This is a genomic window from Opitutaceae bacterium (genome assembly GCA_015075305.1).
Lineage (GTDB): Bacteria > Verrucomicrobiota > Verrucomicrobiia > Opitutales > Opitutaceae > UBA6669.
Genome location: JABTUS010000005.1, coordinates 230,266 through 287,936 on the forward strand (window position 1 = coordinate 230,266; position 57,671 = coordinate 287,936).

Consider the following 57,671-nt stretch of genomic DNA (forward strand, 5'->3'; position numbering starts at 1 on the left):
CCTTCGCAACAATCGGGACGAAATTCTGCGCGCACTGCGCGGCTTCCAATCCGAGATGGAGTCTTTCCACGCGGCGCTGGCCAACGGAGACTGGATCGAGGTCGAGTCCAGGATCGAGCGCGGCAAGGCCTACCGCGATGCCTTCCGCCCCTAGGCCACCGTCGTTTCTCCCTTGGCTCCGACTCCACCCGCGTCACGCTGGTCGCCGCTTGTCTCATGACCTTGCCTGAACTGCTTCCCGTCGCACCCTTCACCCACCCAGTCCGGGGTGAGGCTGTCCTTCCTGGATCCAAAAGCCTGACCAATCGCGCGCTCCTGCTAGCTGCACTGAGTGCCAATCCCGCAAGACTTGCCGGAGCTCTTTTCAGCGAGGACACCGAGTTGATGGCCTCCGCACTGCGCGCAATGGGTTTCACCGTTGTCACTGAGGCAGCGACCGGCACCATTGAACTTCACGGCCAGGACAAGGCCTATCCCGCGTCCAGCACTGCACAAAATCCGACTGAACTCTTTGTCGGCCTTGCCGGCACCGCCGCTCGTTTCCTCACGGCCCTGTGCGCGGCAGCCCCTCGCGGCGTGTATCGGATCGACGGCGTTCCGCAGATGCGCCGGCGCCCGATGCGCCCGCTCATAGATGCCCTTCGTTCCCTCGGCGCAGGCATCAAGTGTTTGGGCGAGGAGGGATTTTTCCCGCTGGAAATCCATGGCGGCGGACTCCGTGGCGGCAGGGTCCGCCTCGATGCGAGCGAGAGCAGCCAGTTGCTCTCGGCACTGCTGATGATCGCGCCTCGTTCGCCAGGACCCGTCAAAATCGAACTTGCCGGCTCGGTAAGGTGGACCTTTGTGGAAATGTCTCTCCGGCTGATGGCGGAGTTCGGCGTCCACGTGCCGGTGCCGCAGGACAGGTCCTCTTTCGCCATCGCGCCCAGGGTCTATCGCGCGCCCGAGATGTGCGTCGTCGAACCCGACGCCACCGCCGCCAGCTATTTCCAGGCTCTTCCGCTCGTCGTGGGTGGATCTCTCGCCCTCCCCGGCCTGCGCCCTCCGGGTGCCGGCTTGCAGGGAGACTCCGCGTTCCTCGATGTCATGCAGCGCGTGCGGTTGCGGCCGGAAGGACAGCCTCTCTCCGAGGATTTCCACGAGATTTCCGACACGTTCCTGACCCTTGCAGCAATCGCCCCGCTCCTCAAGGGTCCGACACACATCTCCGGCATCGCGCACACGCGCAAACAAGAGACCGACCGCGTAGCCGGCATGGCATCCGAGCTTCGCCGCCTGGGACAGGATGTGATCGAAACCGAAGACTCCCTGACCATCACCCCACGCCCCCTGCGTACCGGACATGTCATCGAGACCTATGGCGATCATCGCTTCGCCATGAGCTTCGGCATTCTCGGATGTCGCAATCTCCTCGGAAATGGTTCGCCCTGGCTCACCATTCGAAACCCCGCCTGCTGTGCCAAAACCTTCCCGCACTTTTTCGAGTTGCTCGCCTCGCTGCGGCAAAAATCGTTGCCGGCCTGATGGGCTCTACCTCTCCCTTTCTCATCGTCGCCATCGACGGCGGCGCGGCCTCCGGAAAGTCATCAACGTCGCGCGCACTCGCGGCGCGTTTTCCCCTGCTGCACGTCGACACGGGCGCGCACTACCGCGCCATAACCGCCGAGATGCTTCGACAGGGAGTTTCTCCGTCCGACCCGCTGGCCGTGGAGTCCGCGCTGACAAGACTCTCGCTTGGCACGCAAGTGACAGGATCCGAGGCCTCGCTGGAAGTCAACGGGCGGATACCCGGCACGGAGATACGCAGTCCCGAGGTAAATGCATCCGTCTCCCATTTCGCGGCGCTGCCCGCAGTTCGATCCACGCTGCTTCAATACCAAAGGGGACAGGCTGATGTGGCGCGCCGGCTCGGCTTCCGCGGACTGCTCATGGAGGGACGGGACATCGGATCGGTGATCTTCCCCGACGCCGACTTGCGCTTCTATCTCCATGCTGATCCGGAGGAGCGCGCCCGCCGCCGCGCGGAACAGGGACAGGCTGATTCAATCACCGAACGCGACCGGCTCGATTCATCGCGCAAAACCGCACCGCTGACAATTTCTCCCGGAGCCATTGCCATCGACTCCACCCATCTCTCCCTCGAACAGGTCGTCTTCCAAGTCTCGGCGCGCATCGCCGAGAAACTCCAGACGGGACGTCGCTGAATCACGATGAGCCGCCGCTACGACCAGATCGCGATGGAGCCCATGTACGGGTTTTTCCACTACCTGTGCATGCTCGCGTACGAGATGTTCTTTCGCGGCGAGGTCTGCGGAACATCCAACATTCCCGTCACCGGTCCGTTCATCGTGGCCTGCAATCATGCGAGCCACCTCGACCCGCCGTTTGTGGGCGCCCAGGTTCCGCGGCAAATGGCCTTCTTTGCGAGAAAAACGCTTTGGAAACCAGGCATCGCCCAGTGGTGGCTCGACGGAGTCGGGACCATCCCCGTGGACCGCGACGGCGGTTCCGATGTCGCAGCCATCCGTCGTGTCCTGCAGACCCTCCAGTCGGGCAAGGCGCTGATTCTTTTCCCCGAAGGCACCCGATCCCCTGACGGCAGCCTTCAGCCGGCCAAGCCGGGTGTGGGGCTGATCGCCTGCAAGACCCAGGCGCCGGTGCTGCCCGCCCGCATCTTCAATTCGCACCTGGCCTTTGGACGCGGGGGAAAACTGCGCGTGGGCACGCGCATCTCGGTGGTCTTCGGGCCCGTCATCCAACCAAAAGACTACGACGATCCGGGCGCCGGGCGCGATCGCTACCAGCGCGCCAGCGAACGAATCATGGGCTCCATATCGCGACTGCGCATGCCGGAATACCCCGTGATTTGAGCAGTCGCGGCAGCGCGTCTACTCCAGCCCGCTCGCCTTGCGCGCACGCCGCAGGACACCGCTGGCGGTGGCGCGCGCGCGTGCCGCCCCATCCGCAAGGATTTTCTCGACGTAGTCCATGCTGGCCGCGAGTTCGGCACGTTTCGCCCGGTAGGGGGCAAAGAAACTCCAGATGTGCTCGAACAACTGCTTCTTCAGGTCACCATACCCCAATCCGCCTTCACGGAGACGTCGCTCCGTCTCCACCGACACCTCGCCAGGGGCGACAAGTTTCAGGAGCTGAATCGCAACATTGCGGTCGGCGTCCGGCTTGGGCTCCTGCGGCGTGCGGGAATCCATCACAATACCCATTATGCGTTTTTTCGTGGCCTTCTCCTCGCCGAAAATGTCGATCGTGTTTCCGTAGCTCTTGCTCATTTTCTGACCGTCGAGCCCCGGCACCACCGCAACGTCGTCGCGGATCACCGGCTCCGGAATCACCAGTGTTTCGCCGTAGGTCTGATTGAACTTGATCGCGATGTCGCGAGTCATCTCAACGTGCTGCTTCTGGTCACGTCCCACCGGCACGCGGTGCGTGTCGTACAGCAGAATGTCAGCGGCCATCAGCACGGGATACGCGAAGAGGCCGAAGTTTGCAGCGATGCCCTTGGCGGTCTTGTCCTTGTAGCTGTGCGCACGCTCGAGCAACCCCATCGGTGTCAGCGTACCGATGATCCATGTGAGCTCGGTGACTTCTGGCACATCGCTCTGCCTCCAGAAGACGCAGCGCTCCGGATCCAGCCCGCAGGCCAGCCAGTCCAACGCCACATCCAGTGTGTTCCTTCTACGCTGAGCGGGGTCAAGCAGCGACGTCATCGAATGATAGTCCGCGATGAAATAGTAGCAGTCCCCGCTCGCCTGGGCGTCGATCGCGGGGCGCATCGCGCCAAAGTAATTGCCTATGTGCAGGGTGCCCGAGGGCTGGATACCGGTTAGCGTTCTTGGCATGGAAAGGGACGATGCTTCCTGTCTCCCTGACGAATCTCAAACCTGGAATTCTCCGCGGGATACAAACGCGATTCAATCGCGCCGGGGGATTTGCACGACCGCCTCACGAATCCTGGCGATCGTATTGGCTGGCAGATAGCCCGAAAACGGCACTGTGGGCATGACAAGCGCCCGCTTACCCAGCACAGAGCCAGGATTGAGCACCGCGTTGCAACCCACCTCCGCCCCATCGCCTAGAATTGCGCCGAACTTGCGCAGCCCGGTCTGATAGACCACCCCGTCAATCGCCAGCGTGATGGGCTTCTGGTCGAGCCGCAGATTGGAAAGAATCACTCCCGCGCCGAGATGCGTCCTGTTTCCAAGGACGGAGTCGCCCACATAGCTGAAATGCGGCACCTGCACGCCATCGAGCAGCAGGCAGTTCTTGAATTCACAGGAGTTTCCGAGGACGCAGCCGCTGCCGACAATGACGTTTCCCCGTACGAACGCTCCCGGCCTGATCTCGGTATTCGCACCAATCCAGGCGGGTCCGATCAAGGTGGCATGCGCCGGCAGCCTGACCGTGGGATCGATACGGACATCCCCCTCCACGTGCACCCCGGGCGGCAAATCCGTCCGTCGCGCAGCGCTCTTTGAAGCGCGCGCCGCGGCCGGCCCTATCGCCTTCAACCAATCCCAAGGCAGGGCGTCGGACGTGAAATCCTCCGCGAAGGCTGACAGCGAATCCGGAAGGGCGAAAAACACGGAGGCGTTCATCGGGAAAACAGCATCCAAGTCGAAAAGCCGGCTGAGAACCAGCGGCTTTTTTCCGCCCTTAAACCAGCCCGCTCTCAGGCCAGCCAACGCTCCAGATTCGCCGCGACAAATTCGTCGTCGACCAGCCAGGCGTGGGCCTTGGAGACGCGATCCAGCTCGGCCGCCTGTCCCGGCGAAAGTCGCTCATGCGGATTCAAGCAGTGGATCGTTTCAAAAATGCCCTGGCGCCGCAGGACTTCATGGATTCCCGGTATGCACCCGGCGAAGCGGTTCGCGGCGTCAAACACGGCGGCATTCGCATCGGTGAGCGCCGCGTTGCGATCGAGCCACACGGCATCGAGCTTTCCCTTGACGCGCGCCCGCTTGATGTCCTTCAGCATGGCGACCGCCCTCTCTGTCCAAACACCCCACTGCCCGAGAAGCCCGCCCACGATGAATCGTTCCTTCCCCGAGAATCGAAAGCGGGTGAGCAGATCGACAATGATGTTGTCGTCATTGCCGGTGTACAAGGCGATGTCGTCCCTCCCAGACGCCATCACCGCACGAACCACATCGAGCGTTTGATAGCGGTTGAACGGCGCCATCTTGATTGCCACGACATTCGGTATCTCTGCAAATTCCCTCCAGAATCGATGGCTGAGAAGGCGGCCTCCAACGGACGGCTGCAGATAGAAGCCCACCAGCGGGATGCTCCTGGCCACTTCCCGGCAGTGCCTCACGATGTCCTTTTCCGCAGCCTCGCTCCAGGCTCCCAGACTCAGAAGCCCGGCATGGTAACCCAGCTCGCGCGCAATGCCGGCCTCACGGCTGGCCTGCGGTGTGAGCCCGCACAGTCCCGCAATCTTGATCCGCGCCTGTTTGCGGAGAGGCACCCAGGAATCAATCTGCTCGGAAGCAAGAGCAAGAATCGGGCGGTACAGCCCGTGCTTTTCCTCGCGAATCTCAAACTGCGTGGAATGCACGCCAACCGCGATGCCACCCACGCCGGCATCCAGATAGTAGCGCATGACCGCGCGCTGGCGTTGCTCCGTCCAGCGGCGCCTGCGATCAAGCGCCAGGGGAAGCGCTGGAATGACATGGCCTTCAAGAAGGTGTTCACGGATTTCGGCAATCGTGTTCATGGCTCAAAACTTCCCATCGCGCGTCTGAAATCCGGTTGGCTTGCCCCAAGTCCCGCCGTCATTGGCGAGCCAGGCCGCAATCCAGCGTTGCATGCTTTCAACCGACGTCTTGGGCGCGCCAAACAGCTGGTGGGACCACCCCGCATTGCTGAGCCAGGCTGTGGGCGCCTCAACTCCCGTGACCACCGGCTCCAGACCCAGCAGTTCACCGGCGCGCCCGGCAAGATCCCGCACGCGCAGAATCTCCGACCCCGTGATGTTGATGGGCACGGCCGGACTGCCGGCGATGCTGATCGTTTGAATGATCTGGTTCAGCGCATCCGGCTGCCAGATCAGGTTCACGTAGCCCATCGTCACATCGACGGGTTCCCTGTTTCTCACCTTCTGCGCAATGTCGACAAGCACCCCGTAGCGAAATTCAACCGAGTAGTTCAGCCGGATCAGTGCAACCTTCGTCCCCCAGCGTTTCGATGCTTCCACAAACGCCTGCTCGCGCTGGAGGCAGGACTTCGCGTACTCCCCCACCGGGTCGGTCGGCGTGGACTCCCTCGCTCCACCCGAGGCGGGCTCAACAAAGGGATAAACGCAACCCGTGGAAAACGCGATGATGCGCGCATGCCGGTAGCGCTCGGCTACGAGCCGGGGCATGGCGACATTCATTTTTTCAAGGAGCTCGGGCGATGTCGCCGTCCCAAACTTCACCCCCGCCAGAAAAAACACCACCGGTGCGTCCGGCAGGCGGGCAACATGCTCGGGGACGGAAAGGTCGGCGGACACGACGTCAATCCCCGTCGCGGTGAAGCTGTCCTGGTCACGAAGCGTCGAGAAGCGTGAAACGGCGATTACCTTCAGATTTGTACCTGCGGCAACCGACGCCATTTGCAGCATGCGGCACAGATGCAGTCCCATCTTTCCGCCGGCACCCAGAACCAGGACCGGTCCCTGAAGCCCCGCCACCAAACGGATTGTGCTTTCCAATGGCGCGGAAAGAAAATCATCCGCATCCTCGGGGCGGCACGGCAGGGCGGGTTGGAAATCGTTTTTGGCAGTCATGCGCAACGCAACCGTTCCAGTCGGTTCGAGTTTGCGCACGGCTTCAAGCCGTCTTTCACGAAGAATGCCAGCAAAGCCGACAAATGACTGAGGGAGCGCTCGTTAGGTGCAAACTTTGATAACCGCACGGTTACTTTTCAGCGTTGCTCGGTTCACCTCAGTGATCGAATCGGCTTGATTGCGGCTCTTTGGCGCACCGGTTCAGCAGGAGACCGGAGCGCTCCTGCAGAAAATCAAGCGGGCCTGCAACGGCAGGATTCGGGAATGCGTTCCCTTCCCATTTTTTCTGAAACATCTCCACAGCCCTCACACGCGCGCCTCCTGTCTTGAGGCGTGCGTCAGCGTCCAGATCTGCCGGGCCTGGCCTATGGTTTCCGCCAGAACATCCGGAGTGAGCGCCTGCTTGGGATCGTCGCCGATTCCCTTCGTCGGTTGCACGTGGGCCTCAATGCAAAGTCCGTCCGCGCCATAGGCGACCGCGGCGAGGGCGCATGCCGGCACATACACGGCCTTGCCCACCGAGTGCGAGGGGTCCACCACCACGGGAGCCCAGGTCCTCTCCTTCAGGAGCGGCGTGATGCTCTCGTCCGGGTGATTGCGATAGCCATCCAGCGTCGGCGCCGTGCCCCTCGGGCAGAGCAGTATGTTGGGATTGCCGAATGACGCGATGTACTCGGCCGCCGAAAGAAATTCATTGAGCGGCCCCATGTGCAGGCTGCGCTTCAGAAGGACGACCGTCGGGCGATCCGTCACCGCCCGGCCAATGGCGCGGAGGAGCGAATAATTGAGGGCGTTGCGCGCGCCGACCTGCAGCATGTGCACGCCGGCATCGAGGGCGAGTTTGAGCTGCTTTTCATCCATCACCTCCGCATCCACCGGCAGTCCGGTGCGGCGGTGGGCCTCCATCAGGATGTCGAGTGATTTGGCGTCGCCTTGAAATGCATACGGATTTGTCCGCGGCTTCCAGACTCCGCCGCGAAGCACATGCGCGCCCGCCTCCTTCACGGCGGCGGCGGTTTCATAGAGCAGGGTGGGATTCTTTGGATCGATCGTGCACTGCCCGGCCACAACGAGCAGTTCCTCGCCGAGCGTCACGCCGCCGAGCCTGATCTTGTGCGAGGACAAGTCCGAGCGCTTGTCCATGAGCTTGAACGGCGATTGGATCTTGTCGATCCGCTCGACGTAGCTGAGCCCCTCGAGCCGGGTGATCATGAGATCGTCGCGTTCATCGCCCACAATCGCATAGATGGTCCGAACAGCCCCGATGATCGGTTGTATCTGGCACCCAAAGGCCTCGACGATGTGGGTCACTTCGGCGAGTTGCTCGCTGGTCAGCTTGTGGTTCTTCGGAAGGATCATGGCGTCAGGGGGAGGCAACCTAGACAGGAATGCATGAATTGACAGAATGAAATTGAGTGGCGGTCGTCGTCAAACCCGCCCCCCGCAGAAGTTTTGCGTCGATTCAACGAGCCGGATTCCTTCAACCTGTAAGTAGCCATGTTCGAATCTCTCACCGAAAAACTTTCACACGCCCTCCGCAACCTTCGCGGGGTTGGCAAACTCAGCGAAGAAAACATGGCGGAGGCGCTCAAGGAAGTGCGCACTGCGCTGCTCGGCGCGGATGTTCATTTCAAGGTCGCTCGCGAGTTCGTCGAACGTGTCCAGACCAAGTGCATGGGCCAGCAGGTCCTCGTGGGTGTCACCCCAGGCCAGCAGATCGTCAAGATCATCCATGACGAACTTGTATCCCTTCTCGGCGAGGGCGCAACGGCCCTGTCGGGTGCGCGTCCGCTCAAGATCCTGATGGTGGGTCTGCACGGTTCGGGAAAAACAACCTCCACCGTCAAGCTGGCGAGGCACCTCAAGAAGCGCGGCTACCGGCCGCTCGTCGCGGCGTGCGACATCCATCGCCCTGCGGCGATTGACCAGCTTGAGATTCTCGCGAAGCAGGAGGAGGTCGCGTTCTATTGCGACCGCGCCTCGCGCGACGTGCCCGCCATCGGTGTTGCGGCGCTGAACGCGGCCCGTCAGCTCACGGCGGATTGCATCATCCTCGACACCGCCGGGCGGCTCCAGATCGACCAGGATTTGATCGAGGAGGTGAAGCGTCTGTCCGCGAAGGTCGAGCCGGATGAAATCCTGCTCGTTGCCGATGGCGCGCTCGGCCAGGAGGCGGTGAATGTGGCGAAGACGTTTCACGACGCGCTCAAGCTCACGGGGCTCGTGCTGACCAAGCTCGACGGCGACGCCCGCGGCGGCGCCGCGCTCTCGATCAAGGCGATCACGGGCGTGCCCATCAAGTTCATCGGCACTGGTGAAAAACCCGCGGACTTCGACACGTTTTACCCGGACCGCCTCGCCTCGCGCATCCTTGGCATGGGCGACGTGGTGTCGCTTGTCGAGCGCGCCCAGGAAACCATCGACCAGAAGGAGGCGGAGAAGATGGCGGAGAAGCTCCGCAAGGCTGACTTCACGCTCGAGGACTTCCTGGCCCAGATGCAGCAGATCAAGAAGCTCGGGTCGATGGAGAGCATCCTGAAGATGATGCCCGGTATGAACGGGGTGAAACTCGACGGCGATGCGGAGAAAAGCATGGCTCGGACCGAGGCCATCATCCATTCAATGACCCCGCAGGAGCGACGGAAGCCGGATATCTTGAATGGCAACCGCCGCCTGCGCATCGCCAATGGGGCCGGCGTGAAGGTCGTCGAGGTCAACCAACTCATGAAACAGTTTCAGCAGATGCAAAAAATGATGCGCATGTTCAAGGGTGGCGGCGACAAGAAGATGATGCGCCAGCTCCAGGCCATGCAGGGCCGCGGCGGCATGCCGCGCTTCTAAACAGTTCCCAGAAGCGGCTATTCCGGCAGCACGATCCGCCACTCTACATTCGAATCGGGGGCAAGGCTGAATGTCTTTTCCACACTTCGGCCATCCACCATGATCGTCACCCGATAGTCGCCATGAAATCCTCGCTCGGTGCACTGGCCGCTGGCATTGGTTTTCGTTGTCAGGTTTGTGCGCCACTGATGCAGCACCAGGTCCTTGTAGACCTTGGCGTTGGGTTTCTCAGACCAGTCCGTTCGAAACATGGCCGCCGGCGGCTTCCAATGGCGGCCTTCCCAGAAGCCCCAGTGCTGCACGCCGACCACGCTCGGATGACTGAACGCGGCTATCAGAAAGTCGCGGGTGAAGTCCGCCTGCAATTGCTCGTCGCTGGTCGGGATGTCGAACTCGGTGAAACGAACAGGGAGATTGAACTCCTTCTGATACCGGTCGAGCGTCGCGACAATGTTCTCAGGTGCGTTCGGACGGCTGCTGAAGTGCCCCTGCATGCCCAGTCCGTCGAGCGGCGCACCATGATCGAGCAGGAAACGCGTCGTGCGTTCGAAGTGCGCCACGTGCGCGGGATCCGCCTTGGCGTCATCGTTTGAGAAATCATTCAGATAGAGTTTTGCGTGCGGAAGTTCCTCCCGGGCCGCCTTGAACCAAGTCACCATGATCTCATCCCCAAAAAGATCCATCAGCTCGTGATTGGTATAGGGCTCGTTCAGCACGTCCCATTCGTCCAGCAGCCCCTTTGTGGCGCGCGTGATCGAGTGAATGTGGGCGAGCACGATGCCGGGTATCTCGCCCTGCCTCGGCGTGTTGAAGAGCGCGCGAACTTCACTGGGTAAGTGCTTCTGGGCGGGCCACACGAGCACGTGGCCGCGCGTATGGAAACCATGCTCCCTCAACCAGCGCAGGCCCGCCAGCGTCTGGGCATGCGAAAACTCGCTTCCTCCCCGCTCCCACGCCGACCATTTGAGGTCATTGTGCGTGCTGGCTGAATTGAACAGTTCCAGCGCAACCTCCCGATAGCGCAGATTGTCCGGCGTATCGATGACAAGCCGTTTCATGTCGAGCGCCGTCCCCCACTGAAACGCCGAGCGCGTCTGCTCGATGCGCACAGATGCTCCCTTCACCGGGCGCCCGCTGGCATCAGCGACGTGCAGACTGATGTCACTCTTGCGCACCCGTTCAATGCGATCGAGTGCTTGCTGACGCCAGGCCGCTCCGGGTTCGCGTCCGGGATAGGAAAGCCGGGTCTGCGGCAGGGACGTCAGCGCAACGGAGCGTCCGTAGTGGACCGCGGTGATGCCTCCAACCTCCACGCTCTGCCGCTTGTATCCAAAACGCAGACCAACCGTTCCGTCCCGGGCGTCCAGGTCGTGCAGCCATTCAAAAGGCACGAAAATCTCCTGCCATTCCCTTCCGACCGGAAATTCGCCAACATGACTCACCAGCCGGCTTCCTCCCAGGCCCTGGAGTGTGACCTCCACAAGCGCCTTGCCCGTTTCATCTGATGCTTTTAGTGCGCGGGCGAAAAAACGAACGATGCCCACATCCCCCTTTCGAACGGCGAATGGAATCCGCGCCGTGAGATCCACATGCCACGGCATCACGGTGTCCGTCATCGTGTCCACACGCCAGGCGCGTGAAAAGCCGGGCCCCTTTGCATCGACAACCGCGATGCGTGCGTCCTTCTTGGCAATATCGATGTCCGGCACAAAAACCTGCAGCGGATCCCCCGCCAGCAGCGACTTCCCGGCCGGAAGCTCCGTGACTGTCGCAGCACTCGGGGGCCCTGCAGCTGCGGGCACGGACGCTTTGCCATATCCCTCTCCACTGTGGCAGCCTGACGCAAGAAGCGCGGCAAGAAGAGCAATGTGAAGCACGAACGGGAGTCGATGATGGATCATTGGGTTTGCTGAAATGTGAGGCGCCGCAGCAGGCGGCTGCTGGTCATGTCTTGTGCATCAGGACAATCACGCCAACTCCGGGCGCAATGACGAAACGGTTGCCCATCAAGGCAGGTGCTCGCACCAGGCGAAATCTCCCGCTGTTTCGCGCCGCAGGCGTATTTCATGGCCGCCAAAGTCCCGGGCGTGTGCGTTCGTGGCAATCATCGGTCGCCTCGAGCGCGAGCCCCGCAAGTGGCACGCAGTACAGGGAGTGCGCGGAATAGAACACTATCACGTGCGCATACAGGTGCACGGGCCCCGCACCGCGCGGAAAAAACCAGATCGCCACGAAGCAGGCGGCCAGCAGCGGCGCGGTGACGAGCATCCGCGGGCGACGCCGACCCCAGCGCGAACGGAAGTTGTCCGAGTACGCCCCGACGATCGGATCGGTGAACGCGTCGCACGCGCGCTGCAGGAACACCAGCGTGCTGAGCGCCGCCGGACTCATGCCAAGCGTCATGTTGAGGATCGGTGCATTGAGCAGGTGGATCGCGTTCTGACTCGCGTCCTCCACCATCCTGCCGATCCCGACGCCCCAGCGCTGCCGGCGCGAGACGACATCCGCGGGTGTCGTTTCACGGACCGGACGGACGGGCAGGGGGCAGCTCGCGGTTGCAGTGTTCATGGATGTCCCGGTTCAAGCTGATGCTTGCTTCTCGGCAATCATCGCTCCAAACCAACCAACACCCACACTGATTCCATTCGCCTTGTCGACAGAAAGTGGCGATCGGCTCTCCGCTAGTTGATCCGTTTTGATATGCTCGTTGATAGAAGCATTGAATTCGAAAATGCCTACCTTCAGTCAACCGCAAGAGAGGAAGACAGAGTCAGAACAATCCGGCGATAGGAGGTGAGCGAAGGCTCGCCTTCGTCGGTGACTTCCAGGATCAGGTGCACAGTCTGTCCGGCTTCCGCCTCCGGAGCGGCCAATTGCACTTTTTCAGAATTGGCGCCCTCAAGTGCCACAACGCCAGGAAACGTTCCCGCTTCGCGGTATTGCCACCAGCGAAAGCGCAGGCGGTCGCCGTCAGGATCGCCCGAGCCTCCGGCATCAAAGGCAAGCCGCTCGCCAGCTCGCACGACTATTTGGATGATCCCCGCAGAGCCATCCCCGTCCACTACCGCCCGCGGCGCATGATTTGCCTCCTCCCGCGGTTTCACGCACCAGTCCATGCGCGCCGCGAAATCGCTGGCGAACGCCCGCTGCCATCGCGCGAGCGTCCATTGCAAACGCTTCCGCGAATCCACTGTTCCCGGTAGATCATCCTCCGCAGGCGCGTAATGCCTGCGCCCCCCACCATCAATCAGGCGGAATCTCCCACCCCAGCTTCCCCACTCGGGATGCTCGGGCGAGGAAAGTCCGAGCGTGGACAGGAGGTAGAGAAACGTTGGCGAATCGCCCTCCTTGACACGTAGCTCTCTCTTCCCGGTGGCATTGGCAGGAGGATAGCCCGCTCCCAGCGGGCCGTGTCCCTGAGACACGTGTTTCCGCACCCAGTCTCCGTCCCTCAACGCCGGGTCGCCCGCCAGGTACATCGCAGCCCCGAGTGGACGGAATTGAATGAAAAAGAGCTCCGGCACATTCTTCCACAGCCAGACCGCGCCCGTGTCCTGCCAACTGTTCTGGCAGAGTCTGATCCTTGAGATGAAACGCATGGCCTCCTCGGCCGATCTTTCCTGACGAACTCATTGATGGCGCGCGCAAGGTCCGCCCGGACCCAGACAACAATCCAGATGGCCGCGGATCATCGCGATCGATGATCGCGAGATATGCTGCGACGCCCTGGGCTGTCCTCTTTCGCCGATCCATTGCTCCGCCGCGTCACTCGCCCGGGAATCGAATTCACCCACCGGATACGGAACCGGGAAACCCTTCCGCCCAGGCGCGCCTCTCCGAACCACCGGCGCCCCAGCCTTTACAAGGTTGTTCAACTTTTCCGCCGACGGATACTCATGCCCGGCGCGCTCGTGCTGCCTGAGCATCGGAAGGACCTGGCCATACTCGGCGATCTGTTCACGCATCAGGTCCGGACGGACCGAGCCGTCGCCATAGGCGAGCGATGTTGCAACGAGTCCTTCGATCTGGAACTCGTTCGCGTAGACAAGAAGGCGGATCATCGACTGCTTGTCGTCCGGGTCCTTGAAGTAATCCGAAAGGACAAGCAACCGCGGTCGTTCATCAGCAGGTCGTCGCTGCGCGGCCGCGCCAAGACCGAACTGGCATCCGGCGCAAAAGAGGGCGAGGATCAGAACCAGACGAACCGTGGGGAGGAGTTGATGGAAACAGGCAGACTCGGTGTTCATAGTTGGGGATGCCGCAGTCACAGTCTAAGCCGCGTTCTGCAACAACCGTCTCAACCCGGATGGACGGCCACAAGCCTTGCGCTGCGCAATGGATTGAACGCCGTGCCCATCCAACTGCACAGCAGCTCGTGCTAGGCCAGCGATGGCTCCACCAGCACCGTCTGGCGCATGCCGGGAATCCCGCGTTCATTTCGAATGACAAGGCTCACCATCAGGTCCGCCGCATGCCGCCCGATTCCTTGATTGTTCTCCCTCACGCCAGGGTCGCCGCGCCCGTCGGACAGTGCGAAGCCAAGCGTTTTTACGCCGACATTCCTCCAAACGGAGAGATCGTCCACCAGCAGGATGTCCGGCTTGTGCTTGCGCAACCAGCCCTCCATCGCGGGCGCACTGGTCCGGGATTCGTAGACTGGCAGTCGATCCCCTGCTTCAAGGTTCTGAAACTGCTCGAAAAGGAAGGCGCTGATCCAGCGTTCCCGCCGCATCGCATTGTGCTGTCTCGTCAGTGCGAGGCCGATGCGGCGGTGCCCCGCCTCCAGGCAGAACTCGAACGCCATGTTCATCCCGAGATGATGATCCTCCGTCACCCGGTGCAGCGCAGGCGTCCGCAAGCCGTAACCGATCGTCACGAGCGCAAAGCGACCCCAGTCGATGCCGGTCATGTCGTGATGCTCCAGGGTCGGCCCCACGATGATCCCTTGAACACTGCGCGTGAGAAGCACCTTGTTCAAATGCGACGGCATCCGCGCATAATCGCACCACGGCAATTCATCGAGCGAGAAGCCATGCCGTTCAGACTGTTCACGGGCGCCTGAATAGATGCTCCGGAAATGCTGGCTCGTTCTCCATGGCAAAGCGGCGGGCAGGCAGTTCAGAAAAACCGCCGACACGCGGTTGCCGGCCGGGCGCCCCGCCCGGCGCGCGCTCACCCACGCGGATATCATGGGATTCACGTGATAGTCCAACCGGGCCGCAGCCATGAGCACCCGCTCCCGGGTTCTTTTCGGAATGCGCGGATCGCCGCGCAGCGCGAGGGAAACCGTGCTCGGATGGCAGCCGGCCGCACGGCCCACGTCACCCATTGTCGAGGCATTCTTTCCGGCTGCCATGGATTCAATCTATTGAACAACGCAGCGGCTTCAAACGAAATTGCGCGCCGTCGCACCGCGACGGGCTACCTATCCCGCGGGGCGCGCGATGAACACCCAGTCCCGCGTGTCCGGCGCCGTGAGCCGAAGCAGTGAGGCGCCCTCGGGAGCGACGTCGATCAATTGGCGTGCGCCTGTGCGCGGGTCAAAACCATCGATCCGCCACGACCGCTGCGCGAGTCCTTCGTCCGACAGCACCACCGGTTCCGTCACACCCCGCACGTAGACGACGTATAGTTTTCCGGGATTCGCAAGGCACCAATAAGCGGTGTCTGGAGCCTTGGTGACACCTGACTCCACACCGCCGTTCTCACCCGGCGCCACCTCGCCCTCCCCCCGGGGCTCGGAGGACGAGAGGCATTCGTCCCGAGGTTCAAGTGTCCAGTATTCCAAGGACTCAAAGATGTTTTTGATCATGCCGACCTGCTCGATCCAGGGTTCGTTTGCATGGTCGTCAGGGAGGAATGTTGTCCGATGTCGGGCACCGCCAAGATAGCTGGAACCGAAACCGGTGACAACATACCCGCCCGCCATCACGATGTCCCAGGTTGCCGCCCCGATCTCGGTGAGACCGTAGCTGTTGGCCTTGTCGACGCGGCCATCCGAATTGGCATCCCGTAACCAATAGGCATATTCCGCGTTGACGACCGGCTTGCCAAAATGCCGCGCTTCCAGAATCCGCTGATGCAATTGCGCGTAGTTCTGCTGGTAGTCGCCAAAATCCATCCAAGCAGCCTTTCCGTTGAATTCGCGAACAGTTCCAAGCAGCCTGCCGGGTGGATGCACGCCGATCATGCGGCGATGCGGATCGGAGGCTCTCAACACATCACCCAGACGGATGATTTCGCTTCGAAGCTCCTCCAACGGGATCGACCGTTCCAACGGGATCGACCGTTTGATTGCGGTTGTGGACCATTCTCCCGACACCAGGAATTACACATTGAAGGCCGAATAGCGCCCCGATACATAGCGCGCAAAACGCTCCCGGGCTGCCTGGTCTGGAAACTGGCTCCACGCATACGGTTCACGTCTCGACTTCTCTCCCCAGGCGAGCGCCACGCCGACTGTCAATCCTTGTTCATTGGCCCAGGCGATGCGCTTGTCCACTTCTCGAAAATAGTCCGGATTGATTTTTTCAGCGCTCAAATCCCTCCAAGGAGGCCCGCCATTGTTCCCCCAGCCCAATTCACTCAACAGCATCATGTGGATCGCGTTAAAACCCTGCTGCGCGCGATTCGCAGCGTAGCGCTCCGCGCTGGCGCGGTGAAGATGCTCCTCGTCGTTATCCTGCCCGTAGGCCCATGCCGTGTCCCCCAGAAACCAGACATGTTCTCCATTTTGATGCTGAAAAATGCGCCGGCCATCCCGCCGCCGGCTGCAGGCCGCCCCGCAGCTCTGAAGGCACGCATTCGAAGCGGCCCTCGCGACCATTGAGACCCGCATCGCCACTGGACACCGACCATCGCCACAGGCCCGGCTTGTCCGGCGAAAAGCGAAAGCGCCAGGTGCTTCCTCCGTCCCAGAAGAGTGGCACCTGGCACCTGGATCCGCCATTGGGCTCGATCAATGTCGCCTCCGCAGCAACCTCGACATACGGATTCGAATAACTGCCCTTGGCATCCAGGGAAACTTCAAGCCTGGCGAAGAGAGGGACCTCGGATGGAAACACCGCCTCCGCCGCTTCAGCTTGCGTGACACAAAGCGAATACAGCAGGAGGATGGCGGAGAAGCGGCCAGCCGGGTTCAACGCGGGCCGGGATTGTTGATGGGAGTGCATGAGGGGATTCCCGATGATCGCAGGGATTGGTGCTCCGCGAAACGGAGGACGCTCGCTGCAGCATCGCCTGCGAAGGCGGGCTTCGCACCAGCCTTTTCATGCCGCGGGCCAGCCGGCACAATCCGCATTCCATGCAATGGATTGAATGAAGGACCGCCCTCGGCGCCGCAGAGCGCCTTGCGCCGATGCGTCGTTTCCCGACGACTACTGGATGTTCGGCGCACCGGCAAACCTCCCGATGGAAGGTCGCGGGCGGGCAGCAATGGGTTCAATCCATTGAATGCCCAATGCGTTGCCGCGAGCCGGGCTGCCAGTCAGGAAACATCCAAGCGCTGAACCGGAGGTCCCGGCCGAACCGCGCGGCTCAAATTCCACCCGATGAAGCATCTCACACCCGAAAAGAGCCAGGAGCTGGCGGACAAGGCATTCCACATTCGCCGCCTCTGCCTTGAGTTCATCACCTGCGCGGGATGGGGACACATCGGCGGATCCTTCTCGGAGGCCGAAATCCTCTCCTGCCTGTACGGAGGTGCAATGCGCATCGATCCAAGGCAACCGGACAGTCCCTCCCGGGACCGCTTCATTTTGTCCAAGGCGCACACCTCTCCCGCACTCTACGCCACGCTTGCACTCCAGGGCTTCATTCCCGAGGAGCGGCTTTTCTCCTATTGCCGGATTGGCGGGCTCGACGGACACACCCAGCGCGGCCAGTGCCCGGGGATCGAGTATTCGGGAGGATCGCTTGGAACAGGATTGAGCTACGCGGCAGGCATCGCACTCGGCCTGCGCCTCCAGGAAAACTTCGGTTCGATGGTCTACTGTCTTCTCGGCGACGGCGAGTGCAACGAAGGCCAGGTCTGGGAGGCGGCGATGAGCGCGGCCCACCACCGGCTCGACAACTTGATCGCCATCGTTGACTACAACAAGGTCATGGCAAAGGGCAAGGTGTCCGACCTGATGGCCATCGAGCCCCTCCGGGAAAAATTCTCCTCGTTTGGCTGGTCCGTACTGGAATGTGACGGACATGACCTGGCTGAACTTTGGGCGACATTTCACCGGGCCAAATATCTCGAAATGCGCGGGCGACCCGTGCTGGTGATCGCCCACACAGTCAAGGGCCGCGGCCTGCCCGAAGCGGAATTCAACTATCATTGGCACACCCACGCTCCCAGCGTCGCGCAGGCGGAGGCGTTTCTCGCGGCACTGAATCTCACCTACGGCAGGAACAAACGGTTCTCCCGAGTGCTCGTGTCTCCTTTCGACGGCGGACTGGAGGCTGTGGTTTCAGCGGATCTCGGCACTTCCTGAGGAAAAACCATCATGCCAATTTCATTTTCACCCAAGAGCCTGCGGGAAGTGTTTGGTGAAACGCTGGTCGAACTCGGCGGCATTCACCGGAATCTCCTGGTGCTCGACGCAGATCTGAACACTTCCTCGCGCACGGTGCTCTTCAAAAAGGCGTTCCCCGACCGCTTCATTCAGTGCGGGATTGCGGAAGCCAATCTCTTCGGAATGGCCGCGGGACTTTCATCCCAGGGGTTCATAACCTTTCCGTCTACATTCGCCGCATTTGCGGCGCGCAAGGCGCTCGATCAGGTCTATGTCAACATCGCCTATCCACGGCACAATGTCAAAATTGCCGGGTCCTACTGCGGAATGACCGCGACCGAGTGCGGACCGTCGCACAACTGTGCGGAGGATCTCGCTGTCATGCGGTCGCTGCCACACGTCAAGGTTTTCGACCCGGGGGACAACTTCGAGCTGCGGGCCATGATGCACGCCATTGCCGCGGATTCCGGCCCGGCATACTTTCGGGTGTCCAAGGTGAACGCACCGGAGCTTTTTTCAAAAGATCACACGTTCGACATCGGCCGCGGGCACGTGTTGAGAAGCGGCCGCGATGTGACGCTTGTCGGCACGGGTTTCATGACTGCCGTCGCATTGGGAGCCGCAATGCTACTTGAGCGTGAGGGCGTTTCTGTGGCGGTTGTTCACATGCCATCGATCAAGCCGATCGACGAGGACCTGATCGTCAGCCAGGCGCGTGCAACAGGAGCAATCCTCACCATCGAAAACCACCGTGTTTTTGGCGGCCTTGGAGGAGCCGTCAGTGAGGTGCTCTCACGCAACTACCCGGTCCACCTTGAAATGCTGGGGCTGGGGGACACCGTGTTTGATTCCGCTCCACTTCAGGATCTTCTGCGCCACTATGAATTGACACCCCGCGACATGTCCCGGAAAGCGCAAACGCTGCTCCAACGAAAACGACGCGCATCAGCAGCATGAGCGCACCTCACGCTATTTCTCGGCACCGCCGCGTCCGGGATCCCCGGCAGCTCTTCGGAGACTACATGAGGCTGACCGGCACGCCCACACTCGCCAACGAAAAGGGCGTGAAGGGATTGTCCGGCAAGGCACTTGGACTGATAAACGGTTCAACCTGGGTGAGCCTGTGGGGAACGTGGTTTGGGCGCAGGATTCTCCCAGGGGTCAAACTCGTCCACGCTGGCGGAGATCACGTGCAGCTTCATTTCATGGAGGCTCATCATGCGGGCCGCCGCTGCCCGCCCAGGGAAAACATTGAGAGCTTCGTGCACACTGCCCGGGAACTCGTCGCTTTTCATACGGTCGACGCGATCCTGATCACGTGTTCCACAATGAACCGGGCGGCGCCTGAAGTCCGGCGGGCGCTTGCTCGAAAACGGATACCCGTTGTCCAGATCGATGAGCCGATGATGGAGCATGCTGTTGAACGTGGCGGACGAATTCTGGTCGTAGCCACCCATGGGCCGACTGTCGCGAGCACGCAGGCCATGCTGATGGAAACAGCAAAAAGACTCGGAGTAAGTGTTGAGTTCGATGGTGCGACGGTGGAGGAGGCCTTCGATCTCCTGGGTGCCGGAAACATTGCCGCGCACAATCGTCTGATTGCCCGCGCAATTCGAACGGCCATCAAGCGCGGACCTGTCTCCACTGTGGTGCTGGCTCAACTGTCCATGAGCGTCTGGTCCTTGGATCACCCCGACTCCGAACGCGAATTCGGCGTACCAGTGCTTACAAGTGGTGAGTGCGGCTTCCAACGCATCCGCGAGATCCTGCTGCGCGCCAAGTGAGCTGTCAGGAATTGACGTCAGTTCTCTTGGAACTTGGAAATCATGCCATGAACAGCTCTCCTGACCACACCAAAACCTGGCGACACATACTTCGACTCGCGGCAATCTTCTTCGCAGCCTTCGCCGCCGCCGTTCCTCGCGCGGAGTCGGCCGCCGGGGAACCGGCCTGGGACATTGTGGTCTACGGCGGCACTTCTGCAGGCGTGTCGGCGGCCATTCAGGCATCCCGCATGGGCAGGTCTGTTGTGCTCATCGAACCCAGTTCGCGACTGGGCGGACTGAGCAGCGGCGGACTGGGACAGACCGACATCGGCAACAAGCAGGCGATCGGCGGCATATCGCGCGAATTCTACCAGCTCATCGCCAAGCACTACTCCGATCCCTCGGCATGGGTCTGGCAGGAGCGCAAGGAATACCGCGATTCCGGACAGACTCGCACGGATGCAGGCGAGGCGACGATGTGGACTTTCGAGCCCAGCGTTGCATTGAAGGTTTTTCAATCGATGATCGCCGCGAGCAGTGTCCGCGTTGTCCATCGCGAACGCCTCGATCTCAAGGACGGAGTCGAGATGTCAGGTGGTCGCATTGACTCGATCAGGATGGAGTCCGGGCGGGTGTTCAGGGGACGGGTATTCATCGATGCGACGTATGAGGGTGATCTTCTCGCCAAGGCCGGTGTGACCTATGTTGTCGGGCGGGAGGCCAACAGCGCCTACGGCGAGACTGTTAACGGCGTGCAGACAAAACATGCCCTGAAGCACAATCTCGTCGCAGGAATTGATCCGTACCGGCGAAAGGGCGACAAGACCAGCGGGCTGCTTCCTGGCATCGATCCCACCGGACCTGGCATTGAGGGCGGGGAGGATCGCCGCATTCAGGCGTATTGCTTTCGAATGTGCCTGACGGATCATCCTGACAACCGGATACCGTTTGAGAAGCCGGAGGGATACAATGAGCTGGAATATGAATTGCTCTTCCGAAACTTTGAAGCCGGAGAGCGGCAGATGCCGTGGATCAATTCGTCGATGCCCAATCGCAAGACGGACACGAACAATCGTCACGGGGTCTCCACGGACTACATCGGGCAGAACTACGCCTATCCGGAGGGTGACTACGAGACTCGCCGGGGCATTGTCCAAAGGCACCTCCGCTACCAGCAGGGACTGATGTGGACGCTTGCGAATCACCCACGCGTGCCCGCTGAAATTCGGAACGAAGTTGCGCGCTGGGGCATGGCCAAGGATGAGTTTGTCGACGGGCATGGCTGGCAGGAACAGATTTATGTCCGTGAGGCGCGTCGCATGGTCGGCGAACAGGTGATGACCCAGCACCACTGCCAGGGCCGGGAGCGGGTGGACGATTCCATCGGACTGGCGGCCTACACGATGGATTCTCACAACACGCAGCGCTATGTGAACGCGGAGGGTTTCGTTCGAAACGAAGGCGACGTCCAGGTCGGAGGGTTTCCACCCTACGCGATCAGCTACCGGGCAATTGTTCCGAAGCGGAACGAGTGCCAAAACCTGCTTGTGCCCGTCTGCCTTTCAGCCTCACACATTGCCTATGGGTCCATCCGGATGGAACCCGTATTCATGGTTCTTGGCCAATCGGCAGCGACCGCCGCGGTGATTGCAATAGACGATCAGGTTCCTGTGCAGTCTGTGAACTACGCCAAACTTGAGAAGCGGCTTTTGGCCGATCACCAGGTGCTCGCGAATCGCGTTCAACCGCGGGCTCCAAACAAGGCCCGGTAAACGTCCCCTTCACCTGGAAAGTGGCGCACGCACTAGAACCAGCATGCGTCCCGCAGCGCTACCGCTGGGGCTCGTCGAGAAGCACCGAGATGTTTCCGTGAAGTGGATAGTCGCGTGAGGCGACGATCGCCAGCATCCTTGTGGGTGTTGGCGCGATGGCGCGACACACATGCGGGACCATGGCGTCGAAGTAAACGGAGTCCCCCGCGCCAAGCTCCATGCGCTCCTTTCCGTAGATGAACACACATCTCCCTTCGATGACGTAGTTGAACTCCTGGCCTGGGTGCGACTGGAGCGCCACCTGTGATTTTGCGGATGAAAGGTCGACCAACAGGGGTTCGAGGAGCTTGCCCTTCTTGTCCTCCGCGAGGAGTTCAACACGGAAGCCCTTGCGTCCGCGAAATCGGACTTTCCTGCCCTGTCCCGCACGCGTGACAACCAGAGGACTGTCCCCATCGTTTGCTTCGAAAAAGCTGGTCAGTGAAACCCCAAAGGCCGCGGCCAGTTTTTCGAGGTTGGCAATATTGATGGGGGTTTTCTGACGCTCAACCCGGTTCAGATAAGCCGCTGAAATTCCCGAGCGTTCCGACACCTCCCGCAGTGTAAGCCGGTTCTCCTTTCGCAGCGCCGCGAGGCGCCTCGCAATATGTATCTCTGCAACGCCAGGAAGCCGCGCGGGAGACCTGACTGATGCGGAGGAGCCTGGGAGCGGTCCCGCAGATGGGGAGGTTCGCTCTCGATCGACTCGCGGCTTGTTTCTGGCAATCGAGGACATGCAACGTCAGCAGAACAATTACTGCTGCAAAGGCGATTGGATTTGCGGTGCCCAGAGCTGAATCGAGCACCTCCAGGCACCGGGCTGAAGACCAGCGGATTATCCATGCCGCTGAACGAAAGGGGCGACTTCAAGCGTCCGGACTTCGTGGGGCGCAAGGTCGAGGGCATGGATGTCATTCACTGCAATGATCCTCACGCGTTGAGGAACCCGCTTGAGATTCGCAATTGTGAGCCGGCAAACCCCGTCTTTTTCCACCGCGTAGGCGGCAGCATGATTCGGGTGACTTGACTGTGTGCGCATCACCACACCTCCGGCGGAAATTGAAATCTTCCGGAACACCTCGCCCACCGGAAGGAGCCTGCCTTCCGAGTCGACGACGCCGTTGGGTCCGACAGTTTCGTAGTAGGTGGCACTGGCCGCGCCCTGTGCCGCCAGCGACGCCAGACTGCCGAGAGTCCATGCAGCTCCGAACAATGTGCCATGGCGGGAGTCCTCGCGAAACGATGTCTCCCCTGGATGTGGGAAAGGAGCCCGGCGCGTCGCGTCGGGCCGGCATCGCGGCGTCAGGGTGACGGGCGAAACGACGACGGGGCGTCCTCCGGAAACACGCCGCGCGTTCTCAACCGTAGCGCCCTGCACCGCGAGCGTTTCGATCAGCGAGTCAGCATCAAATGCGTGAACCTGCGGATTGAGGCCGTAAGCGATGAAATCCGCGGCAAGACCGATTCCTGGTTCACGATTCAATTCAGCGAAGTTTTCCCTGGATCCTCCCCCGACCGGCGCTGCAAAGGAAGTGACGGCCACGTGCTTGCGCAGCATTTCAACGAGCTCCGGCGGTGTGCAATCGCTGGATTCATGAAAAATCAGCCAGCGCGCAATGACCGGCTGCGGCGTGAGGGTGCGAAGGTGGGCAAGGCATTCGCTGACCTGCGATTCCGCATCAGCGTCGACGACCAAAGCGAGCTCGAGTTGCGTCTCAGTCGTCTCAGAGGCTGAGACTGCTTCACTCAATCGGTCACGGAACGAAGCTTGATTGAGCTTCAGATCGACTCGCAGGTGATCGAGCCGCATCGGGCGCAGCACCTCGGAAATGAACTTCGTGGGGACGCCGGCGTTCCAGATGATGCCAAGACTGGGCGTCCGATGTCCGGATGATTGATCCACATGAATCTCCACGACGGGCGGCGGCATCCACGGAAAGATGAAGCCGCGTGGGGCATTTGTGATCGCCCCTGTCAGTCGAACTTCGATCCGTTGCCGGATGCACGTTCCTTTGGCGACAAGGACGGGACGGGGAAGCGCGAGCGGCGTGCAGTAGGTCTTGAACGAAGCATCCGTCCAATTGCGCTGATCCTCCATTTCAAAGTCATCCCCCTCCATCCTTGCCTCCACACGCTGGCCAGGTGCGAACTCGTGAGAAATGGACCGCAGGTTCAGGAACGGCTGATGGGGGGATATGTCCCGCGGAAAAAAGGCATTCCTCCTTCCGCCGCCCACGTGCTCGAGCTCGCAGGCTTCACCAGCGACCCTGGCGGAATGAAGCACACAGAAACCGATCCGGTTTCTCTCAAAACGGCTCCGGGCCTCGCCCTCAAACTCGTATGCAAGCGATCCATCAGCGCCTCTGATTCTCCCCTGCCACCCAAAGTCGATATCGCCAGCGAGGCATCGTGCGGAGAATCTCACTTCAAACACCTTGTCCCGCTGCTCGATCGACAGGTCGGAAATCAAGGCCGGCACCGTGGTCCAGTAACGGTCGCGAACCCGCACATTGATGCCGCGCAGGATCTCAAAGCGCCCGGCATGAACGTTGCAGACCTCGCCCGTGTCGGCATCGAACACAAGCGCGAGCGGCCCTGCGCGCAGCGGACGGATGTCCATTTTCAGGTGATCCGCTACGGCACCAGCCGGATCCGGCGGCGATTGAGCCGCGCAAAAAGCCTGCGGCGTGTGCTGTCCACCAGCACGGCAAATAGAATCACCCCGGCGATCAGCATCGGATACAGGTAGGGGTCCGCGTTCACAAACACGAGACCGCTTTCCATGCTCTGGATCAGGAGGGTGCCCAGCAGCGTGCCGGGAAACACGCTGCCACGGCCACCAAACAGGCTCGTTCCGCCGAGCACGGCGGCTGCGATTGCCTTGAACTCGTAGTTTTCGCCAAACTTGGGCGTCACCGCTCCGAGTTACCCCAGAAGCAGGACGGTGCCGAGCGCCGCGCAGACACCACTTGTCACATAGACCAAGGCAATCGTGCGCCCAACGCGCACGCCCGCCTTGCGAGCTGCGTTTTGACTCTCACCAACCGCACACACGTGCCTTCCAAACGAAGTTCGTGTGAGAATCATGTGACCGGCCGCGACAATGACGCCCAGTACCATGACCGGAACAGAAACTCCCGCAATCCGTGCGGCACCGAGTTCGGTGAATTTTTCCGGGAGATTCATCGCCTGGGTCTGGGTAATCCAAAGCGCGAAGCCGCGGCCGGCGAAAAGCAGTGAAAGCGTGACGATGAACGCCGCGATCCGCAGCCATGCGATGAAGATCGCGTTCAACGCTCCGCAGGCCAGGCCGACGGCGCAAATTGCCGCAAACACCAGTACTGCAGGCTGGCCCGCCATCGCCATCTTTCCCCCCACCGCGGCTGCGACGAACATGATCGCCCCGACCGACAGATCGACTCCGGCGGTTAGCAGGACAAACGTCATTCCCACGGCAATGATGCCGACGGGCGCCGCCTGGATCACGATGTTCCGTGCACTGTGCATCGTGAGGAACTGCGGGGACAATGCGCCGAAAACCGCAAATACGGCCAGAAGCAGAATGAGCTGCATGTGACGCAGAACGAAGAACGCGATGCCACCCGTGCCAGTGCGCAAGCGCCCGCCGGGCCGGTGCCCTGGGATCAGTGGCGGATTCATCGCTGAACTTCCCGGGGAAACGCTGCTTCGAGAAGCCGTTCCCTCACAAATTCCGATCGCTGAAATTCAGCACGGATTTCTCCCTGGCTCATGACCAGGATGCGGTCAGCAATGCCGATGAGCTCCTCAATGTCGGAAGATATCAGGAACACCCCGGAACCTCGGTCCGCAAGATCCAGAATGAGCTGATAGAGTTCGAGCTTCGCCCCTACATCGACACCGCGCGTTGGCTCGTCCAGGATGAGCACTCCCGGTCGTGAGAGCAGCCATTTGGCCAGGACAACCTTCTGCTGGTTGCCGCCGCTGAGCGTATTGACGGGACGCGCATCGTCGGCGCCGGCGGGCAGCCGGACGGCCGCGCGTATGGAATCGATCGCTGCCCGCCACGCACCGAGATCGAGCAACTTCAGCGGCGGCCGGGCGTGCTGCCGCAGTGAGACTAGTGTTCTGTCGCGGAAATGACTATACATATATCATGCGGCCTTCTTGCGCGGCTTTCGCCGGGTGCAACCGGGCTGGATGGCCTCGAGCCGGCGACGACAGCGTTCGATCCTGGCAAGGATGTCCTCCGCCTTGGCGGTCCAAACAAATGGCGTGGGCTCCTGGTTCCATTGCTCGATGAAGCGGGTGATCGAGTTGATCAGATCGGGAACACTGGAGAAGCTGCCGCGACGCACCGCCTTGCCGGTGAGTTCGGCAAACCAGCGCTCCACCAGATTGAGCCAGCTCGAACTGGTGGGAATGAAGTGCAGTTTGAAGCGTGGACGCCGGGCGAGCCAGCGCTGCACCCGCTCGTGTTTGTGGGTGCCGTAATTGTCGACGATAAGATGGAGCTCGTCCGCCTCGGCATATTCCGCGTCGATTTGTCGCAGGAACTTCAGGAACTCGATGTGCCGGTGGCGCGGGAAGCAGTGGCCGCTGATCTTGCCGGCGGCCACGTTCAATGCGGCAAACAGCGTGGTCGTGCCATGGCGCACGTAGTCGTGCGTCCAGGTGCCGCAGCGACCGCGCTTCAGCGGCAGGCCTGGTTGCGTGCGATCCAGCGCCTGAATCTGGCTTTTCTCGTCCACGCAGAGCACCACCGCGTTTTGCGGTGGGTTGAGGTAAACGCCCACCACATCGAGCAGTTTGGGCACAAACTGTGGATCGCGGGAGAGTTTGAACGTCTCCTGTCGGTGCGGCTGCAACCCATGCTCCTGCCAGATACGCGCGACTGTGCTCGCATGCACGCCCTGCGCCTTCGCCAGGGTTCGCGCGCTCCAGTGCGTCCGCCCCGGCGGCTTCGTGTGCAGCGTCGCTTCGACGATCCTTTTCGCCAGCCCTCGGCGCGGCTTGCGCCCGCGGCCATTCGCCACGTCCCACAATCCTTGCGGACCTGCGGACACAAAGCGCTGGCGCCACAGCCGGCAGGTGTGCCGGTTCACCTCCAGCTCCTCCGCAATCGTGGCATCGTCCAGCCCTTCGGCCTTGCGCAAAATGATCCGGCAGCGCTTCACCACCTGCTGGGGCGTACCGTGCGCGCCCACCCAGCGCTCCAAAACGCCACGTTGGTCTGCCGTGACCGTCAGAATCGTCGGTTTCCTGCTCATGCTTGCAGGTTGAACGATAACGACTTTTAAGTCTAGTCATTTCAGCAACAGAACACTAGCGCAATGTTGTCCGCAATGGACGCTTCCAAACAAATCCCCTCCTGTCGGCGATCCTCTGTCAGGAATGCAAGACCGCGCTCAATCCGGCGGCGGGGTTCGAGGCCGACGATCGATGTTCCGTCGAGGGAGACTTCCCCGCTGGCATGTGGATCAAGCCCGAAAAGTATTCTGGCAAGTTCCGAACGTCCGGCACCCATCAGACCAAAAATGCCGAGCACTTCGCCGCGATTCAGAGTGAATGACACATTGTTGACCACACAGGGCTGGCTCACATTGCGGGCGACAAGTGCGGGCACGGGTGTCGGCAGGCAGCGGCGCGATGGGAAAAGCTGCCCGAGCTTTCGCCCCACCATCGCAGTGACGATCTGGTCGGTGCTGAACTGGGCCGTTGAGCCGGACGCCGTCACCTCCCCGTCCCGAAGCACGACCAGGTCATCGCAGAGATCCCTGATGTGTTCGAGGATATGGGAGATGTAGATCATTGCAATGCCCTGCCGGCGCAGGCTTCGCACCAGGCCGAACAGGGTTTCGGTCTCCCGCGCACTGAGGGATGTCGTTGGCTCGTCGAAAATGATCAAACGGGCGTCAATGCTGAATGCCCGTGCGATCTCCACCAACTGCCGCTCACCTGCTGACAAGGTTTCAACGAGGGCATCCGGCGAAACCGCCAGGCCCACTCGATCCAGAAGCGCCGTGGTCCTCAAACGGAGAGTCCTTCGATCGACAAGCGGCAGCCCGCGGCGACACGGGAGATCCGCAAGGAAGATATTCTCCGCGACGCTCAAATTGGAGAAGAGATTGAGTTCCTGGTGGATGAAGGCGATCCGCGCGCGTGCGGCATGGGTCGGATCGGTTGGAAAATAGGAATGCCCCCCTATCTGCATCGTGCCTGCATCGGATCGGAGATTCCCTCCCAGAATGTTCATCAGCGTCGATTTGCCCGCGCCGTTTTCGCCCACCAGACCGGTGGTGTGGCCCGCAGGCACGGCGAAACTCACGCCCTTGAGAACCGGTACACCGTGAAAGCGCTTGACGATGCCCTTGAACTCGACAGCGGGCGACGGGGTCATGCGCGGGCGCCTCGGGCGAATTGATGCCGCAGCGCATCAAGCACCGCAGCGAGAAGAATCACCGCCCCCTTCGCAATCGTGATGGAGAAGATCGAAAGATTGAGCAGGTTGAGGCTGTTGTCGACGAGCTTGAGGAAAACATGTGAGCGACTGAGCGAACATCATGGATTTCTGGCGGATAAGAAGTCGATAGAGGAGGGAAAGGACGCCGATGGCGGGAAGCGCCATCGGCGGCGTGGATGGATCAGGAGGGGGATTCTTCTGGGCGGCGGTCCTTCATGCGGTAGGATTTTCCTTCGATGACAACGGTGTGAGCGTGGTGGAGGAGGCGATCGAGGATGGCGGAGGTGATGCCGGCGTCGTTGTTGAAGATCGTGGGCCAGCTCTTGTAGGCCTTGTTGGTGGTGACGATGATCGAGCCTCGCTCGTAGCGCTGGCTGATGATTTGGAAGAGGAGGTCGGCGCCAGCCTTGTCGAGGGGAAGATAGCCGACCTCGTCGAGAACGAGCAGTTTTGGTGCGACGTACTTCTTGAGTTCAAGGGCAAGCCTGTGCGCCGCCTGGGCTGCGAGCAGCGAGTTGATGGCGTCGACGGCCGTGGTGAAGAGCACGGCATGTCCTGCCTGGCAGGCTGCGTAACCGAGTGCGGAAGCCAGGTGTGTCTTTCCCAGGCCGACGCCGCCGCAGAAGACCGCGTTGGTGTGTTCCTCGATGAAGCGCAGTTCGAAAAGATGGCGCACCTGCGCCTCGTTGATCTGCCGGGGCCAGTCCCACTGGAACTGATCGAGGGTTTTCTTCACGGGGAAACGAGCTGCCTTGATCCGGCGAAGGAGTGCGTGCTGCTGGCGATCGTGCGCCTCGGCCTCGACGATTCTGCGCAGGAACTGGGCATGGGACCAGCGCTGCTTTGCGGCGTCGGCGGTCAGCTCCTCGTGATGACGGCTCAGGTGGGAGAGCTTCAGATACTGAAGCTGGGATTCAAAGGTCATGGCGTTGCTCATGGGTGTAGGGGGTCAGATCGGGTGCGGGCAGTTCCAGTTCGAGCGCTCCGGGAGCGCGGGTCAGATGCAAGGGGCCGGGCTCGGGCAGTCGCCGTGCGCGCTGTTCGAGGAGATTCACGATGTAGTCGCTGGAGTAGGCTCCGAGTTGGTGGGCGCTCTCGATGGCGTGCGCGAGGGCTTCGGCGCCGTAGGCGGGGATCAGTTCGACGATGCGATGAAGGTGATGGCCGGCATTCATGCGCCGCTCCACAAGCGCACGATGATACGGTCCGGCTGCGGGAGTCAGTTCGAGGAATCGAATCAGCAGCCGCTGCCGGGCGCCGGATTTCCTCTGTGCCTCCAGTTCGCGCACATGATCGGGGTTCTCCATGTCCAGCCTCCGGCCGAAACGGCGGACATGCTCCGCGACCAGGCTCGTGCCGGCGTACAGCCGCACCAGTTCGCTGGAAAGCTGCGCGGTCAGCAGCGCTCCCGCATGTCTTGGAGGAACCGAGTAGCGGTTGGTGTCGATCGTGACGCGGAAGCGCCGGGAGGCGCGCACGGTGCGTGTCTGGACCGCGGCGTAGGGCTGGGGGCTGAGCGCAAGCAGGTGCACGCGCTCCTCCGCCAGCCGGTCGAGCGGGCGGACCTTCGTTTCACCGTGCTCGCGCACGTTGGCCACCGTGTCGAGCCACAGCTTCACGGCCGGATTGAGTTCGGCAAACCGTGTGATCGCGCGGCCCGAAAGGAAACTCTTCTTCACATACGCGACGGCGCTCTCGACGATGCCCTTGGACTGCGGATGACCCGGCCCGCAGGCCTTGATCCGAAAGCCGTGGTGCCGGGCAAAATCGAGGTACTGCGGGTTGTACACCGGCTCGGTCCCGGGCGCGTGCGAAAGAACGGCCGTCTTGCAGTTGTCGACCATCACCTCCTGCGGCACGCCACCGAGCAGTTCGAACGCGCGCTGGTGGGCGCCGAGGAACCACTCCTGACCTTGACCCAGTGTAAACTCGACGTGCAGCCACCGGCTGTAACCGAGCACCAGCACAAAGAAACTCAATGCGCGCCTGGTGCCGTCCACCTCGACCGCGCCGAAGCTGCCCCAGTCGACCTGGGCGCACTGGCCGGGCGCAAACTTCAGCGTCAGGAACGCCTCCGTGCGGGGTGGACGTATCCGGCGAATGTACTCCTTCACGATCGAGTAGCTGCCCTCGTAGCCCTGCTCCTTGAGCCTGCACCAAACCTGCATCGCGCTCAGCGGATGCGCCTCGATCAGCCGTGCGATCGCCGCGCGGTACGGATCGAGCTTGGAGCGGCGGGGTCTTTGCGCGCCGCGACTGCGCTCGTACTTTCCGCGCTTGAGCCATGTCCTGACAGTCTGCCAATGCAGCCCGAGTGCGGCCGCAATCTGCGTCATGTTCATTCCGGACGCCGCCGCGGCCTTGATCTGGCAGTAGTGTTCGTAGCCGATCACGACGCCACCTCCAATCCGAGCACCTGATACAACGGTGCCTCGTAGGCGATCACACCTGCATCGATGAGCTGGCGGCGCGCTTCACCGATCGACTCCTCACCCAGGGAAAGCAGGCGCGCGAGTGTGCGGTCGGCGTAGTAGCTCAGCCCGTGTTCGTCACCGACGGTGACGAGCACAAGGTACAGCGCCCACGCTGGTGCCGTTGCCTTCATCAGGTAGTTTCCGCGGACCAGTCGATGGTCCACCCAGCTAAACTGGTGAGGCACGCGCCGCACCCGGTTGATTGCAATCAAGTGTTTTTCCATAGGCGGGCCGCGGGATGTCCTTGCCCAATACGGCCCGGCCCCGGGAGTGCAGCCGGCGCGTCATTTGTGCGATGTCGTCTTGTAAGACACTTCCGGTGAGATGCGCGATAAGCCCCACCATCACAGGGGTTTGCCTCGCCATGATGTCTTGTAAGACAAGTTCCTCGTCTTGTGGCGCAATACGCTTGTTCGCAGCAGGTTGTGAATCCAGGCGGTCTTGCAAGACAACTTTCCGCCTGCGCCGCCGCTTCCAATACCCCGGATGCGCCGCCTGCCACGCCCGCGCTCGCGCCGCATTCTCCGGTCCGCAAAAGTAGTCCGCGTTCTGCCGACGACTCAGCCATCGACGCTGACTGTCGGCCTTGCGCGCCCTGCGACACGGCACCTTGCAGCAGTACCGCTGGCGCGCGCGATTGCGCACATCCGGAACGAAGAACTCCCCGCAATGGCGGCACTTGCACGATCCCTTCGCATGCATCGCCGACCAGTTTCACCACCTTCACCCCGCTCGACGATCCCACCCTCACTCACTATCCACCACCCATCCAGCAGGAAGAAAAACCACCCATTCGAAGAACCTCCACCTGCCTCCACCAAGCAAGAAAATCGCCCCAAGAAGACGTGGATTCCTACCCGCCACAAAACCATGACTTCTCTCTCGCCGCTGACAGAAAACAACGCCGAACAGGGTCCAGATGACCTTGCCCTTGCCGCCGAAAAGGCTTGTTCCTCCGATGACAGTGGCACCGATGACGTCGAGGAGAATGTTCTGTCCGAGGACTGGCGACCCGGTTTCCACAAGACCGGTGTACAGCACGGAAGCGAGAGCCGCCAGAACGCCCGCAAGGACATAGACGGCGACCAGCACCCCACCGACTGGCACCCCGGAAATGTACGCGGTCCGGGCGTTGCCGCCAACCGCATAGAGCCACCGCCCGAAGAGCGAGCGACTGAGCATGAGGTGCGTGAGCAACGCAACGACAAGAACGATGCCCGAAGCCAGCGCAAGCCGGCCACCGAGCATGGTAAAGGAGGCGGGCAGTTGATTTATGGCCTGCGAGTGCGTGAGCCAGACCGCAAGGCCACCAAACCCCATCATCGATCCCAGGGTGACAATGAATGCCGGCATTCGAAGACGCGCTATGGCGAAGCCGTTGAATGCACCCACCGCGGCGCCAACGGCGAGCATCAGCGCGATACCCGCCGGTGCCGCAAGCGGATGATGGGCGAACCAACCATCCTTGTCGTTCATGGCCATTGCACCCACGATGCTGGAAAGCCCGATCGTGGAGGTGACCGAAAGGTCTATTCCGCCGGAAATCAGAACGAGCGTCTGCGCAAGCGCGACGAGAAACAGGGGCAGAAAGGTTCCAAGCACGTTGGAAAGATTGCCGATCGTCGCGAACCCCGGAGTGAATGGAGCGACTGCGAGGCAATAGGCCGCACAGAGCCAGAAAACCGAATAGTCAGAAAGAATTGCCCGGCGCAGCAGCGGCATGAAGCGAGAAACAAAGTCAGGATGTCCGACGCACAGCAACTCCTTCACCCGCCGCAGACTCAGCGCTTCTGAGCGCCCCACATCCTGTCCGCTGCCTTGTCAAGGTTGCCCTGATGAATGACAAAACCATTGTCCAGGATTTGTTCCGAGACCTGGACACCGCTGCACAGGTCCATGATGGCCTTCACACATTGCGACGCCTCAAAGTGCACGTCCTGGACGCCGGTCGCATCCAGGTAGCCGTCCTTTAGCATCTGATACGCAGTCCCATCGCCGTCAAAGCCGCCTAGTGTTCTGTTGCTGAAATGACTAGACTTAAAAGTCGTTATCGTTCAACCTGCAAGCATGAGCAGGAAACCGACGATTCTGACGGTCACGGCAGACCAACGTGGCGTTTTGGAGCGCTGGGTGGGCGCGCACGGTACGCCCCAGCAGGTGGTGAAGCGCTGCCGGATCATTTTGCGCAAGGCCGAAGGGCTGGACGATGCCACGATTGCGGAGGAGCTGGAGGTGAACCGGCACACCTGCCGGCTGTGGCGCCAGCGCTTTGTGTCCGCAGGTCCGCAAGGATTGTGGGACGTGGCGAATGGCCGCGGGCGCAAGCCGCGCCGAGGGCTGGCGAAAAGGATCGTCGAAGCGACGCTGCACACGAAGCCGCCGGGGCGGACGCACTGGAGCGCGCGAACCCTGGCGAAGGCGCAGGGCGTGCATGCGAGCACAGTCGCGCGTATCTGGCAGGAGCATGGGTTGCAGCCGCACCGACAGGAGACGTTCAAACTCTCCCGCGATCCACAGTTTGTGCCCAAACTGCTCGATGTGGTGGGCGTTTACCTCAACCCACCGCAAAACGCGGTGGTGCTCTGCGTGGACGAGAAAAGCCAGATTCAGGCGCTGGATCGCACGCAACCAGGCCTGCCGCTGAAGCGCGGTCGCTGCGGCACCTGGACGCACGACTACGTGCGCCATGGCACGACCACGCTGTTTGCCGCATTGAACGTGGCCGCCGGCAAGATCAGCGGCCACTGCTTCCCGCGCCACCGGCACATCGAGTTCCTGAAGTTCCTGCGACAAATCGACGCGGAATATGCCGAGGCGGACGAGCTCCATCTTATCGTCGACAATTACGGCACCCACAAACACGAGCGGGTGCAGCGCTGGCTCGCCCGGCGTCCACGCTTCAAACTGCACTTCATTCCCACCAGTTCGAGCTGGCTCAATCTGGTGGAGCGCTGGTTTGCCGAACTCACCGGCAAGGCGGTGCGTCGCGGCAGCTTCTCCAGTGTTCCCGATCTGATCAACTCGATCACCCGCTTCATCGAGCAATGGAACCAGGAGCCCACGCCATTTGTTTGGACCGCCAAGGCGGAGGACATCCTTGCCAGGATCGAACGCTGTCGTCGCCGGCTCGAGGCCATCCAGCCCGGTTGCACCCGGCGAAAGCCGCGCAAGAAGGCCGCATGATATATGTATAGTCATTTCCGCGACAGAACACTAGCAACACATGTCCAGGTGTGCCGATCCTGTGATATTTGCCCGCGCTCTTCAATGTGCTGACTATGCCCGGCAGGAGGAAGTCGGAGCTTGTGAAGATGAAACTGATGTCGGGATTCGCCTGAAGCGCGTTCACAAGACCCGCTTGCGCCTTCTCCTGGCTCCACTCGGTGGGAATTTGCGCCACAACCTCGATCAAACCTGGCTCAGCATTCACAGCCGACTCAAAGCCTTCGCGCCGGTTGATCGCGTTCATGTCGCCCAGATCCCCGACAAGCAGGGCCGCCTTGCGCCTGCCCCCGGCCTTCTTCGCTTCCGCAACCATGTACGCGACAGTATTCCGGGCCAGTGCAAAGTTGTCGGCCACGACGGCGACCGACTTTGCGTCGCTCTTGTCCGCCGGGCGATTGAAGAGGACGATGGGAATTCCGGCGATATTCGCCGCTTTGATCATCGGCAGGCAGGTCTTTCCGTCCTTCGGAACGAGGATGATGCCGTCGACCTTCCGATTGATGAAGTTTTTGACCTGCTCCAACTGCCGGTTGGCGTCCTGGTTCGCGACCGCCTCCAGCATGGTGAATCCCCGTCGTTCGATGTCGGACTTGATGGCCTCGAAACCAGCGACCCAATACTGGGTCTGCAGAGTCTCAAAGCAAACGCCGATCGTAAGCGGTCTATCCGTCGCGCCCTCCGCGGAGTTGGCCGATGGCTGCACATTGGAGTCTCGTGAGCAGGCGGCGAGCAGGGACAGGGTCACAGCCAGGACAAGGATGAGATTGGTGCGAAACATGGCGGGAAGGAGAAAACTAGTGACGAATGGATGTGGGGAATTGATCACGATGGGACGCGGTTGGGTCTGGACTTGCTTCATGGTTCCGTTCCAAGGCAGCCCGAAGCTCCATCACGCTTTCAACGGCCCATCTCGCCTCTTTGGCTATCGTGGCCGACATCTCCTGTTCTGGAGGCGTCCAGGTTTCGACAATGGCAGTGTTGCACCGGCCTTGCTTCGTGACTGCGGCAAGCACGATGTCAATCGGAAGCATGCCCTTGCCAAGGGGACGGCCGCTGACGGTGAACCCCATCTGGTGCGAAAGTCGCTCAATCGAGAAATCCTTCACATGCAGGTTCACACAAACCGGCGCCAGCTGTCCGAGCACCTCGCCAATTCCCTCGCCTGCTCCGAGTGAATTCACGGTGTCCAGACAGATGCCGACGTGCTCACTCGCGACAGTGTCGACCATGCGCCGAAGAACGGCGCTGGGGAAACGGTCGTGATTCTCGATGCCGAGAATCACACCAGCCGCCCGCAGCGCTGGCAACGCGCCGCGCATCAAACGCACGGCTTCGTCTGGCGCCGGTTCATGATTCCTCGCATCAATGACAAAGCGCAGCAGGTTCGCATGGAGGCGACGGGCGATGTCGATATGGTGGTGCAGGTGATCATGTGAAAGGCCGCGCGCACCCACTTCGATTTCAATTCCGTGAGCTCGCGCACGAAGGGCCAGACCATCGAGCTCCCCCCCGGTCAGCACATGCAACGGCAGGTTGTCGCCGATCTGAATCACCCGAATGCCGTACTGGATCGCAAAATCAAGCAGCGCATCAACTCCAAAGGCTTGTGGTGCCGGAGTTGAAGGTGAGCCAATTGCCCAGCCAAACGCAAAGGAGCTGATCCCGGGTCTCATCGCAAGCAGTGCATGGGGGACTTCTGTCTCAATTTCCGCAATGTGAAATCAGCATTCAACGCGTGGTGATGTCGCGAACCTGCGCCCGGATATCCTCGATTTCAAAGATCTTTTTCCAGTCATCGCGAAAGATCCCCGGTCTTGCTCGTTTTGAAATCTTGTAGGCGGCTTCCGAGAACGTGCCATTCACCTCGCCGAAAAGCACCGCGATCTGAATGCGCAGGTGCCCGAGGACAAAATCCCGCGCAGCTTCAGCCGGCACGCCCTTTGCAACTATGGTGTCGTAGCCCTCCTTCACCACCTCCATGCAGGTCTGCGCGAGCGTCTCTACCATCGCCGGCTCGAGTATGGCCATTTGTTCAAGTGTGATCCGATGGAACCTGTCCACAGGCGCATATATCGCCGTGGCGACCCGCACGCCCAGTTCGTAGTCCTGTTCGGAGCCGTGCATCAGCGCGCAGACGACTGCCTGCCTGGCGGAAACGCCGCCGTAAAAGTCACGGAAGGCCGCTTCCGTCGGCTCCCAGTTGAATATCGATGGATGCGATGGGTGCGCTATGACGCAGCCGATGTCCGGGCGAGTCGCGATCTGTCCGTCCAATGGAGCTGCCGGGTCAAGCGTCATCAGCAGCGCGCCACTCTTCATTTGGGGAACAATTTCCCGTGAAATGGCTCCGATTGCCACATCGGGCACGGCGAGTATGATGACATCTGATGCCTCAACAGCGACTTTCTGCTCGGAGGGAATCACACCCCGCGACTTCAGGTTCTCGAGTCCCCTCGGAGAAACCTCAAGGTAGTGTGCGAGGTAGTCCGCGCGCTTCAGCAGATTGTCGGTGATTCGACAGCCCATTTTGCCGCCGGCGCCCACCAAAGTGATTGTTGTTTTCTTCATGTGCGGGAATTGATTCAGAGGTGAAACGGGTGGCGGCATCGGGAAAGGATCCTGATCGCACGTCTAGTCGACGACGATGGCACAACCGCAGGCGGCAGATTCATAGGCGCCGAACACGAGTCGCATGGTGCGCAGATTGTCCTGAGCGCTGGTCTCCGCCACCCCGCGTCCCTGCAGCGCGGCGAGGAGGTTGGCGTTGCAGTCGACGATGCTCGAGTGCACGACGGCGTAGCGGGGATCAGCCCAGGAATAATGGGCGGGGTTCGCCTTGCGCACGAGCGTGCCCTCGCGGGTGGTCGTGCGCAGCACACAGCCCGGACTCAGTTCGGCGCTGCCGTTTTCGCCTTCCACAAAAACAAGCGTTTCCGGAAACACCTCCCGCTCGAGCGCATTGCCGGCATAGGCCAGGTTGATCACAATGTGGGCGCCGCCGCATGTTTCCAGCATGATGGTGGCGACATCCTCCCCCTTGATGGACTTGTTGATCCTTCTGGTGCGGCAATAGACCGACCTCGCCTCACCAAACAGGAATCGCGCGAGATCGAGCGCGTGGCTGCCGACATCACTGATGACAAACTGGTCAAGCCCGGCGAGAAACGGTTGATTGGCGAAAACGGGAAATCCAGAGATGAAATCAATTCGGGCACGAAACGTCCGTCCTATCGTGCCCCGCCGCAGTTCCGCAGCAAGGGCCCGCATGGGCGCCTGCCATCGAAAGTTCTCGTGAATGAGGAACGGGGTGCGTTTCCTGGCGCAGAACTGCACCATCATCCGGGCATCGCGCCAGGTTGCGGCCATCGGCTTCTGGCAGATCACCGGCAGCTTGTGCTCCGCCGCAATCCGGGTGAGCGGCGCGTGCGCCTGCACGTCCGCGATGATGTCAACAAAGTCGAGCCTCTCCCGCTCAAACAGTTCGACTGGGTCCTCATGGATGGCGGCGATCCCAAACTCGCGGCCGAGCCTCTCCGCCCTCTCCCGGGAACGGTCGCACAGCGCCACGCATTCGGCGCCGCGAAGCTCGCGCCAGGCTGCGAGTTGATACCGGGACCAATACCCGGTGCCCAGGATTGCAAAACGAAGCCGCGTCACGGCAGATTGAGGTAATACTGTTGCACGCTTCATACTAGATAGGAAACAAATTGCATAGGCGTCAAGAAATGGATTGCGGCCCCAGTCAACTGCGTCCAGTCCATCCAAAGTCCCAACCCTCAAGCCCAAGACTCAATGACCACCTTCTCCCGTTTGCAATATTCCGTTGCACCGATTGCCGCGCTGATCGTCGCGACTTCGATTCTGTCAGGACAGACCGATCCGAAGGAAGAGCCCATCATCACGCTGAACGCATTCGAAGTGTCATCCGATCGCGATGTCGGTTACACGGCCTCCAGCGCGCTCGCTGGCGGCCGCATTGAGGCTCCGCTCAAGGAGACCCCCTCCGCGGTCACGATCATGACGCGCGAGTTTCTCGATGACATCGCCGCCACCAGTTTCTCATCCGCCGCGGAATGGGCGCCCAATGCCATCCCGGTCGGCGACACCGGCGGTGGAGCGGGAGGCGAGCACAACGTCAACATGCGCGGACTCGGGTCAAGTTTTCCAAGCCGGAACTATTTCCGCTGGTATGTTTCGAGCGACAGCTACGCCACGGAGCGGCTCGAGTTTGCCCGCGGACCCAATGCGATCCTCTTTGGCGATGCCAACCCGGGCGGTGTCAACACCACATGGTCCAAGCAGGCACTTTTCGTTCCAAAGAGCAGCCTTCAACTGCGCGCCGATTCCTGGGGTGGCTACCGTGCCTCGCTTGACGTCAATCAACCGATTGGCGACCGGCTTGCGCTTCGCGTGAATCTCCTGCACGACCGGCTTGGGGGCTGGCGGGACTACGATGACGCGCAGCGGGACGGCCGCCATTTCGCGGCGACATTCCGAATCGCGCGCGAAACCCAGATTCGCGCCGAATACGAACAGGGGCGCTACCTCCGCTACGCTTTCGCCCAATCCTTCACCGATCAAAGTTCCAATTGGAATCGCTCAACCGTCTACAACGGCGCGACCACTCCGTCCACCACCGGGACAGGCATTGCCCGGCTCAACGGAGGCGCAGCCAACGACTATCTTGTCTGGGACCCCAACGTCGGTCAGGTCGTCAACTGGCGTGGATTCTACCAGTCCACAGGCACCGGTCTCACTCTTCTCCCGGAAGGCAGGGCCATCACTAATTTCCCCGCGCTGCCCAGCCTTGAATTCAGCCGGCAGCCGCCGGACGCTTTCATAGCCGCAAAATACAGGACGTGGACGGTTTACGCAGAACACCGTTTTACTTCGAGCTTGATCGCCCAGCTCGCCTACAACTACCAGCAGCAGACGAGGCATGGAAATGTCCGCAATTGGAATACGCACCGCATAGATGTAAACACCATGCGCCCCTCCGCGAACGGAGGCTTGGAGTCGAATCCGAATTTCGGCAAGGTCTTTTCCGACGTCAATACCAGCGTCCTTGACCGGCCCAACCGTCTTGGCGACCTGCGTCTCAGCCTCGCCCATCGATTCTCTCACAACTGGCTCCGGCACAGCCTGAGCTTGGTGTCCGGATTCCGAACCGACGAGTATCACCCCCGGGACTATCGCGTTGGCCGCGTCAACAATCCTGCCTCCCCGAATGCAAACAATGCTACCAATGTTCTCATGGTGCGCCAGTATTGGGACTCCCCCCGCAATCCGCAGATGTTCGACAGTCTGGTCTCCAATGGCGGCGACTATCGCTGGGTGATGATTGCCGACGACACCGAGCGACAGGAGCTCTTCTACAGTCAGATTGCCTCCGCTTCCTCGCTGTTCGACGGCAGACTTTCACTGCTGCTTGGATACCGGTTCGACGACTATCACCGCGAGGCCTTCGGCGGAATCGGCGCCAATCCGGACGGCACTCCGATAATTGGCGCATCTGGCGGCCCGGGCACCATGGATCTCACCGATCTCAGCCTGAGCAACTACTCGGCCGGTGCAGTATGGTTTCCAGTCCCATGGATTGGACCGTACGTCAACTACTCGCAGGGCTTCAATGCGCCCGGCTACGGCGACAATCGAATCGACGGTTCACCCATCCTCAACTCCTCCAACGAAGGCGTGGACGTTGGCTTGAAGCTCGAGTTGCTCGAAGGCAAGGTCGCCGGCAGCATCGGATACTACTTCACTGAACAGGTGGATCGACCCCGTGCCGGCGACAATCTTGGGGACATCAATCTTATCTGGACCGATCTGAGCAAACCAGAGCGAACGCTCACCGGCTACCGTGACACTGAGAGCTACAAGGGCCACGGCCTCGAGATTGACCTCACTGCCAATCTCACCCGGAACTGGCGGCTGATGTTCAACTATGCGCGCCCGGAAACCGAGCAGGCCGACATCGGCATTGGGCTTCGCACCTACTATGACGCGAATATCGCGGAATGGCAGGCCGGGGCCACCAACCCCGCAATTCCCAATCGCGCCGCGATCGCGCAGAACATTCTCGACATCGAAAGCACAATTCAGGGTTACACGCAGGGGCGGCGGTTGAACAACACACCCGACTACACTGCCAACGCCTATACAACCTATTCGTTTCGAGAGGGCATGCTCAAGGGCTTCGCAATCGGAGGAGGCGCCAACTTCCGAGGCCGCCTGGTCATCGGAAATCGCCGGAGCAGCCCGTTTGAATACGTCTACTCGGACCCGTATGTGTTGGTCACCAGTCACGTCAGTTACACGCACAAGATCGGCGGAGTCCGCACCCGCTATCAGCTGAACGTCTCGAATCTTCTGAATGACCGCGATGTCGTCTTCACCAACTACACCTTCAACGCCGGGCTTGGAACAGAAGTACCCAATGCTTTCCGTCACCAGGCGCCTCGCCGTTTCATGCTTACGGTGACGTTCGATCTGTAGCGGCGGACAAGGTTCCCGGATTCCAGGAGCGGATCTGTCCCGCATTCGCCCCATGTTCCTGCGCATCTGCCCCGACGAATTGCTGCCATGGTATCGAAATCCGGGTGGAGTCATCGACATTGCTGACTGCTACAACGGAGACGACTGCTGGCTGGGACCCTATTTCTGGGCCGACGCCCACGGCGGCCTCGACAATCAATCAACCGCTTGGCTCCGTCAACTACCCGCCCCACCGCGTGGATGATCACTACTATTTCAACAGCCTCGCGAAGGGCGACAACAACAACCGCTGGCCCGCCAGCGTTTCAGCGAACCGGAGGCAGCCAGCTATTTTTGACGATGGGCCGGAGGGTTCGCACCCGATGCTGACTCTAAACGCAGCACCTTGCCGCCGCCATGCCTTGCCTCCTCAATGAAACGCCTGTCGGTGGCATCCCTCCCCCACGGCCGTGCGCCAGCGCTGTCGAGTATCCACTCCGAGATCTCGCTCGCAGGCCGCGCCTTCAATCCTGGCGGCCAGACAGGTGGAGCATCGACGTCGCGCATGCCGTCGGTTGGATGGTAGGGCACCAGCTTTGAGGAGCGGTCACGATAGGCCGGCGCCTCTGAAAGATGATCGCCTGCCTGATCGAAAAATCGATTGTCCCGAAGATACACGTCACAAGGACCATAGGACGGCCAGACCTCGAACATCGCCATGTCCCCTTCGCTGCTTGGTCCCTTTCGCGCGACGTTTCCCACCATTGTCAGCATGGCCCGCTGGAGTTCCCTGCCTTTCCATTGCGACGGTACAAAGCCGAACTGCATGATTCGGTGGCCCGGGTTGTGAATGTAATTGTTCACGAAGGCCGCCCGAACGCCTCCCTTGAAGAGGGGATGCCGGTCGTTGTTGCTGACATACAGGTTTCCAAAGATTGCGATCTCCGTCGTGTTGTCGTGCACCAGCGTTCCCTTCGAATTCTTGAGATTGGTCCCCTCGGCGATGATGTTGTGGCTGAAGGTTATCCTGTGCGACGTGTTCCGCCTCCAGTCGTCAGGGCTCGTTCCTTCAAAGCGCGGACCCGAGGCAGTCAGATTTTCATCGGGTCCCCAGGCGAACGAGCAATGATCGACAATGACGTCATACGCGCCAGCACCAGTCGACAGCGCGTCCCGCCCGGGAGCCACCGGCGCGCCAGTGCCGCCATCGGTCGCTCTCACGCGCAGGTGACGTACGATCACATCATGCGTTACGATATAGATGCTTCCGTTCTCAATGGAGACGCCTTCATTGGGGGCTGTTTCTCCAGCGATCGTCAGGAATGGTTCAGAAATCTTGAGACCGCGCCCACTGAGGTTGATGGTACCTGCAACATGAAACTCGACGGTTCTCGGGCCCTGCGTTGCGAGGGCTTCGGCAAATGAGCCCGGGCCGCTGGCGTTCAATGTGGTGACGCGGAGGATCCTTCCTCCATCTCCCCCACGGGTCCGGGTCCATCCTGGTGGAGTTGCCCAGGCATGGCCGGCCTCTGTTTGGGCGGGCAGTTGACTGCCTGTCGCGGATATGGCGATCAGCAGGCCCACGTTGCAAAGAGTCTTTATTGGATGCATGCAGATTGGTTTTTGAATCAACGGTCAATGCTCAGTCGCTCGGTTTCCAAACCCAGGACACGAATGGCGCTGGCCGGCCAATTCCAGTCGTCTGGACGGCCGCCGGAAATTCTCACTTTGATCCGCTCCGCGGCAAGTGCGACAGCCTGTGGAACATCAAGGATGCGCAGCACATTCAGATAGTCCGGACCGATTCGGTGTGAAGCAGGTGGCGCAAAAAGATGGAGCGAGGTTATTTCGGACGTAAACACGGATGCATAGAGCGCATTCACGGCCTGGAATCGCTCACCTGAGACCTCCACATCCTGCACTGGAGTCCCCAGAACTCCTGGCAGGCTTAGAGCTTCAACCGCGCGATGAATATCCCAGACGCGCATGCCTTCGACTGTTTCGCCGAGTGCCATAAAACTACGGATTGAATTCTTTCGTGACCCGCCGTCGTGAAACCAACGGGTCGGACCAACGCCTCGGGGTGCAAGATACACAAGCGTGAATTCTCCCTTGGCTGCGCGGGAGAGGAGATCCTTGTGAAGTGAAGATGCCATTGTCCCGCCTTCCGGAACGCCGACGGAAGGGAATGAATCGGCGGCGGCCGCGAGAAATTCATTCCAGGAAGCATCATCGAGCACATGCAACCGCACTCGACCAACAGCACCGGCTTGAACGGAGCTGAAAACAAAAAGCGGCAGGCGCATTGCGCCTTGCGAGGAAAAGTCCCATCGCGACAGCGTCATTCCGGATTTGTCGTCGCGCGATATCAGCTTGATGTCAAATGGGGCGCCCTCGGCCGGCCAGGCCGCAAATGACTTCTCCTTGAGAGCCGGAAGCCAAGCTTCCTTTTCCCGCGTCCATTCGTTCAGATCGGCTGGCACCGCCGGCCTGGCTTGTGGAACAAAAGTCTCATGAATCTTCGAAGTTCGCTCGTCGACAGGAAGTTTCTCGAAGACCGCGAGTTCCTTTGCGTCGAAAAGCGGCTTTGCCGCCGACTCGACAAGCCGGTCTTCACCCTTCAAAAAGCGGTTGAACCACCGCAGTGCGGCGAGTTGAAGTTCCTGCGAATCGTGATGGATTCCCTCCCCAACCGCCAGCGCCAGCTTTTCGACGGCACCATGGAGCTGGTAGAGGTTTGCCACGGCGGAGCTGACGCGCATCATCCCGTCGAGCGGAAGGATCTGGTCGCGATCCGTCGCGACAATCCGGAGCGGCCGCGGCGCAACAAGCATGGCGAGCCGGTCGAAGTCCCAGCGGTGGGTGTTCACCATGTAGGCGCAGTCGCAATGACTGGAGATGTGATGTTCGAGCACATGACTGCGGAGGTCCGCGATTCCGGCCACTGGAACGGCGACCTTGATGCGATCGTCCAGCGCGGCGGTGAACCACGTGGTAAATCCGCCTCCGGAACGTCCGGTCATGCCTAGTCGTTCAGGATCCACTTCCGGTCGGGATTGCAGGTAGTCGAGCGCTCGAATTGCATTCCAAGTCTCTACCCCTGCGGGAGTGTAGCCCCGGGAATTCCACCACCACATGTCGAACCACTTGGTTCCGCGGTGCACGCCCTTGATTTCGCCGTTCTCGATCGTGTCAATGACAAGACAGACATATCCGTTTTCGGCCAGCCACGATCCATGATACTGGTAGATGGATTTGGCGCCATACGGCGGATGGGTCCTGTTCGCGCTGCCTGCGTGTCCGCACACATACAAAATTGCCGGCAGCTTCCCGGAGCGATGCGAAGGCAGGTACAGGTTGCCGGTCACATAAAGTCCCGGCATCGACTGGAAATGCACCTTCTCCACCTCAATTTCCTGGCGCTGAATTGTTCCGGTGACCGTCGCATGCAGAGGCGTGCGATCCGGCCATGGCGACAGTCCGAGCATTTCCTTGAGCTGAGCCCGGTAGGCACCGCTCCGGCTGGTCCACTCCTCCAGAGTGGCCGGCGCCGGACCTGCGTCAGAGTGAAGGCGGGCGAGTTCCTGACTGAAATAAGTGTCCAGCATACCCGCGCCTGGAGGTTCCGCAGGTGGTGCCGCCATCAGGCTGATTGGAGGTAGCAGGAAGAGGAATGGCCGAATGCGCATTCGAGCCCGGTGCCACAGGGTTTGCGGATGCCTTGGAGTGACAGAGCCATGGTTGCACGCGAATTTGCCCACACAGCCGCATTTGCCAGAATCAACCCTGACTGTCGACGGGAGCTTCGTCGACTCCAGTTTGGCGGAGGGCGATGCAGGTTGGGATTTTCGAGCAATCAATGTACCGATTTCCACAGGCAAGGCATTCTATAGATCGAAAGTCACAGTCAGGATAAACTGCCGCGGGTCAATGATGCGATAGGCGTTTGGCGTGCCATCCGGGTATGCGCTAACCGCCTGAAGGCGGCCGTTTTCCTGGATATTGCGCACGTTCAATTGAAACGTTGTCCCAATCTTGTCCCTGAAGAGGCGTGTCCGGTACGCAACGAAGAGATCCGCGTAGGCTCGCGCCTTGTCATAGATCGGTCGATTTGGGTCCAGGTCCGTGATGATCTCTGGAAGCTCCTGAACGCCGTAGTACCCAATCGCGCCCTTGTCCTCCCAACGAAGTGCACCTCCAACTGTCATCGCCCTGAACCACCGATGATCGGTGATCCCAGCGAGTTTGTAGCTCGTGCTCAGGTTGAAGCGATATCTGCGGACTTGAGGCCTGCTCTTCCCTTCGTTCGCAATTGCGATATTGAGTGGTTGGAGCACCGAGGTCTGCAGGAACTCCTTGTAAGACTGGACTCCATCATAACGTTCGGTAAACCATGGCCTGCCGATTTGAGGATCGATTATCGATTCCCAAACAGGCAACCGTTCGTTGATCCAGTTCAGTGTATCCTGTGAAATCCGCAGATCGAGCGCTTCAATCTTGCTGGCATTGAACTTGGTCGTCCAGAAGCGATTCGGATTGTAGTTGAGCTCGATCTCGAGGCCTTTGGATTGAACATCAGCCACGGCAAAAATATTGTTGTTCTCCTGCGCCGGGGATTCCTCGCGGGTGAAATAGATCGGATCAAGTTTGCTGATTTCGCTGATGCGCTGCACGATCTGCTCCTCGGTGAGCGTCATGCCCTGCGCCGCCGCTGCAGCGGTGATCCAGTCACGAGCTTGAAACGTCAGTCCGCCGGACAGATTTGCCGGCGTCGGAAAGTCAATCCGACGTACGCGTTGTGCGAGCGTCCGAGTGCTGCCATCGCGCGAGTTGTACTGGGTCGTTACAAAACGATTCACCCGAGCGATGAACTTTCCATTGAAGAGCTTGACCGAGAATCCATAGTCCTCTCCTTCACCCGTGGGGTTTGGAATCTGATTGAGGTGCAGGTCCAGGTAGATCAAATCTGCAGGCTGAAAGCTGTTCGATTTGTTATAGTGAAGGTTGACCCAGGACAGCGGCTTGACAACCAAACCGGAGGTTCGCGTTGTCCCTTCATTGTAGTCTTTGTCCGGATTCAACGTGTGCAGGGTATCCCCGACAACTCCGACACCGTCCGGCCCGAAGGTGTACAGTCGTCCAGCCGGGTTCTGCTGGGAAGTGCGATCCTTTCGCAATCCAAAGGTCGTGACCACCCGATCCTTCAAGAGATGGCTTTGTATGACGGCACCCTGCGTTGTGATGGTATCCTTGTCCCAGCCATTGGTTCGGCTGAAACTTTTGCCCAACCGGGCCGGTTCCTTGACGAAGACCTTGCTGACTCCATTGCCCCATGTGAACGGATAGGTGCCATAGACGAGCTTTGACGGCGCAGTTTCGACATTCTGGCCCGTCGCATCACCAACATAGAACCGCTCATATTGGGTCAGGACAGCCGGAACTGCGGGGAGTGCAGCGGATTCAGTCAAAGCGGATGGCAGTTGGTACCACGCATGTGAATCCACGACTTGGTCCTGATAGAGGGTCTCCCTCCTTCTTGTCACTTTTTGCTCCCCGTATGCGGAAATCTGGTGCATGCCCAGCCACCTCAGAAGGGACTTCTCCTTGCGCAGGTCGAGTCGGTAAGCCAGTTGGAGACGCGAAATATCGCGTTCAAAGGGAAGATCCCGATCCCACGCAATGCGGAAGTATCCAAAAAATGGCTGAAGGAAATAGGGATTCGGACTGCCGTCTATCATCCTCTCATTGACATCGACATAGAGCATGCCCGTGGCTCCGCCGCCGCCGGCCCGGCCCGCGAGCTCAGTGGAAATACTTCGGGATTCCTCGCGGTACCAATCAGCCTGCATGGCCAGCAGTTGGCGGGGAGTGTTGAGAAAAGTCTGTTCAAGATTTACACGGCTCGTGTTCGCCAGTTGGTCGTACGAATTCATCGCCGCCAGGTTGATGGACGTGTAGTCGTAGACATCGCGGCCGCTGACAGTTGGATCGCCAGAAAAAAGCGGCTGGGTTTGGCGAATCGGATCCGGCACCGAATTGACCAGGACAACATTCTGGTTGCCGGTATTGGGATTTGTGGTGCTGGTCGTGCGGCTGGGCGACCAGAAGCCAACCGTTCCATCGGGATTGATGAAAAGCGTGGACATGGTCCTGAATTGGCCATTCGAAAAATAGGAGGGCAATGATGTTGCGGTCCAATTGCCTGGCACCGGGACCCCATTGATCTTGGCGGTGGATGTCACGGGATCCCACGTTGGGGAACCGGCGTTCCTCCAGCCGCTGACGCCATCGCGAGGCATCACATTGTTCACCCGTGTTCCCTTCATCTTGTAGTAGGAATGCGACGCGGTGATTGTCGTATACTTGAAAGGCTGGAATCGCAGCATGGCATTCAGCCGGGTCGTATCAATCCCCGAAGGTTTGCGCTTGAATGCGTCATGCTGATCGACCGCACTGACGCGGATCGCAAGGACCTTGGGTTTGAGAACGCGATTGATGTCGATGCTTGACCGATATCCGCCGTAACTGTCCGCACGAAAGCTGATCGTCGTGCGGTTGCGCTGCACATTGGCCGACGCTGGCAGCATGTTGACCGCACCCGCAGTGTTCCCAATGCCGAATACGGAAGAGTTCGGTCCACGACTGATTTCCACCGCATCGACATTGATGGGGTCTATCGGAACCCGTCCGCTTGTCTCGAAATTGCCAAATGAAATATTGGCGGGCCCCATGCCTCTCACCCGATTGGCTCCGTTGGGGTTCAGGGATGAACTGTCTTCAGGACTGCCATTTCGGTCGATAGAGAACTCCGTGTAGGTTCCCATGCCCTCACTGCTCGCTTCATAGAGAAAGATGTCGTTGATATCGAGCATGGCGAAGTCCGACATTTGCTCCTTGGTCACCACCGTGATCGATGAACCCAGGTCCTCAATGCTGCTGTTTAATCGGGTGCCTGACATGGTATTCGAAGCGTAGTAGCCTCGATTGTCCTCTTTGACTTCGAAGGGTGAAAGTGTGATAAAATCGTCCTTCTGATCCGTGTCAGCCTGCGCAGGATCAGCGAGTGGGATCGCTTGCGGGCGGTCGCTTTCGGTCTGCGCCGCCCTTGGAGGGTTTGGGCGTGCGGACTCCCCTTGGACAGTCAAAGCACCGGTTTCACGGTCCTGTGCCGCAACGAATCGGGTCCCCGCCAGCATCGAATCGAGCGCGGTGCGAGGCATGTACCTGCCCCGCAATCCGGACGTTCGGACACCACTCAGTTTCTGCGAATCATAAATCAACTGGACACCGGACTGCTTGACAAACTCCCGCAACGTGGACTCAGCGTCGCCAGCGGGAATGTCGAAGAACCTGGCTGCCGCATCCGCTGCAAAAACAAATGGCGATCCAGCAAGCCCGACAAGCAAGGCGAATGAGCAGGCAATTGACAATAGTCTCATCTTCATATGGTTAGGTGTTAGGTGGACAGATTTCCGGGCGAGAATGCCGGAAAACTCCGTGCAAAAGCGGTGTCCAGACGCCGGACGCGAGTATTTCCGTGCCAAGAAATCCACGGAACCCACTCTTTTTCTTCAGTGTGAGAGACGATTTTCTGCGGGGACCAGCCCCTGCCCTGCCAGTCGAGCAGTCTATCGCGCCGCGTGCAGGACTATCTCGTTTTCACTGCGATGTTCAGCACCAATCTCAAAGCCAGCCTCGAGAAGCCGTACAAAGGCGTCCACACTGTCAGCGCGAAATGTTCCGCTCACCCAACGTTTGCCCAAGTCCTCCTCGCCGAGCACAAGCTGGCAGCGGTTGAGTCGATTGAACGCAGCCACGACCTGGGCCAAGGGCGTCCGTTGAAACCGCAATCGTGTGCCCTGCCATTCTTGTGCCCGATGCAGATCTTCCGGTGTGGCTGCAATCGGGACGACCGGATGTGCTGCGTTTGTGGCAACTACAACACGATGTCCGGCGATCAATAGAGGCGGATCGGAGGGCTCACCGGAGTTTGCTGTTGGTGCCCGCGCCAGGAGTGACTGGTTGTTCCTTGAATTGTTGAGCTGCACCTTGCCCTCGGTGACGAGCACCTCGACTTCATCGGACGCAACCCGCATGTTGAACGCCGTGCCAACGGCGCGCACGTTGATGTTCTCCACCTGCACAACGAACGGACGAGTCGGGTCCTTGGCCACTTGGAAAAACGCCTCGCCAGATAGCAGACGCACCCGGCGTTCCTCTCCCGAGAAAGCGGGCTGCACGATGCTGTTGCCCTTGAGCTCGATCACCGTGCCGTCGGGAAGCGTCATGCGTTCAGCGACGCTCGGCACTATCTGATAGGTATTATGCTCAATTTGAGCCAGCGAGGATTTGACCCCTTTCTCCGAAAGCATCGTCCAGGCCAGCGCCATCGATGCTGCTGCTCCGACAGCCCATGTAGATCGCCGAATCATGCGCTTCCTTCGAACTCTGCCGGCGTCCATCGCCCGCGCCGCCATGCGAATTTCCGGCAACTCGCCAACGGCATCAAGCCCCCGCCAGGCGGAGGTCAACCGTGCGAGCTCCCTCTCGTGCCGCACGTCAGCAGACCTCCATGCGGAAAGTCGATCCGCCTCATCCGCCGAAAGACCTCGATCACTGCGGGCAATCCAATCGGAAGCCTCTCCTTCGATCGAAGAGCCCTGAATCTCCTCCGGATTCTCTCGTCGAAAATCATTCATGATTGCATCGTTCCGGCATCCGCCTGCGAAGTTGATTCGCACACCGGCGCACGCCCCGGGAGACAAGCGACTCGACCGTGTTCTCCGAAATCCCCAGACGGGCGGCTATGTCTTTCTGCGAAAATCCATGTATCTTCCTAAGAAACAACACCTCACGGCAACGCGCCGGAAGCGCCTGCATCGCCTCGGCAAGGAACATCTGTTCCTGTCGGAACTCTACTACTTCCGCGACCCCCGGGCATTCAGCCGCAGGCAATGAGTCCAGCCCCGCGTCGGAAATCTCGCGGTTCGCAAGCTTCCGTCGCACACTGTCACGGACTAGGTTTCTGGCGATTGAAAAGAACAATGCCCGAACGCATCGAATCGGCCCGCTCGCCCTGGCGCGGAAAAGCCGCAGGTAGGAGTCCTGAAGCATGTCGTCCACATCGCATGGAGATGGAGCGGCGGCGCGCAGGAAAGAGCGGACCGAACGCTCGTGGGGCTGCACTTCTTCAAAGTACCAACGAGCGTCGTCTGGAGTTTGAAGGGGCATTGAGCAACTAGGATGGTTCGGGATAGGCGGCCGACAGGCGTTTACTCACGATAGTCACCGATGATTGCAAGCTCCCATTTGAACGTTGAATCAGTGGATGCGCATCGCTTCGTCTACAAATCCCATGGGCTTTCTCAATCGTGGCTTCGGTGTCAAAGAGTGGGAGGCTAAAAATTTCCGAAGTAATCATCATGATCTGCAGGCAACTTCGCCCAGCCTGTCTGGCACCACGGCTCGCCAGGTCCAATCGAACTGGCGCTGCTGACGGACGATAACTTGAAAAAACAGGCGTTTGGGCTGCAAGGTTCCGGACCCCGCATTGCTCACGCCCCTACGCGTGCCTACCTTCGGCTTAGAAACACAAACCGGTCACGATCGCTCAGGTCCTTCACAGACTCGAATACGCCAAAACCCGCGTTGTCCGCCAGTTTCCTGAGTTCGGCGTGCTGCGCGATTCCGGTTTCCAGCGCCAGGCATCCACCCTCAGGCAGATGATTCGCCGCTGTTCGCAGGATGACGCGAATGTCGTCGAGCCCGTCTGCGCCTGCAACGAGTGCGCCATGCGGCTCAAATTCTCTAACCTCGGGACGCGTTTCGTTCAGCTCGTGCTCCGCCAGGTAGGGAGGGTTGGCTGCGATCAGCGCAAACTTTCGTTCGGCATCAACGCCTGAAAACCAGTCGGACTTGAGAAACTGGACGCGATCGCCCAATCCCGTGGTCGCGGCGTTTTCACCCGCCAGTGCAAGCGCTTCCTCGCTCTTGTCCACGGCGGTGACCCGGGCATCGGGAAACGCCTTGGCAAGTGCGAGCGCCAGGGCCCCCGTTCCGGTTCCGAGATCGAGAATTTCAGCAGGCGGCGTTTCGCGGAGGCGCTCCACGAGCAGCTCAACCAGGTATTCGGTCTCGGGACGCGGAATCAGCGCGCGTCGATCGCATTTGAGCACGAGACCTGCAAACACCGTCTCACCGAGTATGTACTGCAGCGGTTCGTGCGCGGCGCGACGTCGCAGCAGCGGCCGGATCTTTTCCAGCTCCGACTCCAGCAGCATGCGCTCGAACTGCACATAGAGCTGCATGCGCTTCAGACCCAGCGCATGCCCGACAAGCCATTCAGCGTTGAAGCGCGGATTCTCGATTCCCTTGCCTGCAAGAAAGTCGGTCGACTTCCTGATGATATCGAGCAGGGATGTCATGCGTTGCAGGAACCTCGCAAATCGTCACTCACTCATCTTCGCGGTCAGAGCCGCGCTTGAGGACAAAGGACTGGCCGGTTAGCGCGGCGAATTTCTCCTCGAAATCCACCTTCTGCAGCGCGGCTATGATCTCTGCGATGTCGCCCTCCATCACCTGGGGCAGGTTGTACAGCGTCAGGCCGATGCGGTGATCGGTCATGCGATTCTGCGGAAAATTGTAGGTTCGGATGCGCTCGCTGCGGTCTCCGGTGCCTATCTGACTCTTGCGCTGGGCGGCGTATTTGGCGCGCTCCTCGTCCTCCTTCATCTTGAGCAGACGGGACCGCAGCACGGCCATGGCGCTGGCCTTGTTCTTCTGCTGTGAGCGTCCATCGGCACAAAATACGATCATGCCGGTGGGCTTGTGAATGATTCTGACCGCGGAGTCGGTCGTATTGACCCCCTGCCCGCCGGGCCCGCTGGCCCGCTGCACCGTGATCTCCAGATCCTGGGGATCGATGTGCAGGTCGACATCCTCCGCCTCGGGCAGGACAGCCACGGTGACAGTCGAAGTATGGATGCGCCCGTTCGCCTCCGTTGCGGGAATCCGCTGCACACGATGCACGCCGCTCTCAAACTTGAGCTGCTTGTAGACGTCACTTCCGGTGATGAGAAAGCTGACCTCGCGAAACCCACCGCGCTCGCTGACGCTGCTGCTCATCGGCTCAATCTTCCATCCGGAATTGTCGGCGAACTTCTGGTACATGCGGCAGAGTTCGGCGGCGAACAAGGCAGCCTCCTCGCCCCCCGTGCCGGCACGGATCTCCATCACGGTGTTGCGGGAATCCGTGGGCTCCGGAGGAATCATCGCCACCACAATTCTTTGGCGCAGCTGCTCGCGACGGGCCTGGAGTTCGGGGAGTTCCGCGGCGGCGAGTTCCCTGAGTTCAGAGTCACCTGCGGGATCGCGCAGCAGCGCCTCAGCCTCAGCAATCTCCACCTCTGTCCTTTCCATCGTCCGGTGATCGGCCACAAGCTGCCCCAGCTTCTGCTGCTCCCGGCTCACCTCGGTGGCGCGCCGGGCGTTGGCGTAGAACGACGGCGCGGCCATCTGGGCGTCGAGTTCTTCCAGACGCCGCTGAAATGGAATGATCGAAGGTAGCTGATCCATGCTTTTGAGTGATAGGACCCTTCAGGGCCCGGTTATTTGCGAATTGCGTGGCAGACCTTCCGCGGATTTGTTCGCGGTTCGGCCCCGAAAGGCACCTCTCCCGCCTAACGGTGTTGATCAACGATGGCCACGACGCTTTTCACTCAAAACACCATCGCCTGCATCTGGGATTTCGACAAGACCTTAATCCCGGAATACATGCAGTCGCCCCTTTTCCGGCGTTTCGGCATTGATGAACCCACGTTCTGGAACGAGACCAACAGCCTCGTCGATCACTATCGCCGCCGAGGCTACCAACTCTCCGGCGAGATTGCTTACCTGAACCACCTGCTGACCTACGTGCTTGCGGGGAAGATGCCCAAATTGAGCAACCGCCTGCTTCGTGAATGCGGAAAGGAAATCAAATTTTATCCCGGCCTGCCGCAGTTTTTCGAGCGCTCAAAGGGCTTTGTGCGGGAGCGCGATCTCCACACCAAACATGAGATTCAGCTTGAACACTACATCGTCAGCACCGGTCTGGCGGAAATGGTGCGAGGCAGCGCGATCGCCGGATGCGTCGATGGAATCTGGGGATGCGAATTCATCGAGAACCCCCTGCAGCCCGGATTCCTCAGGCAGAAGGAACTGGCCATCGATGCGGATGCCGTGATCGCGCAGATCGGCATGGTGATCGACAACACCACCAAGACGCGCGCGCTGTTCGAAATCAACAAGGGCACCAACAAGAACCCCGCGATCGACGTCAACGCAAACATCGCCCCGGAGGATCGGCGCATCCCGTTTCAGAACATGATCTACATCGCCGACGGCCCGAGCGATGTCCCCAGTTTTTCAGTCGTCAAGAAAGGCGGCGGCAAGGCCTATGCCGTCTACAATCCCGACCGCCCCGAGGAGTTTGCCCAGAACGACCGCCTCCGTCAGGTTGGACGCATCGACCACTACGGGCCCGCCGACTATGCCGATGGAAGCAGCACCTGCCAATGGCTGCGACTGCAGATTCATGCGATCTGTGATCGCATCGTGGCTGATCGCGAAAGTGCTGTGGCAACCCGGGTATCCCGGCCGCCGCGGCACCTCAATCACTCGCTTGAGGAAGAAGCAGTGAGGAAGCAATCCAAGGCCCCGAAGCAGCAGTCCTTTCTGGAGTAGATGGCGTTGCGCCGGGCCGGCGCCGTCCCATCCCACGGACCCACGCGGCTACTGCCCTTCGTTCCTGGCGGTCCGCTGCTTGAGCGACTCGACGATGTTGGTCACGCGCTTCGCGTACTGATGCGTTGCCGCCGGGATGCGCCCATTCAGGGTGGCCGACAGCCCGGCATTCCAAGCCAGGGCTATTCGATAGGGTGTGACGGCCAGACCGGCCCGTTCAAACCCCCGTTTCAGCCACTCATAGTGCTTGATCGCAACGGCATCCGAGTGGGTCCGTTCACGGGCATATTCGAATGGCAAAGTGGTGTAGTTGTACCAAGTGGACCTGCGAAACTGATAGGCGCCCAACTCGCCGAAGGGTCCAGGTGCCGGGCTGTTATTCGGATTCTCCACCCAATGGATCGCCTCCAAGATTTCCCATCGGTCCGAGCCGTGGAGTTCGCATGCCAGGGACAAGCCCCAGCACACCGCTACTGCGCCCGCCCAGCGGGCCAAACCCGTCTTTTGAGTCGATCGTCCGGTCGCTACGCGGATCTTTTGAATGGATTTACTGACAACTGCGTTCATCGATCCGCTTTGCAGCGGACGGATATTGACGCCATTTTTCCCCCAAGGTTCGAGCCAAACTACCGGTGATGTTACAACTACTTGCGTTTCAAGGCAAAGGGATTGTTTTATTTAGGGGTTCCACCCTAGAAAACCGTCAAATTTGATCAATGCAGCAGCCACGATCGAAGCATCTCGGTCCTGCACTCCGCCAAAAACTACTCAAAATTAAAAGGCTTTCCCGCCGTTTGTCGCGCACGAAATTTGTGGTTCGATCAAATTTCCGCACTCTTTTGATCCTCACATTCAACCTCCCCGCCCCCGCTTGGGATTTCCGGCTCCGATGCATTGGCAGCAGACCTAGGTCGATTTAGCCGTGAAACGGACCAAATGGCGCGCCACGCCTGTTGTAGCGTCGGAACGGGAGCGCCTAGCCGGATGTTTTCTGTACCGATTTGAAAAGCCCGATTCCAAAGGCTCCATTGCAGTCGCCACCCCTGCCAGACGGATTGGCGGGATTCGGCCAGTCTGGGCCAGGCACTCAGGCCCGGGCCAATTGCGACGACCGCAATTTCTCCTCGCAAGAAGGCTCCCTTGCCATCCGCCCGCACGCGGATGTTCCCGAATTGGAATCCAGGTATGGCATGGCTGATGGCTTCAATGGCCGACATGATTTGCGGCGTCACCACCTCACACGCTTCAGACAGCACCTCACGGTACCTCGTCCCGCAGGGCATGGCTAGCGAAACGGACTCACCCGGAACCGGAATGTCGTCGAGTCGCGCGGAGGACGCCTTGAGCAATCCCTCGGCGAGGTGGATCGTCTCGTCTGATGCAAGAATGAGTTCCTCTAGGGAGTGGACTCCATCACCGGTCACAGCAAGGGGATGCCACTCAGTAATGGCAATTGCGTGGCCTCTTTTGCCTCCATGCGAACGACAGTAGAGGATGTCGAAAGTATTTAGGGTGTCATGCGTTTGCACAACTCCAGCATGGGAAAGCAGGCGAAAGCAGTCCGATTGGCAGCCAGTACTTGGTGTTCTTTTCATGCCCGCGTTCACGGCGGCAAAAGCCGTCAGTCTGCGATGCCAGAGGCCCAATGCCAGGACATGAATCGCCACAGGAAGATATTTCGCCCAGCGCGGCCAGTTCGCCCAGCGGGTCAATCGGAGCCACCGCGACAACAGGATTCGCCGTCCCCTCCAAGATGACAAGCGAATGGCCAATTTCAGAAAGATCCAGATGAGTAAACCCGCTGCCGCCAGCATCGGCACGGTCCGTTCCCATGCATGGAGCAAATCGAGCAGTCGTGCTCCCGCCCAGACTGTTCCACCCACCAGGAGTGGTGTCCAAATGAGACAACCGAGCGCAAACCAGCCAATGAATGGCGGCCATGGCACTCGCAGGATGCCGGCTGCCAGATAGGCTGGAAGCCGAATGCCCGGCATAAAGCGTGTCGCCAGAACCAGTCGCCCTCCCCTGCTCTTGAACCACTTTTCCGCCCTCTCAATCCGTTCCGGTGAGACCCGAGTGCGCACCAGGCGCATTTCCAGCATCGGCCGGCCAAGCGTCCGGCCAATAGCCACAAGCAATATGTCACCCATGAAGATGCCAATCATGCAGGCCGCCAGCACCGGCCAGAACGGCGCCTTTCCGCTGGCGACCAGCAAACCCGCCCCAATGCAGGTCAGATCCTCGCTGAGAAGCGTCGCCAGCGCCAGGCCAACGAGTGCCAGCCAGAGGGATCCACTGGAAAACTGCGCGGCAACCGAGTCAGAGATCATCCCCTGGAAATCCTCGTTAGTTTCATGATTAACCTGTCCCTTACTCTGTCGCACCTGTCGAATCACAGGAAGCACTTTCGCGCAGGTCGTCCAGTCGTTCACCCCAGTCAATTCGCTACCGTCACATCCGGAAGCATCTGCGAAGGGTGGACAAGGCCGTCGCCCCGCAACGCGCAACACTCCGGTTTTCTCCGCTTTTCTCCTCCGCAGAATCCTGTAGGAAACCCGCGTGGTTATCGATGCCCACACACATCTCTACGCACCGGAGGTTTCCGCTGCTCCCCAGGCGTGGGCAAATGCAAACCGGGAGTTCATCTGGCTTCAGGCCGTCGCTCCGGCGAACCGCGCCTCGATTCAAGGCTGGGCCTCGGTTGATCAACTCCTGAGGGACATGGACGAGGCCGGTATCGATCGAGTCGTGCTGCTTGGCTGGTACTGGGAACACCAGGCGACCGCCGATATGCAGAACGGCTGGTCCACCAACTGGATCCGCGCCCACCCTGACCGGCTCAGCGCATTTGCAGCTGTCACGCCGTCACTCAATGGGAACTGGCTCGATTCCACCCGCCAGGCGCTCGACAACGGCTTCTGCGGCATCGGCGAACTCCTGCCGCAGGCCCAGGGCTTCAGTTTCAAAGAGGACAGTTTTGCCGCGCTCATGGCGCTCGCCCGCGAATACCAGTTGCCCACCAACCTGCATGTGAGCGATCCGGTTGCCGCAGCTCGAAGCGCCGCCCTGATTCCGACACCCTTGGAGGAACTTGTGCAAATGGTGTCGGACTTCCCCGAAAATCTCTTCATCCTGGCCCACTGGGGCGGTGGGCTCCCCTTCCATGAGCTCAATCGCGGCATGGGCGCGCGCTTCCGGAATGTCTTTTACGACACCGCCGCCTCCGCCCTTCTCTACGATGCGTCAGTCTATCGACGGGTGTGCGATCTGGTGGGTGCTGGGCGCATCTTGTTCGGCACCGATTATCCCCTGCTCACCCACCCGCGAACCGCCACGAAACCGGGCTTCACCCTCGACCTGCAGGATGCCCGGTTGTCGGGTCTCACCGAAGCAGAACTTCATAGCATTCTCGGCGAAAACACCCGGCGGCTGCTGCGCCTGAAGTAACCAAATCTCCAATGCCACGCTGTCTGCCCTGAGCCACGTAACCGCGTTCAAATGCCTTCCTCCCCAGGGACTCCCATGCGCCTCTGCAAAATCGCGCTCCTCGCCGCGGTCGGCGTCCACCTGCTCCTGGTGGTCTTCAACAACCTGTCCGACTACGGCTCCAACCTCGCCTTTGTGCAACACGTGCTGGGCATGGATACACTCTTCTCGGGCGACACCAATCGCTGGCGGGCGCTTTACGGCACGGCTGCCACGGATGGCTCGCAATGGCTGCACCACGCAGCCTACCTCGTCATCATTGCCTGGGAGGCAGCCGCCTGCGGGTTGATCCTGCTCGGCGTCGCGCGACTCTGGCAGTTGCGTGGCGTTTCAGCGAATGCGTTCAATGCCGCAAAATCGCTCGGGACCATCGGACTGACGGTCTCTCTGCTCCTATGGTTTCTCGCCTTCATCAGCATCGGCGGCGAATGGTTCCTCATGTGGCAGTCGAAGACCTGGAATGGACTGGACGCCTCCTTCCGCATGTTCGCCTGCACGGGGATTGTTCTCATCTTTCTGAACCAGCGGGACGTCGACACATGAGCCTTCGATCATCCGTCGCCCGCAAATGATTTCGATTCTGCCGCCATGCCGCATCTGAAAGATTGCATCGTTCTGACCGGACCCGATCTGCACCCCCACCGGTGCGTCCGTTTTGCCTGGGAGGCTGACACCATCACCGCCATCGATGCGGGCGCGCCCGTCGTCTCCCTCGCCAGTGAAGGCGCCGGAACGCAGGTCGTGATTCCCGGACTCTACAACAGTCACACCCACATGGGAGACAGCGCACTCCCCGATGGGGCGACAGGCCTCACGCTCGAACAAGGATTCTTCCGTCCCCACGGATACAAGTACCGGGAACTGGCGCGCCTCGCGGACGAAACCCATTTTCCGCACATCGCCAACCACCTTCGGTACATGGCGCGAACGGGCACGGTCTGCCACATCGACTTCCGCGAACAAGGGCCGGATGGAGCGCGCCTCCTCCGCAGGGCGAGCGAACAAACCGGAGTGCAGTCGATCATTCTTTCACAATTCAACGGAGTTCCATTCAGCGAGGCCGAGCTGCGGGAGAACCGCCGCAGTCTGCCCGAGCGCGCCCGTGCTGAACTCGCCGAAATGCTTTCCGTCGCCGATGGTT

The 57,671-nt window shown here is 60.3% G+C and carries 53 protein-coding genes (2 of these 53 only partly in view); 16 read left to right on the forward strand and 37 right to left on the reverse strand.

Annotation, left to right across the window (positions count from 1 at the left end; genetic code table 11):
* The 4 genes from HS122_11515 to HS122_11530 all read left to right on the forward strand — a co-directional run.
* A protein-coding gene (locus tag HS122_11515) for a prephenate dehydrogenase/arogenate dehydrogenase family protein (GenBank protein MBE7539028.1) crosses the window boundary here: on the forward strand, positions 1-154 show its final stretch. It extends 695 nt beyond the left edge of the window; the window shows 154 of its 849 coding nt (coding positions 696-849); its start codon lies off the left edge, out of view; the stop codon is at positions 152-154.
* Positions 155-216: 62 nt separating this feature from the next.
* Positions 217-1,524: a 3-phosphoshikimate 1-carboxyvinyltransferase gene (gene aroA / locus HS122_11520; GenBank protein MBE7539029.1), complete on the forward strand. Its 1,308-nt coding sequence runs from the start codon at positions 217-219 to the stop codon at positions 1,522-1,524.
* A complete protein-coding gene (cmk, locus tag HS122_11525; protein MBE7539030.1) occupies positions 1,524-2,204 on the forward strand; it encodes a (d)CMP kinase in 681 nt (226 codons plus the stop codon). Before aroA ends, cmk begins: the two co-directional genes overlap by 1 nt.
* 33 nt (positions 2,205-2,237) lie before the next feature.
* Positions 2,238-2,870, forward strand: a complete 633-nt coding sequence (locus HS122_11530; GenBank protein MBE7539031.1) for a 1-acyl-sn-glycerol-3-phosphate acyltransferase — start codon at positions 2,238-2,240, stop codon at positions 2,868-2,870.
* Positions 2,871-2,888: 18 nt separating this feature from the next.
* Here the strand turns inward: HS122_11530 and trpS are convergent, their stop codons facing one another.
* The 5 genes from trpS to HS122_11555 form a co-directional block, all read right to left on the reverse strand.
* Positions 2,889-3,857 carry a tryptophan--tRNA ligase gene (trpS, locus tag HS122_11535; GenBank protein ID MBE7539032.1) on the reverse strand — a complete coding sequence of 323 codons (969 nt, stop codon included), beginning with the start codon at positions 3,855-3,857 and terminating at the stop codon, positions 2,889-2,891.
* A gap of 72 nt (positions 3,858-3,929) precedes the next feature.
* On the reverse strand, positions 3,930-4,613 hold the full coding sequence (locus HS122_11540; GenBank protein ID MBE7539033.1) for a UDP-N-acetylglucosamine diphosphorylase: 684 nt from the start codon (positions 4,611-4,613) through the stop codon (positions 3,930-3,932).
* A gap of 74 nt (positions 4,614-4,687) precedes the next feature.
* Positions 4,688-5,734, reverse strand: coding sequence for a dihydrodipicolinate synthase family protein (locus HS122_11545; protein ID MBE7539034.1), 1,047 nt, complete (start codon positions 5,732-5,734; stop codon positions 4,688-4,690).
* A gap of 3 nt (positions 5,735-5,737) precedes the next feature.
* A complete protein-coding gene (locus tag HS122_11550) occupies positions 5,738-6,787 on the reverse strand; it encodes an NAD(P)-dependent oxidoreductase (GenBank protein MBE7539035.1) in 1,050 nt (349 codons plus the stop codon).
* 306 nt (positions 6,788-7,093) lie between these two features.
* The gene (locus HS122_11555) at positions 7,094-8,146 is read right to left on the reverse strand and encodes a 3-deoxy-D-arabino-heptulosonate 7-phosphate synthase (protein ID MBE7539036.1); all 1,053 of its coding nucleotides are present in this window, start codon (positions 8,144-8,146) and stop codon (positions 7,094-7,096) included.
* A gap of 138 nt (positions 8,147-8,284) precedes the next feature.
* Here HS122_11555 and ffh point away from each other — a divergent pair, with 138 nt between their 5' ends.
* Entirely contained in the window at positions 8,285-9,628 is a 1,344-nt protein-coding gene (gene ffh / locus HS122_11560; protein MBE7539037.1) for a signal recognition particle protein, read from the forward strand.
* Between the two features lie 17 nt (positions 9,629-9,645).
* On the opposite strand, the gene HS122_11565 is transcribed toward ffh, so the two are convergent.
* The 8 genes from HS122_11565 to HS122_11600 form a co-directional block, all read right to left on the reverse strand.
* A complete protein-coding gene (locus HS122_11565) occupies positions 9,646-11,505 on the reverse strand; it encodes an endo-1,4-beta-xylanase (protein MBE7539038.1) in 1,860 nt (619 codons plus the stop codon).
* Positions 11,506-11,692: 187 nt separating this feature from the next.
* Positions 11,693-12,088 carry an MFS transporter gene (locus HS122_11570; GenBank protein MBE7539039.1) on the reverse strand — a complete coding sequence of 132 codons (396 nt, stop codon included), beginning with the start codon at positions 12,086-12,088 and terminating at the stop codon, positions 11,693-11,695.
* 281 nt (positions 12,089-12,369) lie between these two features.
* The gene (locus tag HS122_11575) at positions 12,370-13,227 is read right to left on the reverse strand and encodes a DUF1593 domain-containing protein (protein MBE7539040.1); all 858 of its coding nucleotides are present in this window, start codon (positions 13,225-13,227) and stop codon (positions 12,370-12,372) included.
* Between the two features lie 30 nt (positions 13,228-13,257).
* A complete protein-coding gene (locus tag HS122_11580; GenBank protein ID MBE7539041.1) occupies positions 13,258-13,875 on the reverse strand; it encodes a DUF1593 domain-containing protein in 618 nt (205 codons plus the stop codon).
* Between the two features lie 131 nt (positions 13,876-14,006).
* On the reverse strand, positions 14,007-14,984 hold the full coding sequence (locus HS122_11585) for a LacI family DNA-binding transcriptional regulator (protein ID MBE7539042.1): 978 nt from the start codon (positions 14,982-14,984) through the stop codon (positions 14,007-14,009).
* Positions 14,985-15,053: 69 nt separating this feature from the next.
* Positions 15,054-15,905, reverse strand: a complete 852-nt coding sequence (locus HS122_11590; GenBank protein ID MBE7539043.1) for a hypothetical protein — start codon at positions 15,903-15,905, stop codon at positions 15,054-15,056.
* Between the two features lie 51 nt (positions 15,906-15,956).
* Positions 15,957-16,226 carry a DUF4038 domain-containing protein gene (locus HS122_11595; GenBank protein ID MBE7539044.1) on the reverse strand — a complete coding sequence of 90 codons (270 nt, stop codon included), beginning with the start codon at positions 16,224-16,226 and terminating at the stop codon, positions 15,957-15,959.
* A gap of 79 nt (positions 16,227-16,305) precedes the next feature.
* Positions 16,306-16,800, reverse strand: coding sequence for a DUF5060 domain-containing protein (locus HS122_11600; protein MBE7539045.1), 495 nt, complete (start codon positions 16,798-16,800; stop codon positions 16,306-16,308).
* A gap of 378 nt (positions 16,801-17,178) precedes the next feature.
* Between HS122_11600 and HS122_11605 the strand changes: the two genes are divergently transcribed.
* From HS122_11605 to HS122_11620, 4 genes are read left to right on the forward strand one after another with little or no spacing between them, the layout of a single operon-like run.
* Positions 17,179-18,108 carry a transketolase gene (locus tag HS122_11605; protein MBE7539046.1) on the forward strand — a complete coding sequence of 310 codons (930 nt, stop codon included), beginning with the start codon at positions 17,179-17,181 and terminating at the stop codon, positions 18,106-18,108.
* A gap of 12 nt (positions 18,109-18,120) precedes the next feature.
* Positions 18,121-19,086 carry a transketolase family protein gene (locus HS122_11610; GenBank protein ID MBE7539047.1) on the forward strand — a complete coding sequence of 322 codons (966 nt, stop codon included), beginning with the start codon at positions 18,121-18,123 and terminating at the stop codon, positions 19,084-19,086.
* The gene (locus tag HS122_11615) at positions 19,083-19,913 is read left to right on the forward strand and encodes an aspartate/glutamate racemase family protein (protein MBE7539048.1); all 831 of its coding nucleotides are present in this window, start codon (positions 19,083-19,085) and stop codon (positions 19,911-19,913) included. Before HS122_11610 ends, HS122_11615 begins: the two co-directional genes overlap by 4 nt.
* A gap of 47 nt (positions 19,914-19,960) precedes the next feature.
* Positions 19,961-21,667: an FAD-dependent oxidoreductase gene (locus tag HS122_11620; GenBank protein ID MBE7539049.1), complete on the forward strand. Its 1,707-nt coding sequence runs from the start codon at positions 19,961-19,963 to the stop codon at positions 21,665-21,667.
* 58 nt (positions 21,668-21,725) lie between these two features.
* Here the strand turns inward: HS122_11620 and HS122_11625 are convergent, their stop codons facing one another.
* From HS122_11625 to HS122_11680, 12 genes are all read right to left on the reverse strand, one after another.
* A complete protein-coding gene (locus HS122_11625) occupies positions 21,726-22,442 on the reverse strand; it encodes a cupin domain-containing protein (protein ID MBE7539050.1) in 717 nt (238 codons plus the stop codon).
* Positions 22,443-22,541: 99 nt separating this feature from the next.
* Positions 22,542-24,326, reverse strand: a complete 1,785-nt coding sequence (locus HS122_11630; protein ID MBE7539051.1) for a hypothetical protein — start codon at positions 24,324-24,326, stop codon at positions 22,542-22,544.
* A gap of 14 nt (positions 24,327-24,340) precedes the next feature.
* Positions 24,341-24,622 (reverse strand): hypothetical protein, encoded by a 282-nt coding sequence (locus HS122_11635; protein MBE7539052.1) that lies wholly within the window; start codon positions 24,620-24,622, stop codon positions 24,341-24,343.
* 9 nt (positions 24,623-24,631) lie between these two features.
* Complete coding sequence (locus tag HS122_11640) at positions 24,632-25,366, reverse strand: ABC transporter permease (GenBank protein MBE7539053.1); 735 nt, start codon at positions 25,364-25,366, stop codon at positions 24,632-24,634.
* The gene (locus HS122_11645) at positions 25,363-25,836 is read right to left on the reverse strand and encodes a sugar ABC transporter ATP-binding protein (GenBank protein MBE7539054.1); all 474 of its coding nucleotides are present in this window, start codon (positions 25,834-25,836) and stop codon (positions 25,363-25,365) included. The genes HS122_11640 and HS122_11645 overlap by 4 nt, the downstream gene beginning before the upstream one ends.
* Before the next feature lie 3 nt (positions 25,837-25,839).
* The gene (locus HS122_11650; GenBank protein ID MBE7539055.1) at positions 25,840-26,955 is read right to left on the reverse strand and encodes an IS630 family transposase; all 1,116 of its coding nucleotides are present in this window, start codon (positions 26,953-26,955) and stop codon (positions 25,840-25,842) included.
* A gap of 41 nt (positions 26,956-26,996) precedes the next feature.
* Positions 26,997-28,085: a sugar ABC transporter ATP-binding protein gene (locus HS122_11655; GenBank protein ID MBE7539056.1), complete on the reverse strand. Its 1,089-nt coding sequence runs from the start codon at positions 28,083-28,085 to the stop codon at positions 26,997-26,999.
* 244 nt (positions 28,086-28,329) lie between these two features.
* Positions 28,330-29,085, reverse strand: a complete 756-nt coding sequence (locus HS122_11660) for an ATP-binding protein (GenBank protein MBE7539057.1) — start codon at positions 29,083-29,085, stop codon at positions 28,330-28,332.
* A complete protein-coding gene (locus tag HS122_11665) occupies positions 29,063-30,490 on the reverse strand; it encodes an IS21 family transposase (protein MBE7539058.1) in 1,428 nt (475 codons plus the stop codon). The genes HS122_11660 and HS122_11665 overlap by 23 nt, the downstream gene beginning before the upstream one ends.
* A gap of 47 nt (positions 30,491-30,537) precedes the next feature.
* Positions 30,538-30,846, reverse strand: coding sequence for a hypothetical protein (locus HS122_11670; protein MBE7539059.1), 309 nt, complete (start codon positions 30,844-30,846; stop codon positions 30,538-30,540).
* Positions 30,847-31,369: 523 nt separating this feature from the next.
* A complete protein-coding gene (locus HS122_11675; protein ID MBE7539060.1) occupies positions 31,370-32,344 on the reverse strand; it encodes an ABC transporter permease in 975 nt (324 codons plus the stop codon).
* Positions 32,345-32,403: 59 nt separating this feature from the next.
* The gene (locus HS122_11680) at positions 32,404-32,598 is read right to left on the reverse strand and encodes a hypothetical protein (protein MBE7539061.1); all 195 of its coding nucleotides are present in this window, start codon (positions 32,596-32,598) and stop codon (positions 32,404-32,406) included.
* Positions 32,599-32,689: 91 nt separating this feature from the next.
* Between HS122_11680 and HS122_11685 the strand changes: the two genes are divergently transcribed.
* A complete protein-coding gene (locus tag HS122_11685) occupies positions 32,690-33,805 on the forward strand; it encodes an IS630 family transposase (GenBank protein ID MBE7539062.1) in 1,116 nt (371 codons plus the stop codon).
* A gap of 836 nt (positions 33,806-34,641) precedes the next feature.
* Here the strand turns inward: HS122_11685 and HS122_11690 are convergent.
* The 3 genes from HS122_11690 to HS122_11700 form a co-directional block, all read right to left on the reverse strand.
* Complete coding sequence (locus HS122_11690) at positions 34,642-35,520, reverse strand: TIM barrel protein (protein ID MBE7539063.1); 879 nt, start codon at positions 35,518-35,520, stop codon at positions 34,642-34,644.
* 55 nt (positions 35,521-35,575) lie between these two features.
* Complete coding sequence (locus HS122_11695; GenBank protein MBE7539064.1) at positions 35,576-36,415, reverse strand: semialdehyde dehydrogenase; 840 nt, start codon at positions 36,413-36,415, stop codon at positions 35,576-35,578.
* A 63-nt stretch (positions 36,416-36,478) separates the two neighbouring features.
* Positions 36,479-37,504 carry a Gfo/Idh/MocA family oxidoreductase gene (locus tag HS122_11700; protein ID MBE7539065.1) on the reverse strand — a complete coding sequence of 342 codons (1,026 nt, stop codon included), beginning with the start codon at positions 37,502-37,504 and terminating at the stop codon, positions 36,479-36,481.
* 135 nt (positions 37,505-37,639) lie between these two features.
* On the opposite strand from HS122_11700, the gene HS122_11705 reads away from it, so the two are divergent.
* Positions 37,640-40,342 carry a TonB-dependent receptor gene (locus tag HS122_11705; protein ID MBE7539066.1) on the forward strand — a complete coding sequence of 901 codons (2,703 nt, stop codon included), beginning with the start codon at positions 37,640-37,642 and terminating at the stop codon, positions 40,340-40,342.
* Between the two features lie 52 nt (positions 40,343-40,394).
* Positions 40,395-40,586: a hypothetical protein gene (locus HS122_11710; protein ID MBE7539067.1), complete on the forward strand. Its 192-nt coding sequence runs from the start codon at positions 40,395-40,397 to the stop codon at positions 40,584-40,586.
* An 83-nt stretch (positions 40,587-40,669) separates the two neighbouring features.
* Here HS122_11710 and HS122_11715 read toward each other — a convergent pair whose 3' ends face one another.
* The 7 genes from HS122_11715 to prfA all read right to left on the reverse strand — a co-directional run bounded on the left by HS122_11715 (position 40,670) and on the right by prfA (position 51,895).
* On the reverse strand, positions 40,670-41,932 hold the full coding sequence (locus HS122_11715; protein MBE7539068.1) for a pectate lyase: 1,263 nt from the start codon (positions 41,930-41,932) through the stop codon (positions 40,670-40,672).
* Positions 41,933-41,949: 17 nt separating this feature from the next.
* On the reverse strand, positions 41,950-43,965 hold the full coding sequence (locus tag HS122_11720; GenBank protein ID MBE7539069.1) for an acetylxylan esterase: 2,016 nt from the start codon (positions 43,963-43,965) through the stop codon (positions 41,950-41,952).
* A 243-nt stretch (positions 43,966-44,208) separates the two neighbouring features.
* Positions 44,209-47,760, reverse strand: coding sequence for a TonB-dependent receptor (locus tag HS122_11725; protein MBE7539070.1), 3,552 nt, complete (start codon positions 47,758-47,760; stop codon positions 44,209-44,211).
* Between the two features lie 189 nt (positions 47,761-47,949).
* The gene (locus tag HS122_11730; protein MBE7539071.1) at positions 47,950-49,020 is read right to left on the reverse strand and encodes a FecR domain-containing protein; all 1,071 of its coding nucleotides are present in this window, start codon (positions 49,018-49,020) and stop codon (positions 47,950-47,952) included.
* Positions 49,013-49,552, reverse strand: coding sequence for a sigma-70 family RNA polymerase sigma factor (locus tag HS122_11735; GenBank protein ID MBE7539072.1), 540 nt, complete (start codon positions 49,550-49,552; stop codon positions 49,013-49,015). Before HS122_11735 ends, HS122_11730 begins: the two co-directional genes overlap by 8 nt.
* A gap of 341 nt (positions 49,553-49,893) precedes the next feature.
* The gene (gene prmC / locus HS122_11740) at positions 49,894-50,745 is read right to left on the reverse strand and encodes a peptide chain release factor N(5)-glutamine methyltransferase (GenBank protein MBE7539073.1); all 852 of its coding nucleotides are present in this window, start codon (positions 50,743-50,745) and stop codon (positions 49,894-49,896) included.
* A 28-nt stretch (positions 50,746-50,773) separates the two neighbouring features.
* Positions 50,774-51,895, reverse strand: coding sequence for a peptide chain release factor 1 (prfA, locus tag HS122_11745; protein ID MBE7539074.1), 1,122 nt, complete (start codon positions 51,893-51,895; stop codon positions 50,774-50,776).
* A gap of 123 nt (positions 51,896-52,018) precedes the next feature.
* Here prfA and HS122_11750 point away from each other — a divergent pair, with 123 nt between their 5' ends.
* Entirely contained in the window at positions 52,019-53,044 is a 1,026-nt protein-coding gene (locus HS122_11750; protein ID MBE7539075.1) for a haloacid dehalogenase-like hydrolase, read from the forward strand.
* A gap of 48 nt (positions 53,045-53,092) precedes the next feature.
* Here HS122_11750 and HS122_11755 read toward each other — a convergent pair whose 3' ends face one another.
* Both HS122_11755 and HS122_11760 read right to left on the reverse strand, forming a co-directional pair.
* Positions 53,093-53,455: a hypothetical protein gene (locus tag HS122_11755; protein MBE7539076.1), complete on the reverse strand. Its 363-nt coding sequence runs from the start codon at positions 53,453-53,455 to the stop codon at positions 53,093-53,095.
* 410 nt (positions 53,456-53,865) lie between these two features.
* Positions 53,866-55,554 (reverse strand): DedA family protein, encoded by a 1,689-nt coding sequence (locus HS122_11760; protein MBE7539077.1) that lies wholly within the window; start codon positions 55,552-55,554, stop codon positions 53,866-53,868.
* A gap of 49 nt (positions 55,555-55,603) precedes the next feature.
* Here HS122_11760 and HS122_11765 point away from each other — a divergent pair, with 49 nt between their 5' ends.
* The 3 genes from HS122_11765 to HS122_11775 all read left to right on the forward strand — a co-directional run.
* The gene (locus tag HS122_11765) at positions 55,604-56,491 is read left to right on the forward strand and encodes an amidohydrolase (protein ID MBE7539078.1); all 888 of its coding nucleotides are present in this window, start codon (positions 55,604-55,606) and stop codon (positions 56,489-56,491) included.
* 75 nt (positions 56,492-56,566) lie between these two features.
* Entirely contained in the window at positions 56,567-57,073 is a 507-nt protein-coding gene (locus HS122_11770; protein MBE7539079.1) for a DUF2165 domain-containing protein, read from the forward strand.
* A gap of 45 nt (positions 57,074-57,118) precedes the next feature.
* Positions 57,119-57,671: the beginning of an amidohydrolase family protein gene (locus HS122_11775; protein ID MBE7539080.1), read on the forward strand. Its footprint extends 683 nt past the window's final position; only the first 553 of its 1,236 coding nucleotides appear in the window; it begins with the start codon at positions 57,119-57,121; its stop codon lies beyond the right edge, outside the window.

Excerpts from the sequence above, each read along its gene's own strand:
- aroA (MBE7539029.1), top strand. The coding sequence starts at position 217 with ATGACCTTGCCTGAACTGCTTCCCGTCGCACCCTTCACCCACCCAGTC.
- cmk (MBE7539030.1), top strand. The coding sequence starts at position 1,524 with ATGGGCTCTACCTCTCCCTTTCTCATCGTCGCCATCGACGGCGGCGCG.
- HS122_11530 (MBE7539031.1), top strand. The coding sequence starts at position 2,238 with ATGGAGCCCATGTACGGGTTTTTCCACTACCTGTGCATGCTCGCGTAC.
- trpS (MBE7539032.1), bottom strand. The coding sequence starts at position 3,857 with ATGCCAAGAACGCTAACCGGTATCCAGCCCTCGGGCACCCTGCACATA.
- HS122_11540 (MBE7539033.1), bottom strand. The coding sequence starts at position 4,613 with ATGAACGCCTCCGTGTTTTTCGCCCTTCCGGATTCGCTGTCAGCCTTC.
- HS122_11545 (MBE7539034.1), bottom strand. The coding sequence starts at position 5,734 with ATGAACACGATTGCCGAAATCCGTGAACACCTTCTTGAAGGCCATGTC.
- HS122_11550 (MBE7539035.1), bottom strand. The coding sequence starts at position 6,787 with ATGACTGCCAAAAACGATTTCCAACCCGCCCTGCCGTGCCGCCCCGAG.
- HS122_11555 (MBE7539036.1), bottom strand. The coding sequence starts at position 8,146 with ATGATCCTTCCGAAGAACCACAAGCTGACCAGCGAGCAACTCGCCGAA.
- ffh (MBE7539037.1), top strand. The coding sequence starts at position 8,285 with ATGTTCGAATCTCTCACCGAAAAACTTTCACACGCCCTCCGCAACCTT.
- HS122_11570 (MBE7539039.1), bottom strand. The coding sequence starts at position 12,088 with ATGGTGGAGGACGCGAGTCAGAACGCGATCCACCTGCTCAATGCACCG.
- HS122_11575 (MBE7539040.1), bottom strand. The coding sequence starts at position 13,227 with ATGCGTTTCATCTCAAGGATCAGACTCTGCCAGAACAGTTGGCAGGAC.
- HS122_11580 (MBE7539041.1), bottom strand. The coding sequence starts at position 13,875 with ATGAACACCGAGTCTGCCTGTTTCCATCAACTCCTCCCCACGGTTCGT.
- HS122_11585 (MBE7539042.1), bottom strand. The coding sequence starts at position 14,984 with ATGGCAGCCGGAAAGAATGCCTCGACAATGGGTGACGTGGGCCGTGCG.
- HS122_11595 (MBE7539044.1), bottom strand. The coding sequence starts at position 16,226 with ATGATGCTGTTGAGTGAATTGGGCTGGGGGAACAATGGCGGGCCTCCT.
- HS122_11600 (MBE7539045.1), bottom strand. The coding sequence starts at position 16,800 with ATGCACTCCCATCAACAATCCCGGCCCGCGTTGAACCCGGCTGGCCGC.
- HS122_11605 (MBE7539046.1), top strand. The coding sequence starts at position 17,179 with ATGAAGCATCTCACACCCGAAAAGAGCCAGGAGCTGGCGGACAAGGCA.
- HS122_11610 (MBE7539047.1), top strand. The coding sequence starts at position 18,121 with ATGCCAATTTCATTTTCACCCAAGAGCCTGCGGGAAGTGTTTGGTGAA.
- HS122_11615 (MBE7539048.1), top strand. The coding sequence starts at position 19,083 with ATGAGCGCACCTCACGCTATTTCTCGGCACCGCCGCGTCCGGGATCCC.
- HS122_11620 (MBE7539049.1), top strand. The coding sequence starts at position 19,961 with ATGAACAGCTCTCCTGACCACACCAAAACCTGGCGACACATACTTCGA.
- HS122_11625 (MBE7539050.1), bottom strand. The coding sequence starts at position 22,442 with ATGTCCTCGATTGCCAGAAACAAGCCGCGAGTCGATCGAGAGCGAACC.
- HS122_11630 (MBE7539051.1), bottom strand. The coding sequence starts at position 24,326 with ATGGACATCCGTCCGCTGCGCGCAGGGCCGCTCGCGCTTGTGTTCGAT.
- HS122_11640 (MBE7539053.1), bottom strand. The coding sequence starts at position 25,366 with ATGAATCCGCCACTGATCCCAGGGCACCGGCCCGGCGGGCGCTTGCGC.
- HS122_11645 (MBE7539054.1), bottom strand. The coding sequence starts at position 25,836 with ATGTATAGTCATTTCCGCGACAGAACACTAGTCTCACTGCGGCAGCAC.
- HS122_11650 (MBE7539055.1), bottom strand. The coding sequence starts at position 26,955 with ATGAGCAGGAAACCGACGATTCTGACGGTCACGGCAGACCAACGTGGC.
- HS122_11655 (MBE7539056.1), bottom strand. The coding sequence starts at position 28,085 with ATGACCCCGTCGCCCGCTGTCGAGTTCAAGGGCATCGTCAAGCGCTTT.
- HS122_11660 (MBE7539057.1), bottom strand. The coding sequence starts at position 29,085 with ATGAGCAACGCCATGACCTTTGAATCCCAGCTTCAGTATCTGAAGCTC.
- HS122_11665 (MBE7539058.1), bottom strand. The coding sequence starts at position 30,490 with ATGAACATGACGCAGATTGCGGCCGCACTCGGGCTGCATTGGCAGACT.
- HS122_11670 (MBE7539059.1), bottom strand. The coding sequence starts at position 30,846 with ATGGAAAAACACTTGATTGCAATCAACCGGGTGCGGCGCGTGCCTCAC.
- HS122_11675 (MBE7539060.1), bottom strand. The coding sequence starts at position 32,344 with ATGCCGCTGCTGCGCCGGGCAATTCTTTCTGACTATTCGGTTTTCTGG.
- HS122_11680 (MBE7539061.1), bottom strand. The coding sequence starts at position 32,598 with ATGCTAAAGGACGGCTACCTGGATGCGACCGGCGTCCAGGACGTGCAC.
- HS122_11685 (MBE7539062.1), top strand. The coding sequence starts at position 32,690 with ATGAGCAGGAAACCGACGATTCTGACGGTCACGGCAGACCAACGTGGC.
- HS122_11690 (MBE7539063.1), bottom strand. The coding sequence starts at position 35,520 with ATGAGACCCGGGATCAGCTCCTTTGCGTTTGGCTGGGCAATTGGCTCA.
- HS122_11695 (MBE7539064.1), bottom strand. The coding sequence starts at position 36,415 with ATGAAGAAAACAACAATCACTTTGGTGGGCGCCGGCGGCAAAATGGGC.
- HS122_11705 (MBE7539066.1), top strand. The coding sequence starts at position 37,640 with ATGACCACCTTCTCCCGTTTGCAATATTCCGTTGCACCGATTGCCGCG.
- HS122_11710 (MBE7539067.1), top strand. The coding sequence starts at position 40,395 with ATGTTCCTGCGCATCTGCCCCGACGAATTGCTGCCATGGTATCGAAAT.
- HS122_11715 (MBE7539068.1), bottom strand. The coding sequence starts at position 41,932 with ATGCATCCAATAAAGACTCTTTGCAACGTGGGCCTGCTGATCGCCATA.
- HS122_11720 (MBE7539069.1), bottom strand. The coding sequence starts at position 43,965 with ATGGCGGCACCACCTGCGGAACCTCCAGGCGCGGGTATGCTGGACACT.
- HS122_11725 (MBE7539070.1), bottom strand. The coding sequence starts at position 47,760 with ATGAGACTATTGTCAATTGCCTGCTCATTCGCCTTGCTTGTCGGGCTT.
- HS122_11730 (MBE7539071.1), bottom strand. The coding sequence starts at position 49,020 with ATGAATGATTTTCGACGAGAGAATCCGGAGGAGATTCAGGGCTCTTCG.
- HS122_11735 (MBE7539072.1), bottom strand. The coding sequence starts at position 49,552 with ATGCCCCTTCAAACTCCAGACGACGCTCGTTGGTACTTTGAAGAAGTG.
- prmC (MBE7539073.1), bottom strand. The coding sequence starts at position 50,745 with ATGACATCCCTGCTCGATATCATCAGGAAGTCGACCGACTTTCTTGCA.
- prfA (MBE7539074.1), bottom strand. The coding sequence starts at position 51,895 with ATGGATCAGCTACCTTCGATCATTCCATTTCAGCGGCGTCTGGAAGAA.
- HS122_11750 (MBE7539075.1), top strand. The coding sequence starts at position 52,019 with ATGGCCACGACGCTTTTCACTCAAAACACCATCGCCTGCATCTGGGAT.
- HS122_11770 (MBE7539079.1), top strand. The coding sequence starts at position 56,567 with ATGCGCCTCTGCAAAATCGCGCTCCTCGCCGCGGTCGGCGTCCACCTG.